Below are 44,934 nucleotides of genomic sequence, written 5' to 3'. Positions count from 1 at the left end.
GGAGGAGCTTGGCAAACTAGTAATGTATTTACAGGAGTTGAAGCGGGAGTACACACGGTTTTAGTATCGGATCTAGAAGGATGTACAAACCTTTCGGAAGAAGTATTAGTAGTAGATTACATGAAATATTTCACGCCAAATGGAGATGGATTTAATGATACATGGAATATTGTTGGATTAAATGCACAACATAACGCAAAAATTTATATATTTGACCGATATGGAAAATTAATCAAGCAAATTGATCCATTAGGAAATGGTTGGGATGGTAAATACAACGGTCAAGACATCCCATCAACAGACTACTGGTTCAGTGTAGATTATACCGAAAACGATCAACAAAAACAATTTAAAGCACATTTTACGTTAAAAAGATAATATTTAAAAACTATGAAACTTAAGCACTTATTATTATTTAATTTAATCATCTTTTTTCAATCTGCATTTTCCCAAGAAGGTATTGCAGTTTATACAGATTATCTTACTGATAATTATTATTTAATTCATCCATCGATGGCGGGAGCATCAAATTGTGCTAAAGTTCGTTTAACAGGTAGACAACAATGGTTTGGTCAGGAAGATGCACCAGCTTTACAAACGTTTAGTTTCAATACATCTTTAGATGAAGATGGTAAATCGGGTGTTGGTATTATTGCTTTTAACGATAAAAATGGTTACCATTCACAAACAGGTGCTAAGTTAACTTATGCGCATCATTTATTGTTTTCAAGATCGAAAGCAGATTTAAATATGTTATCTTTTGGATTAAGTACTGCTTTTATTCAAAGTAGATTAGACGAATCAGAATTTACAACTTTTGATCCTGTTATTGTAGGTGGTGGTTTTCAACAAAAAGATTCTTACTTTAATTTAGATTTAGGAGTTTCATACCACTATTTAGATTTCTTTACACATGTTACAGTAAAGAATTTTATTGCAAATCAAAGAAGAGAAATTTATTCTTTAGGAATCGAATCGGATAACTTAAGAAAATATTTATGGAGCCTTGGTGCTAATTTTGGTAATGATGATAATATTTTAATTGAGCCATCATTTATGTTACAAGTTACTGAAAAAACGGGTGAAAAATCGATTGACTTAAATGCTAAAGTTTATAAAGCTATGGAATTTGGTAAACTTTGGGGTGGTCTTTCATATAGAAGAAGTTTTGATGGAGCTGAATACCTAAATGGAGATGTAGTTGATAATCAAAAATTACAATGGATTACACCATTTGTTGGAGTTAACTTTAAACAATTTATGTTAGGATATTCATACAACCAAGTATTAGGAGATGTTAAGTTTGACAATGCTGGTTACCACCAATTAACTTTAGGATTCAACTTATTCTGTAAAGACAAAGCATTCGATTGTAACTGTCCGGCAGTTGTAAACTAATAAAAAATAACGAATCCCGATTTTATCGGGATTTTTTTTAAACTATTATTTATGTTAATTAAAGAAGTTCGTGGCAAAATGCCTGTAATTCCAGAAGATTGTTATGTAGCTGAAAATGCAACTATAGTTGGTGATGTAACGTTTGGAGAAAATTGTAGTGTATGGTTTAATGCAGTTGTTAGAGGAGACGTACACTTTATTAAAATTGGGAATAAAGTTAATATACAAGACGGTGCAGTAATTCATTGTACGTATTTAAAACACCCTACAATTATTGGAAATAATGTTTCGATTGGACATAATGCTATTGTGCATGGTTGTACGATTCATGATAATGTTTTAATTGGAATGGGTGCAATTGTTATGGATGGTTGTGTAGTGGAAAGTAATTCAATTATTGGTGCAGGAAGTGTGGTAACACAAAATACTCATGTTGAAAGTGGGTTTATATATGCTGGTATTCCAGCTAAAAAAGTAAAGGCGCTTAATGCAAGTGATTTTGCTGGCGAGATTGACAGAATTTCGAATAACTACGTGATGTATTCAAGTTGGTTAAAAGAAGAGTAAAAAACCACTTAAAATGATTAATAGCCGTGGTTAAAACGGCATCCTTTTATTTTGTTACTTGATTTGTTTTGTAAGCTTCAAGTGACAAAATAAAAGATATAGTGGAAGACACGAATTTCTGTTTTATGAAAACGAAATTTGTGCTTCTAAAAATCTTTATAATTGACTTTATAATTAGGGCCAATTAATTCTTGCATTACTTCCGGTTCGCTATTTATATAAAAGATGTTTTCTGCCTTTTTATGGGAAGTGTTAAACAGATTATTTACTTCTAATATGTGTTTAGTTTGTCGGGCTACAGCTTCTCCAGAATCAATTATTTTAATATGACTTGGTAGTATTTTCTTTATTTGAGGAATTAAATAAGGGTAATGCGTGCAACCTAATACTAAATAATCGATATTTTGTTCAATCATTGGGTTTAGATAATCATGAAGTAATTGTGTCATTTCTTCAGAGTACATGTTTCCGCTTTCAATCAATTGAACTAATCCATAGCCGATTTGCTCCACTATTTTAACATCGGAGTACAAAGCAACATTTTGATGAAAAAGTTCGCTATTTAGCGTTCCTTTTGTGGCTAAAATGCCGATACAATTATTTTTTGATTGTAGTGCAGCTGGTTTAATGGCTGGTTCGATTCCTATAAAAGGGATGTCATAGGTTTCACGAAGTGTTTTGATTGCGTTGGTAGTTGCAGTATTGCAAGCAACAATAATCATTTTGCAATTTTGATTGAGTAAAAACTCAGTGTTTTTTTTGCTGAGTTCGATGATTTCCTCTTGACTTTTTTGTCCGTACGGTGCATTTTTACTGTCTGCTAAATATAATGTGCTTTCGTTGGGAAGTAAAGTGTGTACTTCTTTCCAGATTGAAGTTCCACCCACTCCAGAATCAAATAAACCAATTGGATTTTTATTACTCATAGAAACAAATTTAAAAAAAAACTGCTCAAACTAAAAATTAGAATGAGCAGTTTATTTATTTTTTTAAGAATATTAGTATCCTAATTCTTTTTTAACATCTGCTAATAAATCTATACCATCAGCTAATAAAACTCCGCTTCCCATAGAAGAATCTAAAACGTATTGAATTCCTTTAGCGCGAGCTACTTTTTGAATAGCTGCTTGTGCTTTTTCCATAATTGGTTTTTGTAATTCAATAGATTTATCTTGTAATGATTTAGTAGCATCATCTTGATATTTTTGGATTCTTTCACCGAATTGTTGCATTTCTTGAGAACGAGTTTGGTTTAAAAGATCACCAGCTGTTTCAGCTTCTTTTTGGTATTGTGCAGCTTTAGTTTGGTATTCAGTTACTAATTTTTTGTATTCTGCATCAACACTTTCTTTTAATTTTGTTAATTGAGCTTCAGCTGCCTTCATAGCTGGCATTGTAGACATTAAAGCACTAACATCAATGTGCCCAACTTTAGTTTGAGCACTTACAGATTGTGCTCCAAAAAACATTACTATTGCAATAAATAGAGTCTTTAATTGTTTCATTTTCATTCTAATTTAATAAAGGTTAATTTAATCTTTCTTTGGTTCTTGGTTTTTGTTTTCCGGAGTTTTATTTTCCGGAGTTTTGTTATCAGCTGCTTTATTTTTTAGCGCTTCTCTTTTTGCTTTTTGTTCGTCTAATAATTTTTGACGTGCTTCTGCTCTTTGTTTTAAAAGTTCTGCTCTCTTTTCATCAGCTTCTTTTTTCTTAGCTGCAAGTGCGTCTTTACGTTCTTGTAATTTTTTCTCTCTTGCTTCTTTAGTAGCTTCAATAGCTTTTTCTTTTTCTAAAATTTCAGGATTTTCTTTAGTATCGAATTCTCTCTTTTCTTTGTCTTCCTGTATTTTTTGTTGCTTTTTTGAAAGTTCTACTTTTTTGCCCGCTCTTTCTAATTCTTTTAAAACGAAATCACTAATATCAAATCTTTCAGCAGAATATAACATTGTTAAGTCAGATGATTTATCGAAAATGAAATCGAAATTTCTTTTTGCTGCAATATCTTGAACTATATTAAAAACTTGATCTTGAATTGGTTTTACTAATGATGATTTTTGAATGATTAAATCTCCATTAGGACCAAATCTTTTTTGTTGATAATCTAGCATTTCATTTTCAAGAACTTTAATCTCTTCTTCTTTTTCAGTAATAAGCTCTTTAGTTAATAAAACCTTTTCTGAAGCTAAAGCTTCCTTAAGTCTAGTGATGTCATTTTTCTTTGTTTCAATTTCATGTTTCCATGTATTTGCCTTCTGCTCTAATTGGTTTTTTGCTTCAGCATATTCAGGAACTTTTTCCAAAATATAGTCCATGTCAATGTAACCTATTTTAGTAGTTTTTTGAGCGTTAACCGCTAAAAACATGCAACTTAAAAGTAAAACAAAATATTTTTTCATAAACTTAAAATGTTAAATTCAACTATCGTGCCAAAGTTTAAAATTGTTGCCCGATGATAAAGTGAGTTTGCCATCCACTTTTTACAACATCTCCAGGAACTGGGTCGAATCCGTGTGCAAAATCAATACCTAATAAACCAAATGCAGGCATAAATACTCTTAATCCGAAACCAGCTGATCGTTGAATTTTAAATGGATCAAAATCTTTAAAATTATCGAATGCTGAACCAGCTTCTAAAAATGACATAGCATAAATTTTAGCTGACTGTTTCATGGTAATAGGGTATCTTAACTCCATTGAGTATTTGTTGTAAACTGTACCACCGTTTTGCGAAGATAACGAATTATTTGGATATCCACGCAATTGAATAATTTCTCTACCGTCTAAAGAATAATTAGCTAATCCGTCTCCACCTACGAAAAATCTTTCGAAAGGAATAATTCCTCTATCTTGATTATAAGCGCCTAAGAATCCAAATTCTCCTCTAGCTCTTAAAACGAATTTTTTATAGATTTTAGTATACCAATCTCCACTAAATTTAATTTTATAGAATTCTAACCATTTGAAACGTTCTTGGTCTATTTTTGATTGATCAGCCACAGCTTCAGATAGGATAAAAGTTTGATCTCCATTTTGATCAATATAAGCACCAGATGGAACATAATTTCCATTTGTATTTACGTAACCGTTTCCTTTATTTTTTAATTTATATTGTTCTAAGTTTTTTAAATTTCCATAATCAATTCCGTTAAATGCAGAATATGGTAATGAGAATTTTGCAGATACTGTGAATGTTGATCCTCTATCTGGGAAAATAGGATCTAAACCTTTACTGTCTCTTGTTAACGTAGAATTAAATGATAAGTTTCTTGCTGCTCCATCACCAAAAGTAAATAACCCTGTATTGTAATTATTTAAGTCATAGTATGAGAAAGAAACAGAATTAGATAAGCTAAAATAATCATCTGGCACTTTCAATCTTTTTCCATAACCTACAGTAATAGTAGAGATGTTGAAACTCTTGTTTCTAGTTACATCTCTTGTATTATAATCGTATAAGAATTGTTTACTATGAGATAAAGAAGTAAAGAAACTAATTGGTTTTTTACCACCTAACCATGGTTCTGTAAACGATAAACTATATACTTGGAAGTTATTACTTCCTTGTAAACGTAACGACATTTTTTGTCCGTCTCCCATTGGTAAAGGACGATAAGCTTCTTTCTTTAAAATGTTTTTTAAAGAGAAGTTGTTAAAGGATAAACCTAACGTTCCAATGAAACCTCCAGCTCCATAACCTCCTTGTAATTCAACTTGACTCGAACCTTTTTCTACAACAGTCCATTCTAAGTCAACTGTTCCGGCTGCAGGATCCATATTTATTGGTTCAGGACGAATGGCTTCTGCATCAAAAAACCCTAATTGACCTAATTCACGAATAGAACGGATAACTTGATCTTTATTCCATTTCTGACCAGGTCTTGTTCTTAACTCTCTATAAATAACACGGTCATTTGTTTTGTCGTTTCCTTTAACGATGATGTTGTTAAAATAGGCGATTGGTCCTTCTGAAATTCTGATTTCAAAATCGATAGTGTCGTTTTCAGTTTTTACTTCTACTGGGTTGATGTTAGACCATAAATAACCATTGTTTTGGTATAAATTAGTGATGTCTTCGCCATCAGGTTGAGTATCGTCTGCAATTCTCTTTTGTAATAAGACACCGTTATAAACATCACCTTTTTGGATGCCTAAAATGCTGTGTAATAATTGATCAGAATACACAGTATTTCCTAAGAAGCGAATGTCTCCAAAATAATGTTTTCTACCTTCTTCTAAGTTTACATTAATGTCTAATTTATTTTTCTCTTTATTATAAACAACTTCTTCATTAATAATACGAGCGTCACGGTAACCCTTTTCTTTATATTTAGAGATTAAAGTTGTTAAATCTTCTTTGTATTTGTCTTTAACATATTTTGAAGATTTAAATAAACGGTAAATTCTTTTTTCTTTAGTGTTTTTAAAAGCTTTCTTTAGTTTAGAATCTGTTATTTGTTCATTACCTACAAAATTAATTTTATTGATTTTTACTTTATTTCCTCTATCAATAAAAATAACCATATCTACTTTAGAATTCGTAGAATCGGCTAATGTGTTGATTGTAGCTTTTGCGTTATAATATCCGTCTTTTTTGAATTTTTTCTCGATATAATTTTTAGTGTTAGTCAATAAGTTGTCATTAACAACCTTTCCTTTAGTTAACTCTGTTTCTTTAAGAATATCTTCTTTTTTACCTTTTCTAACACCTTTAATTTTTACCTCGTTTAGTTTTGGAAGTTCAAATAATTCTAATTCAAGGAAAATATTATTTCCTTCAATTTTCTTTACATAAAAATTAACATCATTAAACAAACCAAGTTTCCAAAGTTTTTTAACAGCATTACTAATTTCTTCACCAGGAACTCTAATTTTTGAACCAATTTCTAATCCAGCAAATGTAATTACAGTTTGTTCGTTATAAGAAACTTTTCCTATAACTTCAATTCCTGCAAGCGTATATTCGTTACCTTTTTGTAATGTTGTTTCCTCTTGTGCTTGAATGATATTTCCTAAAAATAATAAGGCAAATAAAAATAGTATTTTGTTCTTCAACATTTTTGATTTATCTAATTTGTTCACTTGTTTTTCCAAACCTTCTTTCTCTTTTTTGATAACTAATTAAGGCTTTGTTTAATTCTTCTTCATTGAAGTCAGGCCAAAGCACTTCTGTAAAATAAAATTCAGCATAAGCAATTTGCCATAATAGGAAATTACTTATTCTGTGTTCGCCACTTGTTCTTATTACTAAGTCAACATCTGGCATATTGTGTGTGTAAAGATGCTGATTAATAATTGATTCGTCAATAGCATCAGTTGAAATTATATTATTTTTAACTTTTTCAGAAATATTTTTAACAGCATTTATGATTTCGTCTCTAGCGCCATAACTTAAGGCTAAAGTTAAAGTCATTCTTGTGTTATTTTCTGTTTTTAAGATAACTTCTTGTAATTCTTTTTTAACACTATTTGGAAGACTGTCAATGTTACCAATAGCGTTTAGTCGAATATTGTTATCTTGAAGCGTTTTTAATTCTTTTTTTAAAGCGCCAATAAGCAATTTCATTAAGGTTTCAACTTCCATTTTGGGTCTGTTCCAATTTTCAGTTGAAAAAGCATATAATGTTAAAAATTCAATACCTAGTTTGGCGCAATTTTCAACGGTAACTTTAACAGATTTTGTGCCATTTTCATGACCAAAAGCTCTTAACATTCCTTGTTTTTTTGCCCAACGACCATTTCCATCCATAATGATGGCTAAATGTTTTGGTAAATTATCTTTGTCTATTTCTTTCATTTTATTTATCTGCACAAAAACATGGGTTTTGCCCAAATGTATACGTTAATGTAAAACCAGTAAATATATACCAATCTTTATTGTTCAAATCTCCAAAACGTAATGTTTTGAAGTTGTCATTTTTAGGATTACTTCCGTCTAAATTATCAGTAAATGTATAACGAGCTCCAGTTTCAAAACCTAAAATTAAACGATCAGCAATTTTAGCTTTTACACCTAATGTCATTGGGATAGCAAATGAAGAAGCTTGATAATCTTCATGACTTTCTTTATTTAAAATGTAAATTTCATCATAAATAAATACGGATAAACCTGAATGAACATAGGGTGTAATAACAAAATCCGACTGATGTAAATCGAATTCCAAAAAGTTAAATTCTAAACCAGCTGTAAATTCTTTTATTGAATTTTTAAATCTGAAATCTCTTTGTATTCTGTTTGGGGCTTTACTATCTCCATCATATGATGAAATAGTTGCTTGATTATATGAAAAACGCCAAGAATGTCTTTTACTACGATTCCATTTATAGATTGCGCCAATTGCTGTTTCGTTAGGGGCAAAATAATCCATTGGTCCAACATCACCAATGTAATTACTACCACCTAGAAAAACCCCAATTTCATGGATTTGTCCGAATGAATTGCAACAAAATAAAAGTGCTGTAATATGTAATAAAAATCTTTTCATTTTTCAAATAGTTTGCAAATATAACAATATTGAAGTACTAACAATCTTAAACCAAGTTTTTTTGATTAAATCTTGGTTTAATAACGTAAAAAAATGAAAATTCGTGTGTTAATTCCTTTTGTCTTCTCCCCACAATAATTTTTTGCGGATGGTTCTTAAGAAACCTTCTTCAGGAAATTCTACAATTAATATGTGGAAATTGGTTTTTTTAATTGTTAAAGTTGTTTCGTTAGAAACTGAAGTAATTCTTGAATCTAATGATACTAAATATTGTTCTTCTCTTCCTGTTACTTTTAAAGTAATTTCTAAATCGTCTGGAATTACTAATGGTCGAGCTGTTAAATTATGAGGCGCAATCGGTGTAATTATTAAACAATTTGCTGTTGGCATGATAACTGGGCCACCACAACTTAAAGAATAACCAGTTGAGCCAGTTGGAGTAGAAATGATTAATCCGTCTGCCCAATAAGAATTTAAATATTCGTTGTTGGCAAAGGTTTCTATAGTAATCATCGAAGTAGTATCTTTTCTCGAAACGGTAATTTCGTTCAATGCAAAATTGATATCTTCTAAATCTTTATTTTCTGGATGTGAATTTAAACTGACTAAAGTTCTTTTTGAAATTGAAAAATCATTGACTAAAACTCGGTGCAATAACTTTTCAATGTTTTCTTCTTGAACGGTTGCTAAAAACCCAAGTCGTCCTGCATTTATTCCAATAATTGGTATGTTTGAATCACGTACAAAAGTTGCAGCGCGTAAAATAGTTCCATCGCCACCAATACTGATTAAAAAATTAAAATTTTCTTTTAAACATTCGTGAGTATCAAATTTTTTAAAGCGATGTAAGTCGATATTGTTTTCTATTAATTTATCATAGAATATCGAATAGAAACAGATTTCAATATTTTTTTGTTCTAAAAAAGCGACAACCTTTTCAACAATTGAATGGGTGTTGTTTTGATAATATTGACCAAATATTGCTATTTTCATTTTTTAAATGTTTAAATATTTGTCTAAATAATCTGAGCGTTCTTTTAAACCCGCTAAATATGAATCTTCTTGGTGTTCAGATAAAATAGTGTAATTGTATCTTCGAAACGTTTGAATGATTTCGTTGAAATTATGTTGCGAAATTTTTAAGGTAATTTGAGTAGTGTTGGCAGTTACATTTGAGATAAATGCACCCAAAACTTTTGCTTCATTGCTTTCAACAATTTGGCAAATTTGACTAAAAGTATATTCTGTAGATTCTTTTTCTATAACTACAATTCCTCCATTTTCTTTAATAAAAGTAGTTTCATTTAAAAAATGCAATACATCGTCTAATTCGTAAAATCCGATATATTGATTTTTTTCATTTAAAATGGGTAATAAATTAGTGTGGTTTTTTGAAAACTCTTCAAACACATCGAACCAATTCATGTTTTCTCTCACAAAAAAGCGATGTAAATTTAGTTTGTGATCATTTATTAAATCGGAATTTGGATAAATATAAACTTCTTCTTCTGAAATGGATCCAATAAAAACTTCATTTTCTAAAACGGGAAAATGCGTATAATTTAGATCTGAAAAAATAGTTGTAGCCTCGTCAACGGAGTTGTTAACTTGAAGGGGTTTAACTTGGTTGTTTATAAAATCGGTAATATTATCCATAAATGTGCTGTGAAAACTAATGCAAATTAAGTAAAAAATACAAAATAGTGTCTTTTTGTTTGCTATTTTTGTACAAATAAAAGTAATTATGACAAAATTATCCGTTAATATAAATAAAATAGCCACTTTAAGAAATGCTAGAGGTGGAAATGTGCCTAATTTATTGCAAGTTGCAAAAGATATTCAAAAATTTGGAGCGAATGGAATTACAATACATCCACGTCCAGATGAACGCCATATTACCTATCAAGATGCGCGTGATTTAAAAGATATTGTGTATACCGAATACAATATTGAAGGAAATCCACAACATAATTTTATTGATTTGGTTTTGGAATGTAAACCCGATCAGGTAACGCTTGTTCCAGATGCAATTGGAGCTTTAACATCGAATGCGGGTTGGGATACTATTAAATATAAAGAGTATTTAACTGAAGTGGTTTCTGAATTTAAACGTAATAATATTCGTGTTTCTATTTTTGTGGATCCTATTGAAGCTATGATTGAAGGAGCTAAAGAAACTGGAACAGATCGTATCGAATTGTATACCGAAACTTTTGCACATCAATACGGTTTAGGAAATCTAAAAGCTATCGAACCTTTTACAAAATGTGCCGTTTTAGCGAATGAGTTAGGATTAGGTATAAATGCTGGTCACGATTTAAGTTTAGATAATATTAAATTTTTTAAAGATAATATTCCAAATTTATTAGAAGTCTCTATTGGACATGCTTTAGTTTCAGAATCGTTATACTTAGGTTTTGAAAATGTGGTAAATATGTATTTAAGAAAATTGAAATAAGAAATAACATGTTGTATTCTAAAATTGAAGGAAATGGAACGCCATTTTTAATTATTCATGGCTTTTTAGGAATGTCGGACAATTGGAAAACACTTGCCAATCAATTTGCACAATTGGGTTTTGAAGTCCATGCTTTAGATATGCGAAATCATGGAAAAAGTTTTCATTCGGATGAATTTAGTTATGATGTGATGGTTCAAGATGTAAAAGAATATGTGGATTTTCATCAATTGCAGAATATAACACTTCTGGGGCATTCAATGGGTGGAAAAATTGCCATGCTTTTTGCAACAACATATCCTGAACTAATTTCTAATTTAATAGTTGCTGATATTGGTCCGAAGTATTATGCGCCACATCACCAAAGTATATTGGCGGCGTTAAATGCAATTGACTTTTCTCAAAAACCAAGTAGGGCAGAAGTAGATGAAATTATATCGACTTATATAACCGATTTTGGTACCAAACAATTTTTATTGAAAAATTTATATTGGGTAGAACCTGGTCAATTAGGGTTTCGATTCAATCTAAAAATTTTTAATGAAAAGATTGAAGAAATTGGTAAACAACTTCCTTTTGAAAATACGTTTAATGGAGCTGTACTTTTTCTCCGTGGAGATAAATCGGATTATATTTTAGATGCCGATTTTGAAACTATTTATTATCATTTTCCAAACGCTGTTATAGAAACTGTATCTAATGCCGGACACTGGCTACATGCTGAGAATCCATCGGAATTTTTTGAAAAAGTTCAAGGTTTTGTCAAATAATTACTATGCACACATAATATTTTTGTTAAAATAATTGCAATTTTCATAAATTGTGTTAATTTTGATAAACGATTAAACTAAAAAAAAACTAACTAATATTAAATTATGAGAAAAATTTTTTCTTTATCATTGATGACGTTGGCTTCATTTTCTATGTTCGCGGGTGGATATAGAGTTTCTGTCCAAGGTCAAAAACAATTAGCTATGGGTCATACCGGAGTAGCAGTTGTTAATAGTGCAGAGGTGGCGTTTTTTAACCCTGCAGGTATGTCGTTCTTAGACAAAAAATTCAATTTATCTGTGGGTGGTAATGCGCTTTTTGCAAAATCAAGATTTCAAAATTCTCAGTATAATTGGCAAGCTTCAACAGATAATTTGGGTACTCCATTTAGTTTGTATGCAACTTATAAAATTGCGGATTGGGTTTCTGCAGGTTTAGCAGTTTATACTCCATACGGTTCATCTGTAGAATGGGATAAAAATTGGCAAGGAGCACACTTAGTAAATAATATCGAATTACAAGCAATATTTATTCAGCCTACTGTATCTTTCAAAATTGAAGATAAATTCAGTATTGGTGGAGGACCAATTTTTGCTATGGGAAGTGTAAACTTCAATAGAAATATTACTCCAAATCCTTTATTAGGAAATTCTAATGTAACGTTAGATGCTAAAGGAATTAATGCTACAGGATATAATGTTGGTTTTATGTTTAAGCCAATGGATGAAATTACTTTAGGGGTAGATTATCGTTCAGAAATCATCATGGAAGCAAGAGGTGGTTCTGCTAAATATGAAAGAAATGCAATTGCAAATTTAAATCCAGCGTTTACAGATGGTACTTTTGATGCAGATTTACCATTACCAGCTGAAATTACAGCAGGTCTTTCGTACAAACCATGTGATAAGTGGTTATTCGCTTTCGATTACAACTATACAAAATGGAGTGTGTATAAATCATTAGATATTACAATTCATAATGATAATGCTACACCAGTTGTTTCAAATAACTTAAGAAATTATAAAAACTCAAGTACTTACCGTTTAGGAGCGCAATATAAAGCTACTGAAAAATTTACGGTAAGAGCTGGTTGGTATCATGACCAAAGTCCAGTACAAGATGGATATTTTGCTCCAGAAACTCCAAGAAACGATTCTAATGGATATACTGGTGGTTTCACTTATCAAGTATCTGAAAAATTAGGAATTGATTTCTCATTCTTATACTTACACTTTGATCAAACTGATAATTCTTATGATTATTATGATGATCCATTAACAACAACAGGATATACTTCTTTTGGTGGTACTTACAAATCAACAGTATTCTCTCCAGGTATTGGTATAACTTATGGTTTCTAATTTAAAAAATATTCAAATGAAAAATAAATTTATATTATTATCAGCATTAGCAATCGGATTTGCTAGTTGTGAGCCAGAATTCGATAAAGAAGTAAATGCAGATTATACTGCAGGTGAAGCTGATTTTTCTTCATATGTAGCCATTGGTAACTCGCTTACTGCTGGATATATGGATGGAACAGTTTCTAAAGGAAGTCAAATGAATTCTTACCCAAATTTATTAGCACAACAATTTGCTTTAGTAGGTGGTGGTGCTTTTGAACAACCTTCATATGAAGATGACGTAAATAATTTAGGAGGATTAATGTTAGGAGGAAATCCAATTTCAACTACTAGATTAGTTATTGATGCTTCACAAGGTCGTCCAGAAAATATTGCTGGGGCTCCAACAATTGAAGTTTCTCAATTGCAACAAAAAGCGTTCAATAATATGGGTGTTCCAGGAGCGAAATCATTTCATTTAATTGCGCCTGGATATGGAGATTTAGCCGGTGTGGCAGTTGGTACTGCAAATCCATACTTTGTTCGTCATGCAACATCTTCTTCAGCTTTAGTTTTAGGTGATGCAATGTCAAAAGCACCAACGTTCTTTACGAATTGGATTGGTTCTAATGATGTTTTAGCTTATGCTACAAATGGTGGGGCAACTAGTAATGGTAATACAGCAGCTGCAGATCATAATACTACTGGAAATTTAAATCCAGCTACTTATGGTGGAAATGATATTACAAATAGTAATGTTTTTACAAATGTTTATGGTCAAATTATCAATACTTTAACATAAAATCCAAATACTAAAGGTGTAGTTTGTACTATTCCAAGTGTTACATCAATTCCTTATTTTACAACAGTACCATATGCTCCATTATCTCCAACTGCATTAGGAGGAAGTGCAAATATTAATGCATTAAATGCTGCATTGTACAATAATTTAGATGCAATTTTTACTGCTTATGGAGAGCCAAATCGTGTAAATGCTTTATCAGCTACTGCGGCAAATCCGTTATTAATTACTGATGTTGATGCTGCAGATAGAACAGCTCAAATTACAGGTGCTTTAACACCAACTTATGGTCCAGTTATCGCTGCAGAATTTGGTGCGGCTTTCGGAAAATGTCGTCAAACTACTTCAGCAGATTTAGTAGTTTTACCTGCTTCTTCTGTTATTGGTACTAACAACGCAAATGCTACTGCAGCTATGGTTGCGGCTGGTGCGAATAAAAACGGAGTTTCGTATCCAATGGCTAACAGATGGGTGTTAACTGCTAATGAAAAAGCTAATGTAGCTGCTGCAACTTCTGCTTATAATGCTGCAATTACTTCTATTGCAAATGCAAAAAATACTGCTGCTGGTTATACAGTTATTGCTGTTGCAGATATGAATGCTGTTATGAATCAGTTAATTACTGGAATCAGAACAGAAAGTGGTTCGTTCTATACAGCTAACTATTTTAGTGGTTCTGCTACAGAAGGTGGTGTATTGTTTTCTTTAGATGGTGTACATCCAAATGCTCGTGGTTATGCAATAATTGCTAATGAAATTATTAAAGTAATCAATAGAGAATTTAAAGCTAATTTACCAATTCATAATTCAGCTTATTTCCCTGGAATTAATATTGTTCCTACAAACTAATTTAGACTTATAAATTAAATATAAAATAGGCATCATTTTTGGTGCCTATTTTTTTATATTTACATTTTAAATTAATTACATACAAAATGAAGAACTATCTAATTAAATTGATTATTTCAACAATCTTAATTGTTGTGTTGTCACATTTTTTAAAAATTGAAATCACAGATTATACTGCAGCAATCTTTATGGCAGTTGCATTATCCTTTTTAAATACCTTTTTAAAACCAATATTAGTATTGTTTACTATTCCGGTAACCATATTTACTTTAGGGTTGTTTTTATTGGTTATCAATGCAATTATTGTAAAAGTGGCCGATTATTTTATTGACGGAATAAACGTGCCAACTTTTATAACGGCTATTGTTTTTAGTATTTTACTTTCAATTAGTCAGTATATTTTGAATAAAATTTTCGTAGATGAATAATAAAAATTTATCGAATTGAAATTCAGTAAATTAAAAACTTGTTTGGGTTGTAAAAATTATATAATTTTGCAACCCAAATTTTATACTTCAAAAAATCAATTAAAATGAATATTACAAAAGAACAAGTTGATGCATTAAATGCTGTTGTAAAAGTAGCAATTACTAAAGAGGATTATGCAGACAAAGTGGAGAAGGTTTTAGCAGATTATAGAAAAAATGCTTCAATTCCTGGTTTTAGAAAAGGAGCTGTTCCTATGAGCTTAATTCAAAAACAATATGGTAAAGCTATTCAAGCGGAAGAAGTTAATAAATTATTACAAAAATCTTTAAACGATTTCTTAGTTGAAGAAAAATTAGACATCTTAGGAAATCCATTACCAAAAGTAACTGAAAGCATTGATTGGGATGCAGATAAATTAACATTCGAATTTGAATTAGGTTTAGCGCCAGAATTTAATGTTGATTTAGGAGCTAAAACAAGTGTAGTTCAATATAAAATTGTTGCAGACGATGCTTTATTAAACGAGCAAGTTGAAAGAATTCAAAAACAATATGGAAAATTAATTACTGAAACTGAAGTAAAAGATGGTTTTGAAATGAACGGTACTTTTACAAATGAAGAAAAAGGTATTAATAGTCCAGCTTTAATTTCTTTAGATATTTTTAAAGATAAGAAAACAGCTAAATCATTCATTGGTAAAAAAGTTGGTGATGTAGTTACTTTAAACACAAAAGGTTTATTTGATGACGACCACAAATTAATGGATTATTTAAAAGTTTCTCATGATGATGTTCATGGTTTAGATATCGATGTAAACTTTACAATTGAAGCTATTCAATCTGTTGAGAAAGCAGAATTAAACCAAGAATTATTCGATAAATTATTCGGAGAAGGAGCAGTTTCTTCTGTTGAAGATTTAAAAGGTAAAATTAAAGAAGATGCAGAATTGCAATTTGCACAACAAGCAGATCAAAAATTCTTAAACGATGTTACGGATTCTTTAGTTGAAACTACAAAATTCGATTTACCAGCAACTTTCTTAAAAAAATGGATTCAAACAGTTGGTGAAAACCCATTAACTGCAGAACAAGCTGAAGAAGAATTTGCTAAATCTGAAAAAGGTTTACGTTACCAATTAATTGAAAATAAAATTATTGTAGCTAACGATTTACAAGTTAAATTTGAAGAGTTGAAAGACTTTACAGCTGGTTTAATTAAACAACAAATGGCTCAATTCGGACAATTAAATCCAACGGATGAAGAAGTAGATGGAATTGTTACTAGAGTTTTATCTAATCAAGATGAAATTAAGAGAATTTCTGATCAGGTTATGAGCACAAAAATGTTAAATCTTTTCAAAGAAAACGTAAAAGCTAAAACAAAAGAAGTTAACTATCAAGATTTTATTAAAGCGATGTACGGTGAAATGTAATCGTTAGTATTAAATCATAAAATTTAGTATATTTGAACGTCAAATCTTTTGGTTTGGCGTTTTTATATTTTGAAAAGTCAACGTTTAAATTAAATTTTATAATGAACTACGGAAAAGAATTTAAAAAATTTGCTACGAAAAAACACGGAGTAAATAGCTTGTATTACGATAAATTAGTTGGAAGTTTAACACCATATATTATTGAAGAACGTCAATTAAATATTTCTCAATTAGATGTATTTTCTCGATTAATGATGGATAGAATTATCTTCATGGGAACTGGGGTTGACGATTATATGGCAAATATTATTCAAGCACAATTATTATTTTTAGAAAGTGTGGATGCTTCTAAAGATATTCAAATTTATATCAATTCTCCAGGTGGAAGTGTATATGCAGGTTTAGGTATTTACGATACGATGCAATTTATCAAACCAGATGTTGCAACTATTTGTACTGGTATGGCAGCTTCAATGGGAGCGGTATTATTATGTGCTGGTGCTGAAGGAAAACGTTCGGCATTACCACATTCGAGAGTAATGATTCACCAGCCATCAGGAGGTGCACAAGGTGTAGCAACGGATATGGAAATCAACTTAAAAGAAATGTTGAAATTAAAAGATGAATTGTACCAAATTATTTCAACGCATTCAAAACAACCATTTGATAAAGTGTATAAAGATAGTGAGCGCGATTATTGGATGATTGCTGATGAAGCAAAAGAATATGGTATGATTGATGAAGTATTAAGAAGATAAATTCAGTTGACAGTTTTCAGTCTCAGTTTACAGTTTTGTATCTGCGACTAAAAACTGCGACTGTGAACTAAAAAAAATGGCAAAAGAAGTATTAGAATGTTCGTTTTGTGGAAGGAAAAAGCCAGAAACTAATTTATTAATTGCAGGTATTGATTCACATATTTGTGATAGATGTATCGAGCAAGCACATGGTATTGTTGTTGAGGAGCTAAAAGGAACATTAAATTCTGAGGCTTTTAACGATTTAATTTTACGCAAACCGAAAGAAATAAATGCGTTTTTAGATGATTATGTAATCGGTCAAGAACAAACTAAAAAAGTATTAAGCGTTGCAGTTTACAATCACTACAAGCGATTAATGCAAAAGGTTCAAACGGATGATGTAGAAATCGAAAAAAGTAATATTTTAATTGTTGGACAAACAGGAACTGGAAAAACGTTAGTAGCAAAAACTATTGCTAAAATGTTAAACGTTCCTTTAGCAATTGTGGATGCAACAATTTTAACAGAAGCAGGTTATGTTGGTGAAGATGTTGAAAGTATTTTAACACGTTTATTACAAGCAGCTGATTACGATGTAGCTAAAGCAGAAAGAGGTATTGTTTTCATTGACGAGATTGATAAAATTGCTCGTAAGAGTGATAATCCGTCTATTACAAGAGATGTTTCAGGAGAAGGCGTGCAACAAGCTTTATTGAAGTTGTTAGAAGGTTCTATTGTTAATGTTCCGCCAAAAGGTGGAAGAAAACATCCAGATCAAAAATTTGTTGAGGTAAATACTCAGAATATTTTGTTTATTGCTGGTGGTGCTTTTGATGGAATTGAGCGTATCATTTCTAAACGATTAAATCGTCAAGCAATGGGATTTAGCGCATCTAAAGAATTGGAAAAAGTAGATGAAGCTAACTTAACGCAATATATTATTCCAAAAGATGTTAAAGAGTTTGGTTTAATTCCAGAAATAATTGGTCGTATGCCGGTTTTATCGCATATGGATCCGTTAGATGGAAAAACGTTAAGAGCGATTTTAACAGAGCCTAAAAATGCTTTAATCAAACAATACCAAAAATTATTTGAAATGGATGGTGTTGATTTTACAATTGAAGATAGCGCTTTAGATTTTATTGTTGAAAAAGCTTTAGAATACAAATTAGGAGCACGTGGATTACGTTCTTTATGTGAAGCAATTTTAACGGATGTTATGTTTGAATTACCTAGTTCTACAGAAAAAGAATTAAACATTACACGTGATTTTGCAGAACAAACTTTAAATAAAAATCTACTTCAAAAATTACAAGTAGCATCATAATAAAAAAAAGGCAACCAATTTGGTTGCCTTTTTTCTTTTTTTACAGTTGTTTAATTGTGCAGTTTATGCTGCTTTTTTCTCAGTAACAATTGGTTTTGCGTTTACATATCTTGCTTTACAGCTCCATCCTCTACTTGAACATGATGTTAATACTAAACCTACTACTAATACTGCGATAATTTTTTTAATTGACATTTTTTTTGTTTTAATTGGGTTGTTGTTGTGTTGTGTTTATTTTATTTGTTTATTTTGAATTCTGTTCTTCTGTTTAACTGATCTTCTTCTGGAGTACAAGTAGTACAGTTAACTTTTGGTTGCGCTTCACCCATTCCAACAAATTTCAATCTGTTTTTGTTGATTCCTTTAGAAACTAAGTATTCATAAGTTGCTTTAGCTCTTTTCTCAGAAAGTACTTTGTTGTATTCATCAGAACCTTTAGAATCTGTATGAGCGAAAATTGAAATTGACATTTCTGAATTTTCTTTTAATACTGTTGTAATTTTATTTAAAGATAATTTTGATTCTTCTTTGATTGAAGCTTTGTTGAAATCAAAATAAATAGATTCAATTACGATTTCAGTTTCAGTAACTACTGGTTTCGATTGGTTTAATTCAATCGCTGTATCACTATAAAAATCACCAGAAGTTAATTGTTTAGTAAATGGCTCATAACCGTCTTTTTCAATTGTTACATTATAGATAGTTAAAGGGTTATAAATGATTGAAATGTTTCCTTTTTCATCTGTTTTTCCATCAGCTAAAATTTTTCCAAATTCGTTTTTAACCACGATTTTTGCGTTTGGTAAAGCTGTACCAGTCGTTTTTTCTTTAATAGCTAATTTAGAAACAGTGTTTGGAGCCATTTTTAAATTATATCTATAAATATCATAATTTCCGTCAGTTGCTGTTTTGTCTGAAGATACATAACCTTTGTTATCGCTAACCATTACAAATGCTAATTCATCTTTTCTTGAGTTTAATGTTCCTCCTAAATTAAAAGCAGTTTGGTATCCTTCATCTGAAATTGATGATCTAAATACATCAAATCCACCCATGTTTGTATGTCCTTTTGATGAGAAAAATAAATAGTTGCTATCATCAGAAATGAATGGGAATTTTTCGTCTTCTTTTGTGTTGATTTTTGAACCTAAATTCATTGGAGCACCTAAAGAACCGTTATCTAAAATAGCTACTTCATATAAATCGAATCCACCATATCCACCTGGAATGTTAGAAGCAAAATATAATTTTTTACCATCGTTAGATACAAATGGAGTTTCAATTGAGAATTGATCATCCATTAATTTTAATTCTTTAATGTTAGTCCAATATTTATCTGAATTTACATCTAAATCAGCAGTATATAATTTATATACATTTGGGTTTTCTTTAGTAGATTGTGTAAAGAAAACTTTATTTTCATCTGGAGTAAATGCAATTGTCCCTTCGTTATCTTTAGAATCGATTGCAGAAGAGAATAATAACGGGAATGATAAATTACCAGTACTATCTACATTTACACAGTATAAGTTATGATTTGGAGTTTTTGTCTCTTCGTTTATTGTAGTTTCATAATGTCTTCTTTTTTTGTTAGACAATATGATAAATTTGTTTTTGAAGAATGTTGAACCAATTTCTGATAACTCTGAGTTAACACTAACTTCACTTAAGTTAAATCTTAATCCTTTTGCGTTTTTGTTAATAATGTCATGAATTGAATCTAATCTTGCATTTCTTACAGGTTCTTGTCCTAATGTTAAAAATGATGTTAGAGAAAATAATGCAAGCAATAAAAATTTTGGTTTCATACTGATTTTTAGATTTGTATATTTCTTTTGGCGGGCAAAAGTATACTATTTTTACAATAATTTTATATTGATTTTCAAAAATTTGGTGCAAATATTGATTTATAACAAAATATCGTAAATTAAAATCGATAATTACCTTTTTTACTCGATAAAATACACTGAATGTGTCTTCTAGGTAAAATTAAGGTTAAGAGGTGTTCGCGAAATGCGATGAAATTATAATTGCAGTAATTCTTCTAAATAAAGTCGGTCATTTGACAATCTTGGAACTTTATGTTGACCACCTAATTTATTATTTTTTTTCAACCAATCATAGAAAAGATTTTCTTTTGCAACATTTAACACTAAAGGATTAAGTGTCATGTTGTTAAAGCGTTTGGCTTCGTAATCGGAATTGATTTCTTGTAGATTTTTATCTAATAATTCAGCAAAATTCTGAATGCTTTCTGGATGTTTTTCAAATTCAATGATCCATTCATGGGCACCTTTCTCTTTTCCTTGCATAAAAATAGGAGCAACGGTATAATCTTTTATTTCACAGTTTAAAGCAGCACAAGTTTTTGAAAGTGCAGAATCGGTATTTTCAACCATTAATTCTTCGCCAAAAACATTAATATGATGTTTGGTTCTTCCTGTAACTTTAATTCGATGCGGATTTAACGATGTAAAACGAATGGTATCTCCAATTAAATAACGCCATAATCCTGAATTTGTGGTAATTACTAATGCGTAATTTTTATTTAACTCTACATCTTGTAGTGGTATAACTTTCTGATTTTCTCTTCCAAATGTATCCATTGGAATGAATTCATAAAAAATACCATAATCCAACATTAATAACAAATCACTTGAATTATTTAAATCTTGTAAAGCGAAAAATCCTTCAGAAGCGTTATAAATTTCGTAGTACTTAAAATCGTCTTTTGGAAATAATTTTTTGTATTGTTCACGGTACGGATCAAAACTTACACCACCATGAAAATACACTTCTACATTTGGCCAAATTTCTAAAATGTTCGATTTTTTATTTTCTTCTAAGGCTTTGTTTAATAAAACCATCATCCAACTTGGTACACCCGCTAAACTGGTTACATTTTCTAAACTACTTTCATTAATAATTGCAGGTAATTTGGTTTCCCAATCGCTCATTAATGAAGTTTTATTGCTTGGAGTGGAACTAAATTCGGCCCACATCGGCATGTTGTCAATCAAAATTGCCGATAAATCTCCAAAAAAAGTATTGTTGTTTTCGTATAATTGTTTGCTTCCGCCTAAGCGTAAACTTTTACCTGTAAACAATTGAGATTCTTCATTATTATTCAAATACAAACACAATAAATCCTTACTGGCTTTATAATGATTATTGTCTAAAGCTTCAGAACTTACAGGGATGAATTTGCTTTTTGCATTTGTTGTACCGCTCGATTTTGCAAAGTATTTAATGTTCGAATTCCAAAAAATATTTTGAGCTCCTTGTCGCGTTTGTTCAATATAAGGCTCTAATTCTTCATAAGTAGAAACCGGAATTCTTTCGTTAAAAGTTTGATAGTTTTTTATAGAACTGTACTCGTATTTTTTTCCTAAAACAGTATTTTCTGCCGATTTTAATAAACCAAATAATAGTTCTTCCTGAACTTCAATAGGATACTTAACAAACAATTCAATTTGATGAATTCGTTTTTTTAAAATCCATGAAGCAATCGAATTTATTATTGGTAATGGCATTTGAGTATCTGTATTTTTATAACTTTACCAAAAATAATAATTTTTACATCAATTACAATTTTTATGACAACTTTTGAAGGAACCTTAACAAAGATGGAAACCGAAATGGGCTCGCCAATTCAGTATTATTTAATTTTCGATTCTAATTTTATTAATGTTAATCAATTAATTAATAAGGAAATAGAGATTTCTTTTAAAGGGTATCAATGTTTAAATTGTAAAAAAGCAAAGAAAATTTGGCGACAAGGATTTTGTTACGATTGTTTTTCAACTATTCCGGCCGCAGCCGATTGGATTATGAATCCAGAATTGAGTAAAGCGCATTTAGATATTGAAGATCGTGATTTAGAATATGAAAAGAAAGTGCAATTACAACCGCATACCGTTTATTTAGCCTTGTCGAGTGAAGTAAAAGTTGGGGTAACTAGAAATACGCAAGTACCCACACGTTGGATTGATCAAGGAGCTGTACAAGCTTTACCTGTTTTAGAAACTCCGAATAGATATTTAGCAGGAGTCGCCGAAGTGGCTTTGAAAAATCATTTTGCAGATAAAACAAATTGGCAAAAAATGCTTAAAAATGAAGTGCCTAATGTGAATTTATCGGAAGAAAAAGATAAATTGAAACAATGGTTGCCCGAAGAAACAAAACCTTATTTTATTGAAAAAGATACTTTTTATAATTTAGAATTTCCAGTAGCGAAATATCCAGTAAAAGTAGCGAGTTTAAACTTAGAAAAAACGCCTAATTTTTCAGGAAAAGTAGTTGGAATTAAAGGTCAGTATTTAATTTTTGAAGACGGAACTGTTTTTAATGTTCGAACGTATGAAGGTTATGTAGTAAGTTTGAAATTTTAAATAAAAAAAAAGCCTCGAAATTTCGAGGCTTTTTTTTTATTTAAAATGTATATTCTAAACCAATTCCAATTAATTGTTTCCATTGAACTCTAGCGCCTTCAGTAATTTGTACGCCATCAACTTCGCGTTTGTTTTTAATATCGTTGTCGTATAATAATTGCGTTCCAATATTAGCTTTTACGTATTTGTTTACAATCATTTCAACTGCTAATTGCCAATTGATATCAATGTTACCAAAATCTTTTAGATAATCAGTGTATAAAGTAGCTCTTGTATCAAAATTGATGTTAGTCATTACTTTTCTCTTCCATTGAGAAGTAATCAATGCACCTAATTCTGTTCTTTGTTTTTTACCGTTTCTTAAAAGAATAGTTCCAGTTTCATCATAAATAGCTTTTTCTACTCCAAATGCACCTTCATTAGCTAATCTAGTGTCTAAAACCAAAGTTGTTTTTTGTGTTAATGGAGATAAGTATAAATTAAAACCTAAATCTTTTCTAGAATATTCTGCTCCAATACCTAAAAATACATAGGCTGGTGAAAATGGTTTTGAAATGGCTTTGTCTACATTTGGATAGCTGTAACCATTAGCAAATTGTGTTAAAAAACTGAATCTTCCTCCATAATACCAATTTGAAATAGTATCTGTACGGTAACCTAAAGTAGAGTTGAAATTAATTTGATCGTCCGTTTTTCTTAACTCCGTATTTTCTTGCTTGTTAATACCATAACGAACAATCAATTCGTTATCCCATTTTTTATTATCGTTTAAATAATTTCGAATAAATTGACCTTTAGCTAATCCAGAAATGGAATTGTTTCCTCCGGCAGACCAATTAATAAATGTAATTTGTGTGAAATCTAAACCAACTTTATTTACCTTTTTCCAATTTGAAATAGAATCTGGTTTTTCAGTTCTGATAATTTGTGAAAATGTTGAGTTTGTTGAAATAATGAATATTGCGAAAATTAAAATTCTTTTAATCATGATTATTATGCAAAAATAATTGGGTTAAACTTTCTATGTCTAATTGGGTTAATTCAAATAATTGTTTTACAGTGCCATGTTCAATAAATTCGTCCGAAACACCGCGATTAATAATTTTATTTTTATAATTATTTTGTGTTGCAAAAGTGTTAATAATACTTCCTAAACCTCCATTTAATGTGCCTTCTTCTACAGTAATTATTGTCGAATGCTCGGCAAAAATACTTTCTAATTTATCAATATCCAAAGGTTTGATCCAACCAACATGAAAATGAGAGTAATTTTCTGATTTTCCAGTGTTTAAAATAGCTTTTGAAACATTATTTCCTATGGTGCCCGTTGATAATACTGCTACTTTATTTCCCTTTTGTAATGTTTGAATTTTTCCGATTTCTATTTTAGAAAAAGGTTGTTTCCAATCTACAATTTCACCTTTTCCTCTTGGATAACGTATTGCAATTGGGTGATTTAGTCCTAACGAAGAAGTATATAATATATTGCGTAAATCAATTTCATTTATAGGAGCGTAAATCATCATATTCGGAATGCAATTCATATAGGCAATATCGAATAAACCATGATGCGTTGCGCCATCTTCACCTACAAATCCTGCACGATCTAAACAAAAAATAACGGGTAAATTTTGTATCGCCACATCATGAATCACTTGATCGTATGCGCGTTGTAAAAAAGTGGAATAAATATTACAAAAAACCGTCAATCCTTGTGTAGCCATTCCGGCAGCTAAAGTTACTGCGTGTTGTTCGGCAATTCCAACATCGAAAGCTCGGTCTGGAAAAGCTTCCATCATGTATTTTAAAGAACTTCCTGATGGCATAGCTGGAGTTATTCCAACAATTTTTTTGTTTTCTGTAGCTAATTCTACTATTGTATGTCCAAATACATCCTGAAACTTAGGTGCTAAATTCTCCACTTCAGGTTTTAAAATTTTACCAGTCAGTTTATCAAATTTTCCAGGTGCGTGAAATTGTAACTGATTTTCTTCAGCATACGATAATCCCTTTCCTTTTGTGGTAATGATGTGTAAAAATTTCGGACCTTTTATATTTTTTAAGCGTTGTAATTCCGATACTAATTTAGGTAAATCGTGTCCGTCAATGGGTCCAGAATAATCAAAATTCAACGACTTAATCATGTTGTTTTCTTTCGGATTTTTTCCTTCTTTAACCGCAGTTAAATAATCTTTCAAGGCTCCAACACTTGGGTCGATTCCCATAGCGTTGTCGTTCAGAATTACCAATAAATTTGCGTCTGTAACACCAGCATGATTCAAGCCTTCAAAAGCCATTCCGCTTGCAATCGATGCGTCACCAATAACAGCAATATGTTGTTTTTCTAAATCACCATTAATTTGAGATGCAATTGCCATTCCTAATGCAGCAGAAATTGAGGTAGAAGAATGTCCAACACCAAACGTATCATAAATACTTTCACTACGTTTAGGAAAACCTGAAATACCATCCATTTCACGGTATTTATGGAAAATTTCTCGTCTTTCAGTTAAAATTTTATGCCCATATGCCTGATGCCCAACATCCCAAACCAATAAATCATTTGGAGTGTCAAACACATAATGCAACGCCACAGTTAATTCTATAACACCCAAACTCGCACCTAAGTGTCCTTCTTTCTGAGATACGATATCAATAATAAACTCTCGAAGTTCATTAGCAACTTGGGGTAACTGATTTTCAGAAAGTTTTCTTAAATCAGTTGGAGTAGTTATATGTGAAAGTAAATTTTCCATTCTTGCTGCAAAAATACAATAATGTTTGTAAATTTGATAACGAACAAGTAGTTGATGCATATTTAAATTAGCCACGAATTCACGAATTGAAATATTTATTAAAAAATTCGAATAGACAAAGTCGATTAATTATTAGAATTTTTTAAGTTTTAACATTTAAATCAAATTTGTAATTCGTGAATTCGTGGCAAAATCAAATTAAAAAAATCAAAATTGGAAAATATTTTTACTGACGAATATTTTATGAAAAAAGCACTTCAGGAAGCTGAAATGGCTTTTGATAAAGATGAAATCCCGGTTGGTGCAGTGGTGGTTATTGATAATAAGGTTATTGCCAGATCGCATAACTTAACCGAGTTGTTAAATGATGTAACAGCACATGCTGAAATGCAAGCAATTACCAGTGCGGCAAATTTTTTAGGTGGAAAATATTTAAAAGGGTGTACGCTATATGTTACTTTGGAGCCTTGTCAAATGTGTGCCGGAGCTTTGTATTGGAGTCAGATTTCTAAAATTGTTTTTGGAGCTTCTGATGAAAAACGCGGTTATAAAGCATTAGGAACGCAAATTCATCCGAAAACTGAAGTAATTTCTGGAGTTTTAGAAAAAGAATGTGCCGAATTAATGACAAGCTTCTTCCAAAAAAAACGTTAAAATTTGGCATGTGATTTGATGTTAATATTTTACAAAAAAACTTGTTAAATTAACCTAATTCCCACCAACAGCTATGATAGCAAAACGAATGTTACAATTGATTCTGATATTGATTGTAGTAGTATCTTGTAGAAAAAAAGCAGAAGACTTTAATTCTAAATTTGAATTGTTTAAAAATTATATTTTGAATTTTAGTTCCGGAATGGTTTCCGCCAAAAGTGACATTCGACTGGTATTAGCTTTTGAAAATAAAAATTGGAAAGCAAATGAAGAAATTGACGATGATTTATTTAGCATTAGTCCAAGTGTAAGTGGGAAAGTAATAGCGCTATCAAGCAATACTTTAGCTTTTGTTCCTGAAAAAAAACTAAAACAAGATACTGAATACCAAGTTACTTTTCATTTATCTAAACTAAAAGAAACTCCAGAAGCATTAGAAGATTTTAATTTTACGATTAAAACTATTAAGCAAGATTTTGCTATTAATACTGTTGATTTACAATCATATAGTAAAGAATATCAATATCTTAATGGGGTTATTACTTCCAGTGATGATTTAGAATTTGATATATTAAATAAGCTAGTAAAAGCAGAACAAAAAGGAAAAGACTTAAAAGTTAAATTCCTTAAAAATGGTGCGATAAAAAACGAATATCGATTTACAATTGATAGTATACAACGTTTTAATGAAGATTCTGAAATCGAGATCAAATGGAATGGGAGTTCAGAAGATATTGAACAAGAAGGGAATCAAATAGTTGAAATTCCTGGAAAAAATAATTTTAAAATTGTAAATACTTGGGTAGATCAAAAAGAGACTCAAAGTTTGTCAATAAATTTTTCAGATCCAGTTTTAAAAGAGCAAGATTTTAGTGGGTTAGTTCAAGTTGAAACGGCTTCTAATTTACGTTTTGCTACAGCCGGTAATGTCCTTAAAGTGTTTTTTGAGCATCCGCTTAAAGGGGAACTGTTAACAGAAGTTTTTCAAGGAATAAAAAATGATATTGAAAAAGGCTTAAAAGAAGGGTTTTCGAAAAAAATAACTTTTGAAGATGCTAAGCCAAGTGTACGTTTTATTAAAAGTGGAACTGTTTTGCCTAGTTCAAATAATTTAAAAATAAATTTTGAAGCTGTAAATTTAAGTGCGGTTGATGTAAAAGTATATCAAATTTATAAAAATAATGTGCTGCAATTTTTACAAGACAATGAATTAAATGGCGGAAGAAATTTAAGACAAGTTGCACAACCTATTTCAAAAAGTAAAATTGTTTTAAAATCTAATAGCTATACCAATTATAGTAAATGGAATGCATATGCCTTAGATTTATCAAAAATTATTAAAACTGAACCTGGTGCGATTTATAGAGTGGAATTATCATTTAAAAAGAAATATTCGTTATTGAAATGTAGTACAAATTTAATTGATGATGAAGAAGAAAGTGAAGAAGAGGATGAAGAAGTTCGAACTGTAGACGACTATTATGATGACTATTATTATGAAAGTTATAGTTGGATGGAAAGTGCAGACCCTTGTTCAGATTCGTATTATTATGATAGTAAAATAGCCACTAATGTAATCGCTTCAGATTTAGGAGTAATTGCAAAAAGAGGAACAAATGGAGCTTATACTTTTGCGGTTAATAATATCATTACAACAGAACCAGAAGGAAGTGCTAAAATAGAATTGTTCACTTTTCAACAACAAAAATTGGGAGAAACTTCAACTAATAGTGATGGTATTGCGAACATCGATCTTAAAAAATATGCCTATTTCGCTATTGTAACCAAAGGTAATCATACCACTTATGTGAAATTAGATGAAGGACATTCTTTATCAGTTAGTAATTTTAGTGTAGGTGGTGAGGAGCTTCAAAAAGGATTAAAAGGATTTATTTATACCGAAAGAGGTGTTTGGCGTCCTGGAGATACTTTGTTTGTTTCTTTTATGTTAAACGATTTAGAAAGCAAATTGGAAAAAACCCATCCAATAAAATTAAGTATTACCGATCCACAAGGAAAAACACGTTATCAGTCGATTAAAAAGTATAATGATTTGAATCATTATCAATTTAAAATTGCGACACGATCTTCTGATCCTACTGGAAATTGGGAAGCTAAAGTGTCAATTGGTGGCGTGCATTTTTATAAAAGTCTTAAAATTGAAACCATAAAACCTAACAGATTAAAAATTAAAAATGGTTTTTCAAACGCAACTTTATATGCAAATTATAAAAATTCTGCAAACGTTAGTGTTGCATGGTTACATGGTGCAATTGGTAAAAATTTAAAATTGGACATGCAAGCAAAATACATTCAAGATGTAACTACTTTTAAAGGTTTTGAAAAATTCGATTTTGATGATGAAGTGAGAACATTTGGTACTGAAGAAGTAAATGTATTTTCTGGAAAAGTAAATGAAAACGGAATAGCAAATGTTTCCATTGAACCAAGAATAACCAACCAAGCTCCAGGAAAATTGAAAATGGTACTTCAAACTAAAGCATACGAACCAGGTGGCGATTTTAGTACTGATGTGGTTTCTGCTTCGGTATCACCTTATCGTACATATGTAGGTATTAAAACTCCAGAACCCAATAAATATGGAACTCTAGAAACAGATGTGGTAAATAAATTTGACATTGTTACTGTTGGAGAAAAAGGCGAACCAAAAGCGGTTTCTAATTTAGAAGTACATGTTTTTAAGGTTGAATGGAAATGGTGGTGGAATTCATCTGATAATGATTTGTCTAGTTATACATCTTCTGAAGTTACAATGCCATACAAAAGATACTTAATAAGTACAAACGCTTCAGGAAAAGGAAGCGTAGCTTTTAGCGTTCCGGAAAATGATTGGGGTCGTTATTTAATTCGTGTTATTGATCATAACGACGGACACGCAACGAGTTTAACCACAATAATAGATTGGCCAGTTTGGTCTGGAAAAACGAAAAAAGGTGATTCTTCAGCTGCAAATATGTTAGTTTTTGCAACAGATAAAGATAAATATGAAGTTGGTGATGAAATTGATGTTTCATTTCCTTCAAGTGAAGGCGGTAGAGCATTTGTGTCAATTGAAAATGGAACGAAAGTAATTCAAACTAAATGGATTGAATCTAAAAAAGGAGAAACTAAATTTTCTATTGAGGCTACTAAAGAAATGGCGCCAAATGTATATATACATATTACATTGCTAAAACCACATGCTTCAACTTTAAATGATACGCCAATACGTATGTATGGAATTATTCCTATTGAAGTTATAGATAAAAATACAGTTTTACATCCGCAAATTGTATTACCTGCGGTTTTAAAGCCAGAGCAAAAAACGACTTTAAAAGTAAGTGAGAAAAACGGTAAAGAAATGACTTATACCATAGCAATTGTGGATGATGGATTGTTAGATTTAACTAATTTCAAAACTCCTAATGCTTGGGATAAATTTTATTCTCGACAAGCACTTGGTGTAAAAACTTGGGATATTTATGATGATGTAATTGGGGCGTATGGTGGAAAAATAAATCAGATATTTAGTATTGGTGGAGATCAAGATTTAGGCGGAGGTAAAGCCAAAAAAGCAAATAGATTTAAACCTGTTGTGATTCATTTAGGTCCATTTAAATTGGAAAAAGGTCAAACTAAAACACACACAATAAAATTGCCAAATTATATTGGGTCGGTTCGAGCAATGGTGGTGGCTGGAAATGCAAATGAAAGCGCTTACGGAAGTGTGGAACAAACATGTTTAGTAAAAAAGCCATTAATGACACTTGTTTCATTTCCTAGAAAAATTTCTTCAAAAGAAAGAATCACTGTGCCAGTTACCATTTTTGCAACAGAAAAATATATAAAAAATGTTTCGGTTCAATTAGTTGCGTCAAATGGAATTTCTGTTATTGGGAATAAAACACAACAAGTTACTTTTGAAAATCCAGATGAAAAAGTGGTGTATTTTGATGTGGCTGTTGCCGATTTTTCAGGAATTGCTAAACTAAATTTTATATCAACTTCTGGAAAAGAGAAATCAATTTATACTGTTGAGGTGGATGTAGTAAATCCAAATCCAGTTTCGCAAGATTTTGTGGAAATAGTAATTCCTGCTAATGGCTCTAAAACATTAAAATGGGATACTTTTGGTGTGTATGGTTCGAATAAATCAAGATTGGAAATTTCATCTTTCCCATCTGTAGATTTTAATGGAAGACTAAGTTATCTTATACAATATCCACATGGTTGCGTAGAACAAACTACTTCAGCAGCATTTCCACAATTGTATTTGTCTGATATTGTAGATATAGATGCGAATCGAAAAGCACAAATTCAAAACAATATCAATGCAGCGATTATTAAGTTAGGCAATTTTCAAATTAGTTCTGGCGGATTGTCGTATTGGCAAGGTAACGGAAGTGCAGACGATTGGGGTACTTCTTATGCAGGACATTTTATGTTTGAAGCTGAGAAAAAAGGATATATTTTGCCTGTTTCGTTCAAACAAAAATGGGTAAATTATCAACAATCTGAAGCAAAAAGATGGCGATTTGATGCAACACAGAAAAATGATTTCGCTCAAGCTTATCGTTTATATACTTTAGCTTTATCTGGAAATGTAGATATGGCATCTATGAACAGATTAAGAGAAACAGCTTCAATTTCTAACGAAACTAAGTATCGTTTAGCGGCAACGTATGCTTTAGCGGGTCAGAAAAATGCGGCTATGAATTTAATAAAAGGCGTTTCAGCGCAATTAAATGCGGATATGTTTAGTTGTTATTACGGTTCAGAACAAAGAAATAAAGCAATGTTGTTAGAAACATATGTGTTGTTAGATAATAAATCGGAAGCTTTCAAACAAGCAATCAAAGTAGCCAAAGATTTATCTTCTAATAAATATATGAGCACACAATCTACTGCTTATTGTTTATATGCGATTTCAAAATTCGCCATTAAAAACAAAGGGGCTGGAATAAATGCAACGTATTCATTTGGTGGAAAATCAAATGTGGTAACCAGTACAAAATCTTTTATCGATAGAAAACTTGATGTGAAAGCAGGAAATTATGCAACAACTATAAAAAATAATAGTAAAGCACCAATTTATGTTCGAGTTTTAAATAGTGGAATTTTACCTGTTGGTAAAGAGAAAGTAATGGGGAAAAACTTAAATGCGACTGTGAAATTCACTACTAAAGCTGGAGCAATTTTAGCTGTTTCTAAAATAAAACAAGGAACAGAAGTTGTAGCTGAAATCACTATTTCTAACCAAGGAACAGAAAGTATGGACAACATCGCCTTATCACAAATTGTGCCATCTGGTTTTGAAATTATGAATTCTCGTCATACCGATTTTGGTTCATTTGGTAAAAACGTAGCCGATTATATTGACATTCGTGACGATAGAACTCAGTTTTATTTCTCTTTACGAGTGGGAGAATCTCGAACATTTAGAGTGTTGATGAACACCAGTTATTTAGGTCAATACTATTTACCAGGAATACAGTGCGAAGCTATGTATGATAACAATTACATAGTAAGAACAAAAGGACAATGGGTAACAATTATTAAGTAATCACATGGAAAATTTCATAGCTATTATAGCTAGTGTATTGTTTGTAATTGTTTCATGTAAACCAAAAAACCAATATATTGATTCAAGTATTGATGTGGTTGATACTGTAACTGTTTCTTTCGTAGATTCAGTTACAGTTGAAAAAGGAGAAATTGTGGAAGAAACAGAAGAAAAGCCCATTAATATAGATAGTGTTTTACAAGCAAATATTGACATTGATAAAGAACTTACTTCAGATTCAATATATAATGCTATTAGTCCTGTTGGTGAATATGAGTTGTATAATGGTCAAGTAGTTGCTTTTACAAGATTAGAAAAAGAGGGTGATATTTATGCAATTGTTTGCCCAAATGTTTATTCAGAAGAGCAAGCTAAAATTGATTTTTATATGCTTCAAAATAAAAAATGGAAGTACCTACATTCTTCGGAAGTTGATAATGTTGTTTATTTTCAATCTGTAGATTTAAACAATGATGGAATTTCTGAAATTCAATCTATAGGTCATTTTAATATGAATGGAAATTGTTATAATTATTTTTTTGGATTTAGTAAAGCTGAAAATAAATTTTACAATGGTGGTTATTTTTTTTCAAGTATATATGAGTTTAAACCTAAAGAATCCAGAATTGAAGTGGTTTATGAAGGAAGTTGGTACATGCCGTTTTCTCAAACAATCTATTATTGGAAAAACCATAAATTGATTCCATATAAAGAAGTTGAGGTAAGTTTGAAAATCGCCGATATGAAACATCATGCACAATACATCAAATATTCTGAAAATTTGAATTTGGATAAAGATTCGTTAGAATTGAAATTTAAAAAGAATTATAGAGGCAAAAAGTTAAATGAGTTTTATGATAAATTTTTTGAAAACAACTAAATGAAAACGAAATTTTTAGCCTTATATTCAAAAGTCAAACAGAAAATTCTACACCATAAAAAGAAATCTATTGTTTGCTTTATTTTGTTGGTTTTGTATTATTTTTCGTTGCCTTTTCAATTGTTTGATACTAGTTATTCAACGGTTATAGAAAGTGCAGAAGGGCAATTATTAGGGGCAAAAATAGCTTCTGACGGACAATGGCGTTTTCCTGAAAATGATAGCATTCCAGATAAATTTAAAAAATGCATCGTCGCTTTTGAAGACCAACATTTTTATAAACATTTCGGATTTAATCCAGTTTCCATTGTTCATGCGATTCAGGAAAATAGAAAAGCGGGTCGCGTGGTTCGTGGTGGAAGTACACTAACACAACAAGTCATTCGTTTACATAGAAACGGAAAAAAGCGTAGTTATTTCGAAAAAATATTTGAAATAATTTTAGCGACACGTTTAGAATTTCGTCATTCTAAAGAAAAAATTTTGCAATTGTATGCTTCACATGCGCCTTATGGAAGCAATGTGGTTGGAATTGAAATGGCATCTTGGAAATATTTCGGATTGCAACCGCATCAATTATCTTGGGCTGAAACGGCTACATTGGCGGTTTTACCAAATGCGCCAAGTTTAATATATCCAGGTAAGAATCAGGAAAAATTACTTAAAAAAAGAAATAGGCTGCTAAAAAAGTTATTTATTGAAAAAGTAATAGATAAGGAAACCTATGAACTTTCTTTACAAGAAACGTTGCCGCAAAAACCTTTCGATTTGCCAAAAATTGCACCTCATTTGGTTGAAAAAGTGGCTAAAGAACATCGTGGTGAAAAAGTAAAAACAACTATTCAAAGTAGTTTGCAGCAACGTACTAATGAAATTGTAAATCAATATTATCAGATTTATAAGCAAAATCAGGTTTATAATATGGCAGTAATTGTTCTGGATGTGAAAACGAACAATATTATCAGTTATGTTGGAAACACACCAACCGAAAAACAACATCAAAAAGATGTAGATATTATTGAAGCACCTAGAAGTACAGGTAGTATTTTAAAACCGTATTTGTACGCATCCATGTTAGATGACGGAGATTTGTTGCCAGAAACATTAGTAGCAGATGTTCCAACTCAAATTTCAGGATATACGCCACAAAATTTTAATCTTACTTATGATGGTGCCGTTCCTGCAAGTAGAGCATTAGCACGTTCCTTAAATATTCCTTCAGTACTAATGTTGCAAGATTATTCAGTGAATAAATTTTATGAACAATTGCAAAAATTAAAGTTGAGAAATATTAATAGACAACCTTCAGATTATGGTTTGTCATTAATTTTAGGTGGTGCTGAATCTAATTTGTGGGATTTAACAAAGGCTTATGCTTATATGGCTAGAACCAATAATTATTTTGCTTTATCACGAGGTAAATATCGTAACGAAGAAATGGCCCAATTGAATTATCAATTCGATAATAAATTGGATTTCGGAACAGAATCTACACAAAAAACAATTTTAGGTGCAGGACCAATTTGGCAAACATTTAATGCAATGAAAGAAGTGAATAGACCACAAGGTGATGAAGCTTGGCGATTTTATGATTCTTCTCTTGAAATTGCATGGAAAACGGGTACTAGTTTCGGAAGTCGAGATGCCTGGGCTGTTGGAGTAACGAAAGATTATGTAGTTGGAGTTTGGGTAGGTAATGCAACAGGAGAAGGAAGGCCATTGTTGACGGGAGTAGATACGGCAGCGCCAGTTTTGTTTGATGTTTTTCAATTATTACCCCGTTCAAAATGGTTTGATGAGCCTTATAAAGATTTAGAAGAAGTGATGGTTTGTGAAAAATCGGGACATTTGGCTACAGAATTTTGTCCTTCAAAAAAACAATTCATTGCCAAAAGAGCTAAAAAAACAAAAACTTGTCCGTATCATAAAATTGTTCATTTAGATCAGACTTTGCATTTTAGAGTAAATAGTAGTTGTGAATCGGTTGATAATATTGTTTCTAAATCGTGGTTTGTATTGCCGCCTGTAATGGAATGGTATTATAAAAGTAAAAATGTTGATTATTTAAATTTGCCTCCTTTTAGGGAAGATTGTGTAAATGCTCAGCAAGATAAATTTATGGATTTCATCTATCCAAAAGCGAATACAAAAGTAATTTTAGCTAAAGATTTTAATGGTAAAATACAAGCCGCTATTTTTAAAGTAGCGCTTTCAGATTCCAATTCTGAGTTGTTTTGGTATATTGATCAAAAATATTTAGGTGCTACAAAAACGTTTCATGAAATGCCTGTATTTGCTTCTAACGGATTTCATGTTATTACTGTGGTAGATTCAAATGGAAATGAAGTTAGGCGAAAAGTTGAATTTGAAAGTGAATAATTAAATTTTTTACATAAAAAAAACCGTTCCGATATTTTCGGAACGGTTTAGTTTTTTATAAAATTTCTTTTCCTTCTTGATCGAAGAAATGATATTCTAAGTACGTGTAAGCGTCACGTGGTATAATTTTCACCCATTTCTTATGTTCAAAAAACCATTTTGAACGTAAGGATGGAAAACCTTTAGTAAGGTATGCTGCCACAAATGGATGTGCGTTAAGTACAACTTTTTTGTGGTCTTTTATAATGCTTTCTAGTTTAGACGTTATTTTGTCAATAATTAAAATTGGCGCTTCAATTTGTCCGTTTTCGTTCGGATTCTCTTCGCTTGTTTCAATATTAACTTCAGGTCTAACTCTTTGTCTAGTAATTTGAACCAATCCAAATTTACTAGGAGGCAAGATTTTATGCTTGGCCTTGTCGTCACTCATTTCTTCTTTTAAGAAATCAAACAATACTTTTCTATTGTCTGGATTTTGCATATCAATAAAATCGACTACAATAATTCCTCCCATATCTCTTAGACGTAATTGACGCGCAATTTCTGCTGCTGCAATCATGTTTACTTCTAAAGCAGTATCTTCTTGGTTTAAGGCTTTGTTTGATCGGTTACCAGAGTTTACGTCAATTACGTGTAATGCTTCTGTGTGTTCAATAATCAAATAAGCACCTTTACTCATAGAAACTGTTTTTCCAAAAGAGGTCTTAATTTGTCTTTCTATATGATATTTCTCAAAAAGTGGCAGTTCTTTCGACTGATAGTGTTTTACGATAGACACTTTATCCGGAGCTATTTCTTGCAAATACTCCTTCGTTTGTAAAAACAAATTTTCATCATCTACTTGAATACTTGTAAAAGTATCGTTAAATATATCTCTAAGCATAGAAGAAGACTTAGTAAGTTCTCCTAATACTTTTGAAGGATGATGAGCAGTTTGTAATCTTTTGCACATGCCAGACCAACGGTCTAATAAGTTTTCAAGATCTTTTTCAATTTCGGCTGCTTTTTTGCCTTCGGCTACTGTTCTTACAATAACCCCAAATCCCTTTGGTTTAATAGATTGTAATAGTTTTTTTAATCGGTCTTTTTCTGCTCTATCTCCAATTTTTTGTGAAATAGAAACACGATCCGAAAACGGAACTAATACAACATATCTACCCGCTAAAGAAATCTCAGAACTAATTCTTGGTCCTTTGGTTGAGATCGGTTCTTTAACTATTTGAACTAAAATCGATTGATTGGCACTTAACACATCCATGATAGTACCGTCTTTATTGATTTCAGGCTCAAAAGGGAAATTTTTGAGTGAATAATCTTTTATTTTACCTGCGCTTACAAGTTTAATGAATTTAATCAAAGAACCTAAGTTTGGACCCAAGTCATGGTAATGCAAAAAAGCATCTTTTTCATAACCTAAGTGTACAAATGCTGCATTTAATCCGGCAACAGGTTTTCTAATTTTTGCAATAAAAATATCTCCAACCTGAAATTGCTGATTATCGCCAGCGTCTTTTTCTTTGTGTAATTCAATTAGTTTTCCATCTTTTAATAAGGCAAAATCTACCGCATCAGAACCAGATCTAATGATTAATTCTTTGTTCATGCTGTATCTTTTATATCCGAACATTTTTGTAATTCATTGATAAAAATCAATAAACTATCAACTTATTGCTAGGATGGATTAAACAATTTAGGTAAAATACCCGGTAGAATTTTAGTATAAAATTGACAAATCAATAGTATATTAAAATTCAGAATTCAATGAACTTTAATTCTTTTCTAAACAAAGAAAAGTAGTTTTTAGACTACTTTTTCTTTTTGTGACGGTTAGCTCTCGCTCTTTTTTTACGTTTGTGCGTCGCTACCTTATGTCTTTTTCTTTTTTTACCACTTGGCATAATGTGTAGTTTTTAATTAATAAATAATATTATACAGTTACTTCTGTCTTTTCTTTTACGCTTTCTACGAATACTTTAGCTGGTTTAAAAGCTGGAATGTTGTGAGCAGGAATTTTGATAGTTGTATTCTTAGAGATGTTTCTTCCTGTTTTTTCAGCTCTAGTTTTAACGATAAAACTTCCAAAACCTCTTAAATAAACATTGTCTCCAGTTTCTAAAGAATTTTTTACTTCTTCCATGAATGATTCTACAGTAGCTTGAACGTCACCTTTTTCTAGGCCTAATCTTTCTGAAATTTTCGCTACGATGTCTGCTTTCGTCATTTTCTTTTCGTATTAAATTGTATGAATTTTTTTGAGTGTGCAAATATATGAATTAAAAAAATACAAATTCAAACTTAATGAACTAAAATTTAACCATATAAATGATTTATTTTTGTAACCTTAGATTTTTATATGAATTTTTCAACTAAAATTATCAATTGGTACCAACAAAATTTCAGGGATTTACCGTGGCGAAACACCAATGATGCTTACAAAATTTGGCTTTCTGAAATTATTTTACAACAAACAAGAGTCAACCAAGGATTGCCATATTATTTAAATTTCATCAATGCTTTTCCAACAGTTTTTGATCTTGCAAATGCATCTGAACAAGAAGTTTTAAAGCTTTGGCAAGGATTAGGGTACTATTCTAGAGCTAGAAATTTACATTTTACCGCTAAAATTGTGGTTGAACAATATAATGGTATTTTTCCTAATACATATGCTGAATTGATACAATTGAAAGGTATTGGAACCTATACAGCAGCAGCAATTGCGTCATTTTCTTCTAATGAACCTGTTGCAGTAGTAGATGGGAATGTATTTAGAGTTTTAGCAAGAGTGTTTAGTGTTAATTACGATATTTCACAAAATACTTCCAAAAAATATTTTCAAGAATTAGCACAAAATGTGTTGTCTGAAAAGAATCCCAACATACATAATCAAGCGATAATGGAGTTTGGTGCTTTACAATGTGTGCCTAAAAATCCGAATTGTGAAAGTTGTGTTTTAAATACTAGTTGTGAAGCCTATAAATTAAATTTGGTTGCAGAACTTCCTGTAAAACTTAAAAAGGTTGAAGTTAGAAAAAGATATTTGAATTATATAATAGTCCAAGATTCAATTGGAAATTACCTTTTGCAAAAAAGAACGGGTACTGGAATTTGGAAAAATTTATACGAGTTTTATTGTATAGAATCGGAGAACGAAATAACTGAAAAAGAGGTTTTAAAAAGCGTTTCACAAGATTTCTCAATTGAAGACTTTTATCATTATAATAACTTCGATGTAGTACATAAACTTTCGCATCAACAATTAAATATTAAATTTTATTTTGTGAAAACGAAACAGGTTTTAGTTGAGAATGTTTATACTTTGCAAGAGGTTAAGGAGTTACCTGTACCAATTGTCCTACATAATTTCATGGAAAAAATTGTATTCTAAATAAAAATTAGTAAATTTGATAAAAAGTATAAGCCATGAACGGTACGTTAAATAAAGTTATTCTAATTGGACATTTAGGAGACGAAGTAAAAATGCATTATTTTGATGCAGCAAATTGTATTGGTAGATTTCCTTTGGCAACAAATGAAGTATATATAAATAAATCTACCGGTGAAAAAATAACTTCTACAGAATGGCATAATATAGTAGTGCGAAATAAAGCTGCTGAATTATGTGAAAAATACCTTTCAAAAGGAGATAAAATTTACATAGAAGGTCGTATTAAATCGAGACAATGGACAGCGGAAGACGGTACAACGAAATATACTACTGAAATTCAAGTAACAGAATTTACTTTTTTAAATACTAAAAAAGATTCTGATTTGTCTAAAGCTCCGAACACAAATCCGCCTAGTTCAAAAGATTTAGATTTTGAATCACTAGAATAGATTTATATTTTTACAGAAATTTTTAAAAAAGAAAAGAATATAGATAATGGTTAAAAGAAATTACTCTTTTACTGTTAACTATGTTCTTTTTTAATAAAATACAATTGATATGAAAAAGAACCTGTTTTTTACTCTATTAAGTATAGCTTTGCTTTCTTGTGGTGATGAAAAAATGCCAAAACCAAAAGGTCAATTAAGTTTAGAATATCCGCCTGCTAAATATCAGAAGTTTTCCAATTCTTGTGGTTTCGATTTCGAGAAAAATGAATTAACAACGGTTAAAGCAACTTCAAACTGCGGATTAGAAATTCATTATCCAAAAATGAAAGCTACGGTTTATTTAACGTATAAACCAGTTCAAAATAATTTAGAAAAATTATTGGTTGATGCGCAAAAACTAACGTATGAACATGTAATCAAGGCGAATGATATTGCGGAACAACCCTATATTAATGCTAATGACAAGGTGTATGGTATGTTTTATCAAGTTGGTGGAAATGCAGCAACTAATGCGCAATTTTATGTAACGGATAGTACACGAAATTTTGTAACAGCAAGTATGTATTTTTACTCAAAACCTAATTTCGATTCTATACTTCCGGCGGCCGATTATATTAAGAATGATATGAAAAAAATGATTGAAACTATTCGTTGGAAATAACTACATTTTTCTAAAAAATTAACAATAAAATCTTTTTCAATTCGTTATATTTGGTGAAATTTAACCTAATGTAAATTACTTTGAAAAAGATTTTTATTTTATTGGCATTTTTGTCAATTTCTACTTTCGCACAAGAAAAAAAATACCAAAGTTTGTTTTGGGAAATCTCTGGAAACGGCTTAACAAAAAAATCCTATATGTATGGAACGATGCACGTAAGTGACAAAGTTTCATATCATTTATCCGATTCTTTTTTTGAAAAATTATTAGCTGCAGATTTTGTGGCAAATGAAAGTGAGCCTAATACTTGGAGCGAAATGTACGATTTATTCGGTTTTTACAGAACGGTTAAATCTTATGGTTCGTTTTACTCTAATTTTTACACTTCTCCAATTGAGAAAGATTATTTGTATTATCTTTTTAGAGGTTCAAATTATAATTTAATTGGTTTATTGTCGAGAACGAATGAATACCGTCAAGAATATCAAGAAGAAACCTATTTAGACATGTTCATTTATCGAACAGGAAAAAAATACGGTAAAAAGACATTAGGTTTAGAAGATGTTAAAAAAACGACTTGGAATATCGAAAAAGCACAAGCAGAAATGGATCGTGATGAAGTAGATGATAACAAGCAAACACTTTTAAAATTATTAAAGAAACGTTCGTATGCTGAGGTTTTAAGAGACGCATATCGTGAGAAAGATTTAGATTTAATTGATACCTTAAACATGCTTTCTTCTCCGAAAATCTACAATAAAGCCATGTTATTTGATCGTAACGAAATTATGGCTAAAAGCATGGATTCAATCATGAAAACGGGTAGTTTGTTTGCAGCTGTTGGTGCTGCTCACTTGCCAGGTAACAAAGGAATGATTGAGATCTTAAGACGCAAAGGGTATACGGTAACTCCAATTCTTTCGGAATATACAGAAAAAGGAAAAAAACTTAAAAAACAAATTGAAGATTACTTTGTAAAACCAACTTTTGAAATCAACACGACTTCAGATGAAATGGTTTCATTGCCTTTATTTCCATTAGTGTTAAAAAATGGTGAAAATTTAGAATCTCCAGATTTAGGAAATGGTGGATACATCAATGTAAAAAGATTGTTGTTAAAAGATTTCATCAGTAAAAAAGATGAAAAATTCAATCATAAAACTTTAGATAGTTTGTTCTTCGAAAATATTCCTGGTGATATTTTAGAAAAGAAATCATACCAAGAAAAGAATTATTTTGTGTACGATATCAAAAGTAAAACGAAAACGGGTAAAAACGAAAGATACAGATATTACATAACACCACTTGAAATTATTGCTGTAATTATGAGTGGAGAAGGAGAATATGTAAACAAATTTGGTGATGAGGTTTACAATAACATTAAAATAAAATCATATAAACAAGATTTTGTTGATGTTGTTCCAAATAAAAAAGGTTTTAAAGTAAAAGTGCCTGCTTATTATGCTTTTGTTGGAAATAAAAACGATAATAAGAAGTTAGAAGATACAGAAATTTATGCTTTTGATGAAAAAGAAAATGCACATTATTTCTTAATTGAAAGTACGTTAATGGATATTTCAAACTTGGAAGATTCGGAATTTGAATTGAAAAGAATGCATTATGAATTCTATAACGAACACGAATTAGATTCTACGAACACACATTTCGATTCGAAAAAATTTGAATTCATTTCTCAATCTAAATTAAAAGAGAAAAATATTTATTTAAAATCAGTATTAAAAGGAAACAAATATTACCTTTTAGGAACCATAAACGCTTCTAAAAATAAAGTAGATGAATATTTCAATTCGTTTGAAATTACTAAGCCAAAAGAAGAAATTGTTTACAAAGTATTTAAAGATACAGCAAGTCATTTTTCTGTAGAAATTCCAAAACAACAAAACGAATATTTAGATTTCAAATTTGAAAGAAAAGATCGATATAAAGATGACAGTAAAACCAATCATTTTGAGTCGAAATATAAAAACTATGAGTTCTTTTCGCCAAATAAAAATATGGTTGAAATTACGTATTCAGAGCCACATCGCTATGAAAGTTATAAAAGTGTAGATTCGTTATTCAATAAAGTTAAGAAAAACATTAGCGAAGATTTTGAATCGAGACAACGTTATAATGATTATAACGATTATGATTATGCTACAGTGGCTGTTGATACTGCTGCAGCAGTTGCTTATGATGCTAGTTCAGATGTTACTTTAGTAGAAAATGAAAGTAAAAAAGAAGAAAAATTTAATCCGTTAGATTATAAATCTTCAACTTGGGATAAGTCGTTATCATTAATTTCTAATCAAAAATTAGAATTAACGAATGAAAAATTCATTAAAGATGTAGCAAACGATTATTATGTGTATGAAGTTATGGCAACTAAGCCAAAATCGACTCAAGCCATAAAATATAAAATCGTACTGAAAAAAGGAGAATATTATTCTATTAATACTTTAGTGGATAAAAATTATAAAAACGATAACGAGTTTATTGAAAAAGTTTTCACTTCATTTAAAGTAGATGATAATGTAACTTCAAAAAGTTTATTTGAAAATAAATTCAAATATTTTGAGGAAGATTTAAATAGCGAACACGATAGTATTAGATATTCAGCGATTAAATCTTTCGATCAATTAACGGTTGAAGATGCTGATTTTAATAATTTAAAAGATTTGATTGAGAATTTCGATTTCCGTAATGATGAAATGGAATTTTTAAGCAATTTATATGAGAAAATTGGTACGATAAAATCGCCTGCAACAATTGCGTTTTTAGAACAATCGTATAAAAAACAAGACGTTTCTACTTTAGTACAGTTTTCTATTTTAAAAGCATTAGCGTATCAAAAAAATAAAGAAGCGTATAAAAAAATTGGTGAATTATTAGAGTATGATTTACCTATTTCTGAAAAATATGTGATAAACAATTTATTCCACATGTTTACTGAAGATGTAGAGCATTCTCAAGTGCTGTATCCAAATATTTTAGAGTATTACAGTATCAAAGAATATCATGAACCAATTGTAAAGTTTACACAAATCTTATTAAATTCAGGAAAAGTTCAGCCTAAAAAATTAAAATCGTACAAAAAAATGTTGCTAACCAATGCAAAATTAGAGTACAAACGATTATTAAGCTGGAAAACAAATAAAGATGCTGAAGAAGAAGATGAATACGGATATAATGATGAAGAAGCACCTGTTGAAGAATTAAACAGTTATTTGTCAATTTTATATCCATTTAAAAAGGAAAAAGATATTGAGCAATTATACATCAAAGCTGAAAAATTAAATTTAGACGAATTGAATGTAGCTATTGCGAATAGAGAATTGGCTCGAAATAAAAAGTTAGACAAAAAAAGTATTGAAAAATTAGTAAGCAATGATAAAACGAAATATACTGCGTTTCAAATGTTGTATCATAACAAACAAAACGACGAATTGAATAAATTTTCGAAAGATTCAATTGTATTGGCAGCCATTCGTTTTTATGAAGATTATAAAGCAGAAAATGATTCAATTGTAATTGTAAAAGAACATGTAGAAACATTTAAGGATAAAAAAATAGCATACTATTTCTATAAGAATATTAACATTGAAGAAGATTCGTATGGTAAAAATTCGGAAACGTTATCTGCTATTGCTTTTGTTTATGATGAAAATGATAAATTGAATTTAAAAGCATTCAAAAAATTAGGAAGAGAAAGAATTTTAGAAGACAAAGAAATTGATCATAAAATTAAAAATATGATTGATGAATCGTTGAATGATAACCATTTACGAGTGACGTTCTCAAAAGTCAATTCGGAAGATTATTACGACGATGAATATTACGAAGAGTAATCTATGTTAAAAACAAAAAAGGAAATTGTATATGTCATCCTAGCTGGAATATTTATCACCAATGCAGTTGTTGCTGAACTCATTGGTGGTAAACTTATTTATGTAGGCGATACTTTAATGAGTGTTGGAATTTTACCTTGGCCTGTAGTTTTTATCGTAACCGATTTAATAAATGAATATTTTGGAAAAAAAGGCGTGCAACGGTTGAGTTTTATAACCGCTGGATTAATTGCTTATGCCTTTTTTCTTCTTTATATCGGAATGTCTATTCCGGCCGCAACAGGAAAAAATTTCATTACCGATACACAATTCAATGCCGTATTCGGTCAAAGTATGTGGATTATTGTAGGAAGTATTACTGCGTTTTTAGTTTCACAATTAATTGATGTTACTTTTTTTAATTTCTTCAAAAATAAAACGGGAAATAAAATGATTTGGTTGCGAAGTACGGGCTCTACAGTTATTTCGCAATTTTTCGACAGTTTTATCGTACTAGGAATTGCTTTTTGGATGACGGGTAAAATGAATACAGAACAATATATTAGTTCTGGATTAACAGGTTATACCGTAAAATTGTTAATTGCCATTGCGTTAACACCTTTAATTTATTTAGGACATTATATCATTGGGAAGTATATACACAATAACGAAAAACCTTTAGACAATGAATAAGCAACGTTGTGCTTGGTGCGAAAAAGATGATTTGTATCGTAATTATCATGATAATGAATGGGGAAAACCCGTTTATGATGATGCAACAATTTTTGAGTTTTTAATTTTAGAAACCTTTCAAGCGGGTTTAAGCTGGTATACTGTTTTAGCGAAAAGAGAAAATTTCCGAAAAGCATTTGATAAATTTGATGTGAAGAAAGTGGCCAACTATTCGGATACAAAACTTCAAATTTTATGTGAAGATGCAGGAATAATTAGAAACAAATTAAAAATTAAAGCGGCTGTTTCAAATGCGCAAGCTTTTATTAAAGTTCAAGAAGAATTCGGAACATTTTCTAAATATATTTGGGATTTTGTAGGAGGAAAACCGATTGATAATCATCCAAAATCATTAAAAGACGTACAAGCAACCACGGAAATTTCTGATAAATTAAGCAAAGATTTGAAAAAGAGAGGTTTTAAATTTGTTGGTTCAACTGTTGTGTATGCACACATGCAAGCTACCGGAATGATAAACGACCATGTAGAGGATTGTTGGACAAGAAAGTAGTTTCAGTTTTTAGTGTTCAGTCGAAGTCGCAGTTTTAAATCTTAATTCGTAAATCCCAAATCCCAAATCGTAACTCGTAAATCCCAAATCAAATGGATCCACTTCACGGAAAAACATTACAATACATACTTGAAAAATTAGTCGGCTA

39 protein-coding genes (1 of these 39 running past the window's edge) are annotated in these 44,934 nt (G+C 30.6%); 24 read left to right on the top strand and 15 right to left on the bottom strand.

Translation table 11 applies throughout. From position 1 onward, the window contains the following. From BMY86_RS09380 to BMY86_RS09370, 3 genes are all read left to right on the top strand, one after another. The coding region (locus BMY86_RS09380) for a T9SS type B sorting domain-containing protein (RefSeq protein ID WP_143065635.1) at window positions 1-378 on the top strand (378 nt) is incomplete at its 5' end. Window positions 379-390: 12 nt separating this feature from the next. Beyond that, on the top strand, window positions 391-1,398 hold the full coding sequence (locus BMY86_RS09375; RefSeq protein ID WP_091468120.1) for a PorP/SprF family type IX secretion system membrane protein: 1,008 nt from the start codon (window positions 391-393) through the stop codon (window positions 1,396-1,398). A gap of 51 nt (window positions 1,399-1,449) precedes the next feature. Continuing rightward, complete coding sequence (locus BMY86_RS09370) at window positions 1,450-1,965, top strand: gamma carbonic anhydrase family protein (protein ID WP_091468116.1); 516 nt, start codon at window positions 1,450-1,452, stop codon at window positions 1,963-1,965. A 146-nt stretch (window positions 1,966-2,111) separates the two neighbouring features. Here the strand turns inward: BMY86_RS09370 and murI are convergent, their stop codons facing one another. From murI to BMY86_RS09330, 8 genes are all read right to left on the bottom strand, one after another. Next, window positions 2,112-2,891: a glutamate racemase gene (murI, locus tag BMY86_RS09365; RefSeq protein WP_091468113.1), complete on the bottom strand. Its 780-nt coding sequence runs from the start codon at window positions 2,889-2,891 to the stop codon at window positions 2,112-2,114. 72 nt (window positions 2,892-2,963) lie between these two features. Then, window positions 2,964-3,470: an OmpH/Skp family outer membrane protein gene (locus BMY86_RS09360; protein WP_091468111.1), complete on the bottom strand. Its 507-nt coding sequence runs from the start codon at window positions 3,468-3,470 to the stop codon at window positions 2,964-2,966. Window positions 3,471-3,497: 27 nt separating this feature from the next. After that, a complete protein-coding gene (locus BMY86_RS09355) occupies window positions 3,498-4,361 on the bottom strand; it encodes an OmpH/Skp family outer membrane protein (protein ID WP_091468108.1) in 864 nt (287 codons plus the stop codon). 37 nt (window positions 4,362-4,398) lie between these two features. Continuing rightward, window positions 4,399-7,020: a BamA/OMP85 family outer membrane protein gene (locus BMY86_RS09350; RefSeq protein ID WP_091468161.1), complete on the bottom strand. Its 2,622-nt coding sequence runs from the start codon at window positions 7,018-7,020 to the stop codon at window positions 4,399-4,401. A gap of 7 nt (window positions 7,021-7,027) precedes the next feature. After that, window positions 7,028-7,759: an isoprenyl transferase gene (locus tag BMY86_RS09345; RefSeq protein ID WP_394332570.1), complete on the bottom strand. Its 732-nt coding sequence runs from the start codon at window positions 7,757-7,759 to the stop codon at window positions 7,028-7,030. A gap of 1 nt (window position 7,760) precedes the next feature. Further along, window positions 7,761-8,447, bottom strand: coding sequence for a type IX secretion system protein PorG (gene porG / locus BMY86_RS09340; protein WP_091468105.1), 687 nt, complete (start codon window positions 8,445-8,447; stop codon window positions 7,761-7,763). A 108-nt stretch (window positions 8,448-8,555) separates the two neighbouring features. Beyond that, on the bottom strand, window positions 8,556-9,440 hold the full coding sequence (locus BMY86_RS09335) for an NAD kinase (RefSeq protein WP_091468102.1): 885 nt from the start codon (window positions 9,438-9,440) through the stop codon (window positions 8,556-8,558). A 3-nt stretch (window positions 9,441-9,443) separates the two neighbouring features. Beyond that, complete coding sequence (locus BMY86_RS09330; RefSeq protein ID WP_091468099.1) at window positions 9,444-10,103, bottom strand: CBS domain-containing protein; 660 nt, start codon at window positions 10,101-10,103, stop codon at window positions 9,444-9,446. 88 nt (window positions 10,104-10,191) lie between these two features. Between BMY86_RS09330 and BMY86_RS09325 the strand changes: the two genes are divergently transcribed. The 9 genes from BMY86_RS09325 (at window position 10,192) to clpX (ending at window position 18,598) form a co-directional block, all read left to right on the top strand. Further along, window positions 10,192-10,905 carry a pyridoxine 5'-phosphate synthase gene (locus BMY86_RS09325; RefSeq protein ID WP_091468096.1) on the top strand — a complete coding sequence of 238 codons (714 nt, stop codon included), beginning with the start codon at window positions 10,192-10,194 and terminating at the stop codon, window positions 10,903-10,905. A gap of 8 nt (window positions 10,906-10,913) precedes the next feature. After that, complete coding sequence (locus BMY86_RS09320; RefSeq protein ID WP_091468093.1) at window positions 10,914-11,675, top strand: alpha/beta fold hydrolase; 762 nt, start codon at window positions 10,914-10,916, stop codon at window positions 11,673-11,675. Between the two features lie 105 nt (window positions 11,676-11,780). Then, window positions 11,781-13,037: an OmpP1/FadL family transporter gene (locus BMY86_RS09315; RefSeq protein WP_177177157.1), complete on the top strand. Its 1,257-nt coding sequence runs from the start codon at window positions 11,781-11,783 to the stop codon at window positions 13,035-13,037. A gap of 16 nt (window positions 13,038-13,053) precedes the next feature. Continuing rightward, the gene (locus tag BMY86_RS13175; protein ID WP_245745638.1) at window positions 13,054-13,821 is read left to right on the top strand and encodes a hypothetical protein; all 768 of its coding nucleotides are present in this window, start codon (window positions 13,054-13,056) and stop codon (window positions 13,819-13,821) included. 135 nt (window positions 13,822-13,956) lie between these two features. Beyond that, complete coding sequence (locus tag BMY86_RS13170; protein WP_245745636.1) at window positions 13,957-14,670, top strand: hypothetical protein; 714 nt, start codon at window positions 13,957-13,959, stop codon at window positions 14,668-14,670. A gap of 86 nt (window positions 14,671-14,756) precedes the next feature. After that, complete coding sequence (locus BMY86_RS09305; protein WP_091468087.1) at window positions 14,757-15,098, top strand: phage holin family protein; 342 nt, start codon at window positions 14,757-14,759, stop codon at window positions 15,096-15,098. Between the two features lie 104 nt (window positions 15,099-15,202). After that, window positions 15,203-16,531 carry a trigger factor gene (gene tig / locus BMY86_RS09300; protein ID WP_091468083.1) on the top strand — a complete coding sequence of 443 codons (1,329 nt, stop codon included), beginning with the start codon at window positions 15,203-15,205 and terminating at the stop codon, window positions 16,529-16,531. A gap of 101 nt (window positions 16,532-16,632) precedes the next feature. Then, window positions 16,633-17,289 carry an ATP-dependent Clp endopeptidase proteolytic subunit ClpP gene (gene clpP / locus BMY86_RS09295; RefSeq protein ID WP_091468081.1) on the top strand — a complete coding sequence of 219 codons (657 nt, stop codon included), beginning with the start codon at window positions 16,633-16,635 and terminating at the stop codon, window positions 17,287-17,289. A 76-nt stretch (window positions 17,290-17,365) separates the two neighbouring features. Beyond that, window positions 17,366-18,598 (top strand): ATP-dependent Clp protease ATP-binding subunit ClpX, encoded by a 1,233-nt coding sequence (clpX, locus tag BMY86_RS09290; protein WP_091468078.1) that lies wholly within the window; start codon window positions 17,366-17,368, stop codon window positions 18,596-18,598. 63 nt (window positions 18,599-18,661) lie between these two features. On the opposite strand, the gene BMY86_RS13210 is transcribed toward clpX, so the two are convergent. The 3 genes from BMY86_RS13210 to BMY86_RS09275 form a co-directional block, all read right to left on the bottom strand. Next, window positions 18,662-18,793 (bottom strand): hypothetical protein, encoded by a 132-nt coding sequence (locus tag BMY86_RS13210; RefSeq protein ID WP_262487561.1) that lies wholly within the window; start codon window positions 18,791-18,793, stop codon window positions 18,662-18,664. Between the two features lie 41 nt (window positions 18,794-18,834). Further along, window positions 18,835-20,406 carry an OmpA family protein gene (locus tag BMY86_RS09280; protein ID WP_091468071.1) on the bottom strand — a complete coding sequence of 524 codons (1,572 nt, stop codon included), beginning with the start codon at window positions 20,404-20,406 and terminating at the stop codon, window positions 18,835-18,837. Between the two features lie 216 nt (window positions 20,407-20,622). After that, window positions 20,623-22,131 carry a GH3 auxin-responsive promoter family protein gene (locus tag BMY86_RS09275; protein ID WP_091468067.1) on the bottom strand — a complete coding sequence of 503 codons (1,509 nt, stop codon included), beginning with the start codon at window positions 22,129-22,131 and terminating at the stop codon, window positions 20,623-20,625. A 63-nt stretch (window positions 22,132-22,194) separates the two neighbouring features. Between BMY86_RS09275 and BMY86_RS09270 the strand changes: the two genes are divergently transcribed. Next, window positions 22,195-22,989, top strand: a complete 795-nt coding sequence (locus BMY86_RS09270; protein WP_091468064.1) for a DUF2797 domain-containing protein — start codon at window positions 22,195-22,197, stop codon at window positions 22,987-22,989. Window positions 22,990-23,029: 40 nt separating this feature from the next. Here BMY86_RS09270 and BMY86_RS09265 read toward each other — a convergent pair whose 3' ends face one another. Then, window positions 23,030-23,977, bottom strand: coding sequence for a DUF3078 domain-containing protein (locus tag BMY86_RS09265; RefSeq protein WP_091468061.1), 948 nt, complete (start codon window positions 23,975-23,977; stop codon window positions 23,030-23,032). Next, window positions 23,970-25,745: a 1-deoxy-D-xylulose-5-phosphate synthase gene (locus BMY86_RS09260; RefSeq protein WP_091468154.1), complete on the bottom strand. Its 1,776-nt coding sequence runs from the start codon at window positions 25,743-25,745 to the stop codon at window positions 23,970-23,972. Before BMY86_RS09260 ends, BMY86_RS09265 begins: the two co-directional genes overlap by 8 nt. Before the next feature lie 213 nt (window positions 25,746-25,958). Between BMY86_RS09260 and BMY86_RS09255 the strand changes: the two genes are divergently transcribed. The 4 genes from BMY86_RS09255 to pbpC all read left to right on the top strand — a co-directional run bounded on the left by BMY86_RS09255 (window position 25,959) and on the right by pbpC (window position 35,221). Then, window positions 25,959-26,399 carry a nucleoside deaminase gene (locus BMY86_RS09255; protein ID WP_091468058.1) on the top strand — a complete coding sequence of 147 codons (441 nt, stop codon included), beginning with the start codon at window positions 25,959-25,961 and terminating at the stop codon, window positions 26,397-26,399. A gap of 73 nt (window positions 26,400-26,472) precedes the next feature. Beyond that, on the top strand, window positions 26,473-31,962 hold the full coding sequence (locus tag BMY86_RS09250) for an alpha-2-macroglobulin family protein (protein ID WP_091468055.1): 5,490 nt from the start codon (window positions 26,473-26,475) through the stop codon (window positions 31,960-31,962). 4 nt (window positions 31,963-31,966) lie between these two features. Further along, a complete protein-coding gene (locus BMY86_RS09245) occupies window positions 31,967-32,842 on the top strand; it encodes a hypothetical protein (RefSeq protein WP_091468053.1) in 876 nt (291 codons plus the stop codon). Next, the gene (gene pbpC / locus BMY86_RS09240) at window positions 32,843-35,221 is read left to right on the top strand and encodes a penicillin-binding protein 1C (protein ID WP_091468050.1); all 2,379 of its coding nucleotides are present in this window, start codon (window positions 32,843-32,845) and stop codon (window positions 35,219-35,221) included. It abuts the gene before it with no gap. Window positions 35,222-35,276: 55 nt separating this feature from the next. On the opposite strand, the gene BMY86_RS09235 is transcribed toward pbpC, so the two are convergent. Both BMY86_RS09235 and BMY86_RS09230 read right to left on the bottom strand, forming a co-directional pair. Further along, window positions 35,277-36,824 (bottom strand): Rne/Rng family ribonuclease, encoded by a 1,548-nt coding sequence (locus BMY86_RS09235; RefSeq protein ID WP_091468150.1) that lies wholly within the window; start codon window positions 36,822-36,824, stop codon window positions 35,277-35,279. Between the two features lie 324 nt (window positions 36,825-37,148). Beyond that, on the bottom strand, window positions 37,149-37,442 hold the full coding sequence (locus BMY86_RS09230) for an HU family DNA-binding protein (protein WP_091468047.1): 294 nt from the start codon (window positions 37,440-37,442) through the stop codon (window positions 37,149-37,151). A 132-nt stretch (window positions 37,443-37,574) separates the two neighbouring features. On the opposite strand from BMY86_RS09230, the gene mutY reads away from it, so the two are divergent. The 7 genes from mutY to BMY86_RS09195 all read left to right on the top strand — a co-directional run. Then, window positions 37,575-38,606 (top strand): A/G-specific adenine glycosylase, encoded by a 1,032-nt coding sequence (mutY, locus tag BMY86_RS09225; protein ID WP_091468044.1) that lies wholly within the window; start codon window positions 37,575-37,577, stop codon window positions 38,604-38,606. A 35-nt stretch (window positions 38,607-38,641) separates the two neighbouring features. Next, window positions 38,642-39,055, top strand: coding sequence for a single-stranded DNA-binding protein (locus tag BMY86_RS09220; RefSeq protein WP_091468041.1), 414 nt, complete (start codon window positions 38,642-38,644; stop codon window positions 39,053-39,055). 109 nt (window positions 39,056-39,164) lie between these two features. Continuing rightward, window positions 39,165-39,716: a gliding motility lipoprotein GldD gene (gene gldD, locus BMY86_RS09215; RefSeq protein ID WP_091468038.1), complete on the top strand. Its 552-nt coding sequence runs from the start codon at window positions 39,165-39,167 to the stop codon at window positions 39,714-39,716. A gap of 80 nt (window positions 39,717-39,796) precedes the next feature. After that, window positions 39,797-43,564: a TraB/GumN family protein gene (locus tag BMY86_RS09210; protein ID WP_143065634.1), complete on the top strand. Its 3,768-nt coding sequence runs from the start codon at window positions 39,797-39,799 to the stop codon at window positions 43,562-43,564. A gap of 3 nt (window positions 43,565-43,567) precedes the next feature. Next, window positions 43,568-44,236, top strand: a complete 669-nt coding sequence (locus tag BMY86_RS09205) for a queuosine precursor transporter (RefSeq protein WP_091468030.1) — start codon at window positions 43,568-43,570, stop codon at window positions 44,234-44,236. Then, window positions 44,229-44,786 (top strand): DNA-3-methyladenine glycosylase I, encoded by a 558-nt coding sequence (locus tag BMY86_RS09200; RefSeq protein ID WP_091468026.1) that lies wholly within the window; start codon window positions 44,229-44,231, stop codon window positions 44,784-44,786. The genes BMY86_RS09205 and BMY86_RS09200 overlap by 8 nt, the downstream gene beginning before the upstream one ends. A 92-nt stretch (window positions 44,787-44,878) precedes the next feature. Continuing rightward, window positions 44,879-44,934 carry the 5' end (the start) of a VF530 family protein gene (locus BMY86_RS09195; protein ID WP_091468023.1) on the top strand. It continues 160 nt past the right edge of the window, so the window shows 56 of its 216 coding nt (coding positions 1-56); its start codon is at window positions 44,879-44,881; its stop codon lies beyond the right edge, outside the window.

The organism is Flavobacterium urocaniciphilum (assembly GCF_900110615.1).
Lineage (GTDB): Bacteria > Bacteroidota > Bacteroidia > Flavobacteriales > Flavobacteriaceae > Flavobacterium > Flavobacterium urocaniciphilum.
This window is presented reverse-complemented; position numbering and strand designations above follow the sequence as displayed.

Coding starts and splice junctions, on each gene's coding strand:
- BMY86_RS09375 (WP_091468120.1), top strand. CDS start 391: ATGAAACTTAAGCACTTATTATTATTTAATTTAATCATCTTTTTTCAA.
- BMY86_RS09370 (WP_091468116.1), top strand. CDS start 1,450: ATGTTAATTAAAGAAGTTCGTGGCAAAATGCCTGTAATTCCAGAAGAT.
- murI (WP_091468113.1), bottom strand. CDS start 2,891: ATGAGTAATAAAAATCCAATTGGTTTATTTGATTCTGGAGTGGGTGGA.
- BMY86_RS09360 (WP_091468111.1), bottom strand. CDS start 3,470: ATGAAACAATTAAAGACTCTATTTATTGCAATAGTAATGTTTTTTGGA.
- BMY86_RS09355 (WP_091468108.1), bottom strand. CDS start 4,361: ATGAAAAAATATTTTGTTTTACTTTTAAGTTGCATGTTTTTAGCGGTT.
- BMY86_RS09350 (WP_091468161.1), bottom strand. CDS start 7,020: ATGTTGAAGAACAAAATACTATTTTTATTTGCCTTATTATTTTTAGGA.
- BMY86_RS09345 (WP_394332570.1), bottom strand. CDS start 7,759: ATGAAAGAAATAGACAAAGATAATTTACCAAAACATTTAGCCATCATT.
- porG (WP_091468105.1), bottom strand. CDS start 8,447: ATGAAAAGATTTTTATTACATATTACAGCACTTTTATTTTGTTGCAAT.
- BMY86_RS09335 (WP_091468102.1), bottom strand. CDS start 9,440: ATGAAAATAGCAATATTTGGTCAATATTATCAAAACAACACCCATTCA.
- BMY86_RS09330 (WP_091468099.1), bottom strand. CDS start 10,103: ATGGATAATATTACCGATTTTATAAACAACCAAGTTAAACCCCTTCAA.
- BMY86_RS09325 (WP_091468096.1), top strand. CDS start 10,192: ATGACAAAATTATCCGTTAATATAAATAAAATAGCCACTTTAAGAAAT.
- BMY86_RS09320 (WP_091468093.1), top strand. CDS start 10,914: ATGTTGTATTCTAAAATTGAAGGAAATGGAACGCCATTTTTAATTATT.
- BMY86_RS09315 (WP_177177157.1), top strand. CDS start 11,781: ATGAGAAAAATTTTTTCTTTATCATTGATGACGTTGGCTTCATTTTCT.
- BMY86_RS13175 (WP_245745638.1), top strand. CDS start 13,054: ATGAAAAATAAATTTATATTATTATCAGCATTAGCAATCGGATTTGCT.
- BMY86_RS09305 (WP_091468087.1), top strand. CDS start 14,757: ATGAAGAACTATCTAATTAAATTGATTATTTCAACAATCTTAATTGTT.
- tig (WP_091468083.1), top strand. CDS start 15,203: ATGAATATTACAAAAGAACAAGTTGATGCATTAAATGCTGTTGTAAAA.
- clpP (WP_091468081.1), top strand. CDS start 16,633: ATGAACTACGGAAAAGAATTTAAAAAATTTGCTACGAAAAAACACGGA.
- clpX (WP_091468078.1), top strand. CDS start 17,366: ATGGCAAAAGAAGTATTAGAATGTTCGTTTTGTGGAAGGAAAAAGCCA.
- BMY86_RS13210 (WP_262487561.1), bottom strand. CDS start 18,793: ATGTCAATTAAAAAAATTATCGCAGTATTAGTAGTAGGTTTAGTATTA.
- BMY86_RS09280 (WP_091468071.1), bottom strand. CDS start 20,406: ATGAAACCAAAATTTTTATTGCTTGCATTATTTTCTCTAACATCATTT.
- BMY86_RS09275 (WP_091468067.1), bottom strand. CDS start 22,131: ATGCCATTACCAATAATAAATTCGATTGCTTCATGGATTTTAAAAAAA.
- BMY86_RS09270 (WP_091468064.1), top strand. CDS start 22,195: ATGACAACTTTTGAAGGAACCTTAACAAAGATGGAAACCGAAATGGGC.
- BMY86_RS09265 (WP_091468061.1), bottom strand. CDS start 23,977: ATGATTAAAAGAATTTTAATTTTCGCAATATTCATTATTTCAACAAAC.
- BMY86_RS09260 (WP_091468154.1), bottom strand. CDS start 25,745: ATGGAAAATTTACTTTCACATATAACTACTCCAACTGATTTAAGAAAA.
- BMY86_RS09250 (WP_091468055.1), top strand. CDS start 26,473: ATGATAGCAAAACGAATGTTACAATTGATTCTGATATTGATTGTAGTA.
- BMY86_RS09245 (WP_091468053.1), top strand. CDS start 31,967: ATGGAAAATTTCATAGCTATTATAGCTAGTGTATTGTTTGTAATTGTT.
- pbpC (WP_091468050.1), top strand. CDS start 32,843: ATGAAAACGAAATTTTTAGCCTTATATTCAAAAGTCAAACAGAAAATT.
- BMY86_RS09235 (WP_091468150.1), bottom strand. CDS start 36,824: ATGAACAAAGAATTAATCATTAGATCTGGTTCTGATGCGGTAGATTTT.
- BMY86_RS09230 (WP_091468047.1), bottom strand. CDS start 37,442: ATGACGAAAGCAGACATCGTAGCGAAAATTTCAGAAAGATTAGGCCTA.
- mutY (WP_091468044.1), top strand. CDS start 37,575: ATGAATTTTTCAACTAAAATTATCAATTGGTACCAACAAAATTTCAGG.
- BMY86_RS09220 (WP_091468041.1), top strand. CDS start 38,642: ATGAACGGTACGTTAAATAAAGTTATTCTAATTGGACATTTAGGAGAC.
- gldD (WP_091468038.1), top strand. CDS start 39,165: ATGAAAAAGAACCTGTTTTTTACTCTATTAAGTATAGCTTTGCTTTCT.
- BMY86_RS09205 (WP_091468030.1), top strand. CDS start 43,568: ATGTTAAAAACAAAAAAGGAAATTGTATATGTCATCCTAGCTGGAATA.
- BMY86_RS09200 (WP_091468026.1), top strand. CDS start 44,229: ATGAATAAGCAACGTTGTGCTTGGTGCGAAAAAGATGATTTGTATCGT.